This is a genomic window from Vagococcus sp. WN80Y, from assembly GCF_059621045.1.
In genome coordinates, this window is the sequence record NZ_JCAQHY010000170.1 from 57,672 (window position 1) to 115,342 (window position 57,671).

Annotated in this window: 59 protein-coding genes and 2 pseudogenes (2 of these 61 cut by a window edge); 18 read left to right on the forward strand and 43 right to left on the reverse strand. The window is 38.3% G+C overall.

Annotated features, from left to right (window positions below):
• Both AC5KOD_RS18020 and AC5KOD_RS18025 read left to right on the forward strand, forming a co-directional pair.
• Window positions 1-359 carry the 3' portion of a response regulator transcription factor gene (locus tag AC5KOD_RS18020; protein WP_496915978.1) on the forward strand. The gene continues 319 nt to the left of window position 1, outside the view, so 359 of the gene's 678 nt are visible here — the last part of the coding sequence; its start codon lies off the left edge, out of view; its stop codon occupies window positions 357-359.
• Window positions 356-1,756 carry a HAMP domain-containing sensor histidine kinase gene (locus AC5KOD_RS18025; RefSeq protein ID WP_496915979.1) on the forward strand — a complete coding sequence of 467 codons (1,401 nt, stop codon included), beginning with the start codon at window positions 356-358 and terminating at the stop codon, window positions 1,754-1,756. The genes AC5KOD_RS18020 and AC5KOD_RS18025 overlap by 4 nt, the downstream gene beginning before the upstream one ends.
• A gap of 44 nt (window positions 1,757-1,800) precedes the next feature.
• On the opposite strand, the gene AC5KOD_RS18030 is transcribed toward AC5KOD_RS18025, so the two are convergent.
• The 4 genes from AC5KOD_RS18030 to AC5KOD_RS18045 all read right to left on the reverse strand — a co-directional run bounded on the left by AC5KOD_RS18030 (window position 1,801) and on the right by AC5KOD_RS18045 (window position 3,877).
• Window positions 1,801-2,076, reverse strand: a complete 276-nt coding sequence (locus tag AC5KOD_RS18030; RefSeq protein ID WP_496915980.1) for a GNAT family N-acetyltransferase — start codon at window positions 2,074-2,076, stop codon at window positions 1,801-1,803.
• 35 nt (window positions 2,077-2,111) lie between these two features.
• Window positions 2,112-2,348, reverse strand: a complete 237-nt coding sequence (locus AC5KOD_RS18035; protein WP_496915981.1) for a (4Fe-4S)-binding protein — start codon at window positions 2,346-2,348, stop codon at window positions 2,112-2,114.
• A gap of 134 nt (window positions 2,349-2,482) precedes the next feature.
• On the reverse strand, window positions 2,483-2,911 hold the full coding sequence (locus AC5KOD_RS18040) for a MarR family winged helix-turn-helix transcriptional regulator (RefSeq protein ID WP_496915982.1): 429 nt from the start codon (window positions 2,909-2,911) through the stop codon (window positions 2,483-2,485).
• Between the two features lie 117 nt (window positions 2,912-3,028).
• Window positions 3,029-3,877 carry a YitT family protein gene (locus tag AC5KOD_RS18045; RefSeq protein WP_496915983.1) on the reverse strand — a complete coding sequence of 283 codons (849 nt, stop codon included), beginning with the start codon at window positions 3,875-3,877 and terminating at the stop codon, window positions 3,029-3,031.
• A 590-nt stretch (window positions 3,878-4,467) separates the two neighbouring features.
• On the opposite strand from AC5KOD_RS18045, the gene AC5KOD_RS18050 reads away from it, so the two are divergent.
• A complete protein-coding gene (locus AC5KOD_RS18050; protein WP_496915984.1) occupies window positions 4,468-5,091 on the forward strand; it encodes a histidine phosphatase family protein in 624 nt (207 codons plus the stop codon).
• Window positions 5,092-5,159: 68 nt separating this feature from the next.
• Here the strand turns inward: AC5KOD_RS18050 and AC5KOD_RS18055 are convergent, their stop codons facing one another.
• Window positions 5,160-5,663 (reverse strand): MepB family protein, encoded by a 504-nt coding sequence (locus AC5KOD_RS18055; protein ID WP_496915985.1) that lies wholly within the window; start codon window positions 5,661-5,663, stop codon window positions 5,160-5,162.
• 26 nt (window positions 5,664-5,689) lie between these two features.
• Complete coding sequence (locus AC5KOD_RS18060) at window positions 5,690-8,041, reverse strand: helicase C-terminal domain-containing protein (RefSeq protein WP_496915986.1); 2,352 nt, start codon at window positions 8,039-8,041, stop codon at window positions 5,690-5,692.
• Window positions 8,042-8,191: 150 nt separating this feature from the next.
• Here AC5KOD_RS18060 and AC5KOD_RS18065 point away from each other — a divergent pair, with 150 nt between their 5' ends.
• Complete coding sequence (locus tag AC5KOD_RS18065) at window positions 8,192-8,872, forward strand: DsbA family oxidoreductase (RefSeq protein ID WP_496915987.1); 681 nt, start codon at window positions 8,192-8,194, stop codon at window positions 8,870-8,872.
• A 63-nt stretch (window positions 8,873-8,935) separates the two neighbouring features.
• Here the strand turns inward: AC5KOD_RS18065 and AC5KOD_RS18070 are convergent, their stop codons facing one another.
• The 3 genes from AC5KOD_RS18070 to trhO all read right to left on the reverse strand — a co-directional run bounded on the left by AC5KOD_RS18070 (window position 8,936) and on the right by trhO (window position 12,147).
• Window positions 8,936-9,874: a N(5)-(carboxyethyl)ornithine synthase gene (locus AC5KOD_RS18070; protein WP_496915988.1), complete on the reverse strand. Its 939-nt coding sequence runs from the start codon at window positions 9,872-9,874 to the stop codon at window positions 8,936-8,938.
• 172 nt (window positions 9,875-10,046) lie between these two features.
• The gene (locus tag AC5KOD_RS18075; RefSeq protein WP_496915989.1) at window positions 10,047-10,844 is read right to left on the reverse strand and encodes a DUF817 domain-containing protein; all 798 of its coding nucleotides are present in this window, start codon (window positions 10,842-10,844) and stop codon (window positions 10,047-10,049) included.
• 337 nt (window positions 10,845-11,181) lie between these two features.
• Window positions 11,182-12,147, reverse strand: a complete 966-nt coding sequence (trhO, locus tag AC5KOD_RS18080; protein WP_496915990.1) for an oxygen-dependent tRNA uridine(34) hydroxylase TrhO — start codon at window positions 12,145-12,147, stop codon at window positions 11,182-11,184.
• A 300-nt stretch (window positions 12,148-12,447) separates the two neighbouring features.
• Here trhO and AC5KOD_RS18085 point away from each other — a divergent pair, with 300 nt between their 5' ends.
• Window positions 12,448-12,882: a NusG domain II-containing protein gene (locus AC5KOD_RS18085; RefSeq protein ID WP_496915991.1), complete on the forward strand. Its 435-nt coding sequence runs from the start codon at window positions 12,448-12,450 to the stop codon at window positions 12,880-12,882.
• Window positions 12,883-12,945: 63 nt separating this feature from the next.
• Here AC5KOD_RS18085 and AC5KOD_RS18090 read toward each other — a convergent pair whose 3' ends face one another.
• The 3 genes from AC5KOD_RS18090 to AC5KOD_RS18100 are packed head-to-tail and all read right to left on the reverse strand — an operon-like array spanning window position 12,946 to window position 15,158.
• Window positions 12,946-13,509 (reverse strand): hypothetical protein, encoded by a 564-nt coding sequence (locus tag AC5KOD_RS18090; protein ID WP_496915992.1) that lies wholly within the window; start codon window positions 13,507-13,509, stop codon window positions 12,946-12,948.
• Between the two features lie 31 nt (window positions 13,510-13,540).
• Entirely contained in the window at window positions 13,541-14,263 is a 723-nt protein-coding gene (locus AC5KOD_RS18095; protein ID WP_496915993.1) for a hypothetical protein, read from the reverse strand.
• Window positions 14,256-15,158: an ATP-binding cassette domain-containing protein gene (locus tag AC5KOD_RS18100; RefSeq protein ID WP_496915994.1), complete on the reverse strand. Its 903-nt coding sequence runs from the start codon at window positions 15,156-15,158 to the stop codon at window positions 14,256-14,258. Before AC5KOD_RS18100 ends, AC5KOD_RS18095 begins: the two co-directional genes overlap by 8 nt.
• A gap of 411 nt (window positions 15,159-15,569) precedes the next feature.
• Between AC5KOD_RS18100 and AC5KOD_RS18105 the strand changes: the two genes are divergently transcribed.
• Genes AC5KOD_RS18105 through AC5KOD_RS18145 form a run of 9 tightly spaced genes read left to right on the forward strand, consistent with a single transcriptional unit; the run spans window position 15,570 to window position 23,720 of the window.
• Entirely contained in the window at window positions 15,570-17,636 is a 2,067-nt protein-coding gene (locus AC5KOD_RS18105) for a BglG family transcription antiterminator (protein WP_496915995.1), read from the forward strand.
• 4 nt (window positions 17,637-17,640) lie between these two features.
• Entirely contained in the window at window positions 17,641-18,099 is a 459-nt protein-coding gene (locus AC5KOD_RS18110; RefSeq protein WP_496915996.1) for a PTS sugar transporter subunit IIA, read from the forward strand.
• A 15-nt stretch (window positions 18,100-18,114) separates the two neighbouring features.
• Window positions 18,115-18,399, forward strand: coding sequence for a PTS sugar transporter subunit IIB (locus tag AC5KOD_RS18115; protein ID WP_496915997.1), 285 nt, complete (start codon window positions 18,115-18,117; stop codon window positions 18,397-18,399).
• Window positions 18,400-18,442: 43 nt separating this feature from the next.
• Window positions 18,443-19,714 carry a PTS galactitol transporter subunit IIC gene (locus AC5KOD_RS18120; protein WP_496915998.1) on the forward strand — a complete coding sequence of 424 codons (1,272 nt, stop codon included), beginning with the start codon at window positions 18,443-18,445 and terminating at the stop codon, window positions 19,712-19,714.
• Between the two features lie 47 nt (window positions 19,715-19,761).
• Window positions 19,762-20,823, forward strand: coding sequence for a zinc-binding dehydrogenase (locus AC5KOD_RS18125; RefSeq protein ID WP_496915999.1), 1,062 nt, complete (start codon window positions 19,762-19,764; stop codon window positions 20,821-20,823).
• A 19-nt stretch (window positions 20,824-20,842) separates the two neighbouring features.
• Complete coding sequence (rpe, locus tag AC5KOD_RS18130) at window positions 20,843-21,505, forward strand: ribulose-phosphate 3-epimerase (RefSeq protein ID WP_496916000.1); 663 nt, start codon at window positions 20,843-20,845, stop codon at window positions 21,503-21,505.
• Window position 21,506: 1 nt separating this feature from the next.
• Entirely contained in the window at window positions 21,507-21,935 is a 429-nt protein-coding gene (locus AC5KOD_RS18135; RefSeq protein ID WP_496916001.1) for an RpiB/LacA/LacB family sugar-phosphate isomerase, read from the forward strand.
• 18 nt (window positions 21,936-21,953) lie between these two features.
• Window positions 21,954-22,628 (forward strand): ribulose-phosphate 3-epimerase, encoded by a 675-nt coding sequence (locus AC5KOD_RS18140; protein WP_496916002.1) that lies wholly within the window; start codon window positions 21,954-21,956, stop codon window positions 22,626-22,628.
• 21 nt (window positions 22,629-22,649) lie between these two features.
• The gene (locus AC5KOD_RS18145; protein ID WP_496916003.1) at window positions 22,650-23,720 is read left to right on the forward strand and encodes a galactitol-1-phosphate 5-dehydrogenase; all 1,071 of its coding nucleotides are present in this window, start codon (window positions 22,650-22,652) and stop codon (window positions 23,718-23,720) included.
• A gap of 72 nt (window positions 23,721-23,792) precedes the next feature.
• Here AC5KOD_RS18145 and AC5KOD_RS18150 read toward each other — a convergent pair whose 3' ends face one another.
• The 12 genes from AC5KOD_RS18150 to AC5KOD_RS18205 form a co-directional block, all read right to left on the reverse strand.
• Window positions 23,793-24,998 carry an ABC transporter permease gene (locus AC5KOD_RS18150; RefSeq protein ID WP_496916004.1) on the reverse strand — a complete coding sequence of 402 codons (1,206 nt, stop codon included), beginning with the start codon at window positions 24,996-24,998 and terminating at the stop codon, window positions 23,793-23,795.
• Window positions 24,995-25,675, reverse strand: coding sequence for an ABC transporter ATP-binding protein (locus AC5KOD_RS18155; RefSeq protein WP_496916005.1), 681 nt, complete (start codon window positions 25,673-25,675; stop codon window positions 24,995-24,997). The genes AC5KOD_RS18150 and AC5KOD_RS18155 overlap by 4 nt, the downstream gene beginning before the upstream one ends.
• Complete coding sequence (locus AC5KOD_RS18160) at window positions 25,668-26,822, reverse strand: efflux RND transporter periplasmic adaptor subunit (RefSeq protein WP_496916006.1); 1,155 nt, start codon at window positions 26,820-26,822, stop codon at window positions 25,668-25,670. The genes AC5KOD_RS18155 and AC5KOD_RS18160 overlap by 8 nt, the downstream gene beginning before the upstream one ends.
• A 728-nt stretch (window positions 26,823-27,550) precedes the next feature.
• Window positions 27,551-27,742 carry an LPXTG cell wall anchor domain-containing protein gene (locus AC5KOD_RS18165; RefSeq protein WP_496916007.1) on the reverse strand — a complete coding sequence of 64 codons (192 nt, stop codon included), beginning with the start codon at window positions 27,740-27,742 and terminating at the stop codon, window positions 27,551-27,553.
• Window positions 27,743-27,768: 26 nt separating this feature from the next.
• Window positions 27,769-28,458 carry a hypothetical protein gene (locus AC5KOD_RS18170; protein WP_496916008.1) on the reverse strand — a complete coding sequence of 230 codons (690 nt, stop codon included), beginning with the start codon at window positions 28,456-28,458 and terminating at the stop codon, window positions 27,769-27,771.
• Between the two features lie 13 nt (window positions 28,459-28,471).
• Window positions 28,472-29,203 carry an ABC transporter ATP-binding protein gene (locus AC5KOD_RS18175; RefSeq protein WP_496916009.1) on the reverse strand — a complete coding sequence of 244 codons (732 nt, stop codon included), beginning with the start codon at window positions 29,201-29,203 and terminating at the stop codon, window positions 28,472-28,474.
• A gap of 14 nt (window positions 29,204-29,217) precedes the next feature.
• Complete coding sequence (locus AC5KOD_RS18180) at window positions 29,218-29,790, reverse strand: TetR/AcrR family transcriptional regulator (RefSeq protein ID WP_496916010.1); 573 nt, start codon at window positions 29,788-29,790, stop codon at window positions 29,218-29,220.
• Between the two features lie 328 nt (window positions 29,791-30,118).
• Window positions 30,119-30,523 (reverse strand): pyridoxamine 5'-phosphate oxidase family protein, encoded by a 405-nt coding sequence (locus tag AC5KOD_RS18185; protein ID WP_496916011.1) that lies wholly within the window; start codon window positions 30,521-30,523, stop codon window positions 30,119-30,121.
• Between the two features lie 51 nt (window positions 30,524-30,574).
• A complete protein-coding gene (locus tag AC5KOD_RS18190) occupies window positions 30,575-30,919 on the reverse strand; it encodes a winged helix-turn-helix transcriptional regulator (protein WP_496916012.1) in 345 nt (114 codons plus the stop codon).
• A 148-nt stretch (window positions 30,920-31,067) separates the two neighbouring features.
• Window positions 31,068-31,436: a hypothetical protein gene (locus AC5KOD_RS18195; protein WP_496916013.1), complete on the reverse strand. Its 369-nt coding sequence runs from the start codon at window positions 31,434-31,436 to the stop codon at window positions 31,068-31,070.
• Between the two features lie 749 nt (window positions 31,437-32,185).
• Window positions 32,186-32,638: a hypothetical protein gene (locus AC5KOD_RS18200; protein WP_496916014.1), complete on the reverse strand. Its 453-nt coding sequence runs from the start codon at window positions 32,636-32,638 to the stop codon at window positions 32,186-32,188.
• 17 nt (window positions 32,639-32,655) lie between these two features.
• Window positions 32,656-33,525, reverse strand: coding sequence for a LysR family transcriptional regulator (locus AC5KOD_RS18205; RefSeq protein WP_496916015.1), 870 nt, complete (start codon window positions 33,523-33,525; stop codon window positions 32,656-32,658).
• A 181-nt stretch (window positions 33,526-33,706) separates the two neighbouring features.
• Here AC5KOD_RS18205 and AC5KOD_RS18210 point away from each other — a divergent pair, with 181 nt between their 5' ends.
• Genes AC5KOD_RS18210 through AC5KOD_RS18220 form a run of 3 tightly spaced genes read left to right on the forward strand, consistent with a single transcriptional unit; the run spans window position 33,707 to window position 37,860 of the window.
• Entirely contained in the window at window positions 33,707-35,371 is a 1,665-nt protein-coding gene (locus AC5KOD_RS18210) for a peptide ABC transporter substrate-binding protein (protein ID WP_496916016.1), read from the forward strand.
• 18 nt (window positions 35,372-35,389) lie between these two features.
• Window positions 35,390-36,628 carry an amidohydrolase gene (locus AC5KOD_RS18215; protein WP_496916017.1) on the forward strand — a complete coding sequence of 413 codons (1,239 nt, stop codon included), beginning with the start codon at window positions 35,390-35,392 and terminating at the stop codon, window positions 36,626-36,628.
• Window positions 36,628-37,860 (forward strand): amidohydrolase family protein, encoded by a 1,233-nt coding sequence (locus AC5KOD_RS18220; RefSeq protein ID WP_496916018.1) that lies wholly within the window; start codon window positions 36,628-36,630, stop codon window positions 37,858-37,860. Before AC5KOD_RS18215 ends, AC5KOD_RS18220 begins: the two co-directional genes overlap by 1 nt.
• A 208-nt stretch (window positions 37,861-38,068) precedes the next feature.
• Here the strand turns inward: AC5KOD_RS18220 and AC5KOD_RS18225 are convergent, their stop codons facing one another.
• The 15 genes from AC5KOD_RS18225 to AC5KOD_RS18295 form a co-directional block, all read right to left on the reverse strand.
• Entirely contained in the window at window positions 38,069-38,704 is a 636-nt protein-coding gene (locus AC5KOD_RS18225) for a DNA alkylation repair protein (protein WP_496916019.1), read from the reverse strand.
• A 132-nt stretch (window positions 38,705-38,836) separates the two neighbouring features.
• On the reverse strand, window positions 38,837-39,529 hold the full coding sequence (locus AC5KOD_RS18230) for a hypothetical protein (protein WP_496916020.1): 693 nt from the start codon (window positions 39,527-39,529) through the stop codon (window positions 38,837-38,839).
• Window positions 39,530-39,579: 50 nt separating this feature from the next.
• A complete protein-coding gene (locus AC5KOD_RS18235; protein ID WP_496916021.1) occupies window positions 39,580-39,753 on the reverse strand; it encodes a hypothetical protein in 174 nt (57 codons plus the stop codon).
• On the reverse strand, window positions 39,726-40,424 hold the full coding sequence (locus AC5KOD_RS18240) for a DUF1963 domain-containing protein (protein ID WP_496916022.1): 699 nt from the start codon (window positions 40,422-40,424) through the stop codon (window positions 39,726-39,728). The genes AC5KOD_RS18235 and AC5KOD_RS18240 overlap by 28 nt, the downstream gene beginning before the upstream one ends.
• Entirely contained in the window at window positions 40,421-40,762 is a 342-nt protein-coding gene (locus AC5KOD_RS18245; RefSeq protein ID WP_496916023.1) for a hypothetical protein, read from the reverse strand. The genes AC5KOD_RS18240 and AC5KOD_RS18245 overlap by 4 nt, the downstream gene beginning before the upstream one ends.
• A gap of 31 nt (window positions 40,763-40,793) precedes the next feature.
• On the reverse strand, window positions 40,794-41,228 hold the full coding sequence (locus AC5KOD_RS18250; protein WP_496916024.1) for a GNAT family N-acetyltransferase: 435 nt from the start codon (window positions 41,226-41,228) through the stop codon (window positions 40,794-40,796).
• A 274-nt stretch (window positions 41,229-41,502) separates the two neighbouring features.
• Window positions 41,503-41,817 carry a hypothetical protein gene (locus AC5KOD_RS18255; RefSeq protein ID WP_496916025.1) on the reverse strand — a complete coding sequence of 105 codons (315 nt, stop codon included), beginning with the start codon at window positions 41,815-41,817 and terminating at the stop codon, window positions 41,503-41,505.
• Between the two features lie 172 nt (window positions 41,818-41,989).
• Window positions 41,990-42,337, reverse strand: a complete 348-nt coding sequence (locus AC5KOD_RS18260; RefSeq protein WP_496916026.1) for a hypothetical protein — start codon at window positions 42,335-42,337, stop codon at window positions 41,990-41,992.
• The gene (locus AC5KOD_RS18265; protein WP_496916027.1) at window positions 42,334-42,894 is read right to left on the reverse strand and encodes a recombinase family protein; all 561 of its coding nucleotides are present in this window, start codon (window positions 42,892-42,894) and stop codon (window positions 42,334-42,336) included. The genes AC5KOD_RS18260 and AC5KOD_RS18265 overlap by 4 nt, the downstream gene beginning before the upstream one ends.
• A 91-nt stretch (window positions 42,895-42,985) precedes the next feature.
• Window positions 42,986-43,339, reverse strand: coding sequence for a hypothetical protein (locus AC5KOD_RS18270; RefSeq protein WP_496916028.1), 354 nt, complete (start codon window positions 43,337-43,339; stop codon window positions 42,986-42,988).
• Between the two features lie 15 nt (window positions 43,340-43,354).
• The gene (locus tag AC5KOD_RS18275) at window positions 43,355-45,160 is read right to left on the reverse strand and encodes a sortase family protein (protein WP_496916029.1); all 1,806 of its coding nucleotides are present in this window, start codon (window positions 45,158-45,160) and stop codon (window positions 43,355-43,357) included.
• 90 nt (window positions 45,161-45,250) lie between these two features.
• A complete protein-coding gene (locus AC5KOD_RS18280; RefSeq protein WP_496916030.1) occupies window positions 45,251-45,922 on the reverse strand; it encodes a pilin N-terminal domain-containing protein in 672 nt (223 codons plus the stop codon).
• Complete coding sequence (locus AC5KOD_RS18285) at window positions 45,919-50,745, reverse strand: SpaA isopeptide-forming pilin-related protein (protein ID WP_496916031.1); 4,827 nt, start codon at window positions 50,743-50,745, stop codon at window positions 45,919-45,921. The genes AC5KOD_RS18280 and AC5KOD_RS18285 overlap by 4 nt, the downstream gene beginning before the upstream one ends.
• Window positions 50,746-50,772: 27 nt before the next feature.
• Window positions 50,773-52,578 carry a SpaH/EbpB family LPXTG-anchored major pilin gene (locus AC5KOD_RS18290; RefSeq protein WP_496916032.1) on the reverse strand — a complete coding sequence of 602 codons (1,806 nt, stop codon included), beginning with the start codon at window positions 52,576-52,578 and terminating at the stop codon, window positions 50,773-50,775.
• Between the two features lie 163 nt (window positions 52,579-52,741).
• Window positions 52,742-53,284: a serine integrase family protein gene (locus AC5KOD_RS18295; protein ID WP_496916033.1), complete on the reverse strand. Its 543-nt coding sequence runs from the start codon at window positions 53,282-53,284 to the stop codon at window positions 52,742-52,744.
• A 534-nt stretch (window positions 53,285-53,818) separates the two neighbouring features.
• Here AC5KOD_RS18295 and AC5KOD_RS18300 point away from each other — a divergent pair.
• Window positions 53,819-54,388 (forward strand): recombinase family protein, encoded by a 570-nt coding sequence (locus AC5KOD_RS18300; RefSeq protein ID WP_496916034.1) that lies wholly within the window; start codon window positions 53,819-53,821, stop codon window positions 54,386-54,388.
• Between the two features lie 310 nt (window positions 54,389-54,698).
• On the opposite strand, the pseudogene AC5KOD_RS18305 reads toward AC5KOD_RS18300, so the two are convergent.
• The 4 genes and pseudogenes from AC5KOD_RS18305 to AC5KOD_RS18320 all read right to left on the reverse strand — a co-directional run.
• Window positions 54,699-54,977, reverse strand: a pseudogene (locus AC5KOD_RS18305) (transposase); the annotation flags it as partial.
• Window positions 54,978-55,023: 46 nt separating this feature from the next.
• Window positions 55,024-55,122 (reverse strand): annotated as a pseudogene (locus AC5KOD_RS18310) (transposase); the annotation flags it as partial.
• Window positions 55,123-55,350: 228 nt separating this feature from the next.
• Complete coding sequence (locus AC5KOD_RS18315) at window positions 55,351-56,214, reverse strand: ROK family protein (protein ID WP_496916035.1); 864 nt, start codon at window positions 56,212-56,214, stop codon at window positions 55,351-55,353.
• A 9-nt stretch (window positions 56,215-56,223) separates the two neighbouring features.
• Window positions 56,224-57,671: the 3' portion of a glycoside hydrolase family 32 protein gene (locus AC5KOD_RS18320; RefSeq protein WP_496916036.1), read on the reverse strand. The gene runs 25 nt beyond the window's last position; only the last 1,448 of its 1,473 coding nucleotides appear in the window; its start codon lies off the right edge, out of view — the gene reads right to left on this strand; its stop codon occupies window positions 56,224-56,226.

Here is a 57,671-nt window from a genome sequence, read left to right on the forward strand (position 1 = left end):
TTGTGGCAAGAATAGCGACTGTTCTACGAAGAATTACGCCAACAAACAGTGAAGCAACGCTTATCTATCACGAGTTAGCTATCCACTCCGAAACTCGGCAAGCTTTCTTAAAATCTACCGAGCTTAATTTAACCGCAACAGAATTTGATTTACTAGAAACTCTTGCGAAAAGGCCACAGCAAGTTTTCACACGTGAGCAGCTGATTGAACAGATTAAAGGGGACGATTTTGACGGATTTGACCGTGCAATTGATTCACACATAAAAAATTTACGGCAAAAGTTAGGCGATAATCCACGAAGTCCTACCTATATTATAACCGTTCATGGTAGTGGCTACCGCTTTGGGAGCCGCCTATGAAGCGGACAATTCGTACACAATTACTCGTTTCTTTCTTACTGATTTCTGTTCTCTTAATTGGTTTTTTAAGTATTATCACTATCAACCTAATGAACAATCACTTTGCTAAGTATGTAGATGATAAATACGCAGAAACATTAACAGGTTACCAACTATCTATAGAGAATGCTTTCGATAGTCGTTCTAATTATTGGGACCAGGACGCGGTCTCAGCAGTTGGTGAGCAAGCAAGTCTTAATAATGTCCTATTAACAGTTACCAACTTAGACAACCAGTTGATTTGGAGTACAGAAACAAATCAAGAAACTAAAGGTAATGGGCGTCACCATATGATGCGTGATCATTGCGCTGAGGCAGTGAAACGAATTGATAAAACCAATCCTGATTATGTCGAAACCAACCTGCCTTTAAAAGTTGGCAACCAACAGGTTGGTTCTATTACTTTTGGCTACTATGGCGCCCTAAAGTACACTAAAGGCGACCTGCAATTTATGAGTACAATGAAGCGAAATCTTGTTTTCATTTTTATTCTAGCATTGCCACTTTCATTACTGCTCGCTTCACTTATTGCACGTCAAATCAGTACGCCTCTCATCACTGTAAACAAGCGCACAAAAAAAGTGGCTGAAGGAGATTACTCACAGCAGATTGAATTAAAAACGCCAATCACTGAAATCAGTGAACTCATTAATTCTGTTAATGAGTTGACCCAACGCTTAACAACTCAAGATATACGACGCAAACAACTATCAACTGACATTGCCCACGAACTCAGAACCCCTTTGACTACCCTCCAAGGGAATGTTGAGGCAATGATAGATGGAATTTGGGATGTAACACCAGAACGCTTGCAAGCTTGTCATGAGGAAATTTTACGCTTAACCCGACTGGTCGCAACTATTGATAAAATTTCGCGATTAGAAGAACAACAGGAAACATTAGTCATGACTACTTTCGATTTATTTGAATTAAGTCAACAAATTGCGGCTAATTTTGCTGTTGCATTTAAAGAAAAGCAATTAGTGTTTAACTTAGAGGGAAACACTGCTTTAATTACAGCTGATAAAGATCAATTGAGTCAAGTCCTTACCAATTTACTATCTAATGGTGTAAAATTTACGCCCATAGGTGGTAAAATTACTGTTAAAATCACTACAGACAGCGACAACGTTAACCTACTTGTTAGTGATTCTGGCATTGGCCTAAGCCCTGAGGAGCAACACTTGATATTTGATCGCTTTTACATGGCTGATTACGCTCGTAATCGTCAAGTTGGGGGGCAAGGTGTTGGCTTGGCTATCGTAAAAAGCATTGTAGAATCTCATCGCGGTAATATTTATGTAAACAGTGAGCCACATAAAGGAACAACCTTTACTATCTCCTTACCAAAAAAATAAACTTGCCAGCCGCTCTTATCTAGAGCAGGTCTGGCAAGTTTTCATTATTTTCTTAACACATCATGATAAGCTGGTGTACGTGCAATTTCAGCCTTAGCAAAAGGACAAAGAGGAATAATTTTTTTGTCTTGAGCCCGTGCTTTTTCGACCACTAACTTAACTAACTGTTGGGCTAACCCTTGGCCACGGTAGGCATCATCTACAAATGTATGATCGATGATAAACGTATGATCACCAGCAACACTAAACGTAATTTCAGCCATTAATTTTCCCGCTTCATCTTCTTGATAAAAACGAGTTGCTTCTTCAATAAACTCCATTTAATTATCTCCTAACTAACCGTATTTAGACTACATTATGAATGCTGAATATACTTTAGAGCGCCACTCGGACACGTATCAATTACTCGAACAACTTCCTGAGAATCCGCATTATCTGGTAATATCCACGGGCGACGATCTAAATTAAAAATATCACTATTCCCTCTAACACAATTTCCTGAATGAACACACACATTAGTATTAAAAAATACATCAACTTCTTTGCCACTGTACTTACGATACCCCTGCTCTAACAAGTCTGCTTCTGTCATCTCTCATTAACCTTCCTTCTTTTAAGGGGAGCCCTCTTTTTCGCATTATTGTAAAAGCTGACTAATTTTATTATTTCTATAGCCAAGCCATAAATGCCGTAAATAAAAAAATAACCTCATCACTAAATGAACAACTAGCGCTTCAAGCTTGTTCGATGAACTTTACTCATTAATCGTGACAACTCTTGTAATTCCTCTGGTGTAAGGGCATCTGTAAAGAAACTTTCTTGAAACGCCTCTTGACTTGGTTGAGCCTGCCTCAATATTTCCGCTCCCTCTGATGTCAAAGAAATAGTCTTTGTTTTCCAGTCTGTCTGTCGCTGAATATAGCCTTCCTTCTCTAGTCGAACCACCATTCGCGAAATACCACCTTGAGAAATCGTTGTTTTTTCAGCTAACTCGCTTTGTGTTAAAGGCTGATACACTTTTATTTGAATTAACATCTCAAATTGAGCCGTCGTCAAGCCAAACTGTTTCAAGTGCTCATTAGATAGTTGGTTACTTAATGAAATAAAACGGATCATTCGCAACCAGGTTAAATTACCTAAACTTAGCTTCTCCATCCCCTCACCTCTCCTTCTCACTTTACTAGGAAAGTGAGAATAAAGCAACTATTTTACCTTATCAAGCTCATCCTAAAAAAAGGGCTGTCATGTATATCACAGCCCCTTTCAACTTTATTAACGTCCTAAACTAAACCCTTTTCCCATCACCTCACTGGCGGCCATAGCAACAACAAAACCATGCGGATCAATTGCTAATATACGTTCCCGCAACTCAAAAAATTCTTTTTCTGGGACCACACACATTAGCATCTCTTGTTGATTTTGAGAATAACCTCCTTTAACAGGAATAGTTGTCACACCACGATCCAACTCTGCTAAGATCATCTTCTGAATATCTGTCGCATAATTAGAAATAATCAACACATTCTTAGAGCGATCAAAGCTAACCTGGACTAAATCGATTACTCGGCCGATTACAAATAAACAAATCAATGAATATAAAACAATTTCAACATCAAATGCCAGTAAAGCGCCTAATATGACAAAACCATCAACAACAGAAACTGCAACCCCAATAGGAATCTTGACATACTTTGTAACAATTTGCGAAATAATAGCCGTACCACCTGTTGACGCATTTCCTTTAAATACTAACCCTAGACCTAGACCTGTCACGACACCGCCAAAAATACCAGCGAGCAATGGATTGTGTGTTAAAACAGGAAAATTAGCTGTAATTGCCACAAAAAAGGGGTAAACTAGACTGCCAACAATTGTTTTTAACCAAACTTCCTTACCAAGAAGAAGATAGCACAATACTAACAGTGGGATATTAATCATATATAAAACCATCGAAACTTCAAAACCAAATAAATGATTTAAAATAATACTAATACCATTCGCTCCCCCAGCTACAATTTGGTTGGGTAGTAAAATAGAATTAATCGAGATCGCTAAGACTAAGGCTCCCGCTAATACATAAAAAAGATCTAATAGACGTTGCTTTGTTATAAAAGTTGACATTCTAACACTCCATTCTATAAAAACTCGTGAAATAATCCGCCCTTATCTCACGCTCTTCTAACATCAAAAAGAACATAAAAAAATAGAAAAATGGGAAATCCCAAATTTCTATTTATAGTGCTTCATATGTATTATAACGAAGAGCTCAGACGAAAGTCAATCACATCTAACTCATTTTAATTTGATAGGCTTCCTACTTAATCTTTAACTAATGGCGTTTCTTCTCATTTTAAAAAGGAAGCGATGACATTTCCGCTTAACTTCAATAATTGTCAGAAAATTTGAACTTTTCAGTTAAATCCCTTGTTTTTTTCAGTTAATTATGGGAATATTATAAATAGATTAGGTGACGATTAGAACACAACAAGTAAATAAAGAATAATCTTTTGCAGCGAGTTGTTTACGAGCCTTTTCTTAAAAAAGTTGTTGCCTACTTCAGCTGAAGTAAGCAACAACTTTCCCCCCTTTAAAAGTCTAAGATTGCTTAGTGCACTCTTAGACTTTTTACCTTGTTCCGCTCTTTATTATAAGAGATAATGAAACAGAGCCTAGAGTCTTATTTGGCAACTATAACAAAAAGGGAGATTTTTATGACCGTATTTTATTGTGTACGCCATGGTAAAACCGAATTCAATCAAAGCAAAACATTTCAAGGAGGCGATATTGACTCGCCACTACTAGCAGAAGGAAGAGCTGGTGCAACCATGGTTGGCAACCATCTTAAAACAATTCCTTTTAAAAAAGCACTTGTTAGTCCACAAAAAAGAGCACAAGATACTGCAAAATTGATTCTAGCACAGCATACTTCAGCAATTGACTTAGAAACAATCGATGATTTACGAGAAATGCGTTTCGGGTCTTGGGATGGACAGCCAGAAATAAATTACCATCACGAACCCGAATTTCAACATTTAGTTCACCACCCTCATCTCTATGATCCTAGTAATTTTGGAGGAGAATCCTTTAAAGCAATGATCGAACGAGGTAAAAAAGTTTTCCAAGAAACAGCAAAAAAATACCCTAATGACACCATCTTAGTAGTCTCTCACGGTCTATTTCTCCAAACACTATTGAAGGAACTGCAAGGTGTCCCTTTAGCTGACACTCGAAAAGGGGATTTTCTAGCTAATACAAGTGTCACAACGGTTGTCAGCTCAGATAACGGTCAAAAATTGACCGTCAACAACTGGAATGATACAAACTTTATGAACTAACGCAGATAAGATAGGGAGAGCCAATCAAGTGGTCTCTTCCTTCTTATTATTTAAATACTTTTCCATGCTCATTCCGATAAATAGAGCCGCCGTAACACCTTGACGTCACCCTCTATCTCTTGGCCAAATTCAATAAAATAAGGGAGCTGCCATCGCTGAGTCGCCTGTGCTTGTTTACTAGTCGGATGATCCCATATCGGATATACACGAATCCCCATTTTGCCTTTGCGCTTTCCTTGAGTTAAAATCCCCTGTTGAATCAAGACCTCTCGTGGGAAAACAAATTGTCCATAACGGCCATGCGCAAACGTATTGATGACAACTAAATCGACACCATCATTAGCAGAATAAGGACAATTCTTGCCAGCGATTTTCTGCCAAAAAGCAACAAACTGCCCTATTTTTTTGGGAGTTGTCTTAGCTACTCGGTAACGAATACTCAATTCCCCTATCTTAAACCGACCGCCACCATAGTCTTTATTTTGTGGTTCAGGAATCAACTCTAAGGGCATCAAATGCTCTCTGTATAATTCCTGTTGAATAAACTCTAAACTTGTTTCAAACTCATGCATCTCGCGCTCCTAACTTTTATGCTCGTTTATAAAGACTTTTCTTGCCAGAATCGCAGAATTTGTTGATCTAACTGATCGACAGTATGAGCGATTTGACTATGTTTCCAATGAGGTGGAAAATAACGCTTATACCGCTGTGTATTAAAACGCTGATCCAACAACAGTACGACTCCTATATCATGGCTATCACGAATCACCCGACCTGCAGCCTGTAGAACCTTGTTCATTCCTGGAATTTGATACGCATACTGAAAGCCATCACCATTCTGTTGGTCGTAATACCCCTTTAACAGCTCTTGCTCTAAGTTCATCTGAGGTAAACCTACTCCCACAATCGCCACACCACTTAAACGATCCCCTTTTAAATCAATTCCTTCAGAAAAAATTCCACCCAGCACACAAAATGCCACTAAACTAGAAGAAGGATTAGGGACAAACTGAGCCAAAAAAGCTTCCCGCTCTTCTTCACTCATCTGCCCTGTTTGAATCAGCGTTAAGACTTCTGGATGAGCTTCACTAAATCCGTAAAGAACCTGATCTAAATACGCATAGGAAGGGAAAAAGACCATATAATTTCCTACCTTCCCCTTCACCAGAGCAGATAGACTCGCGATCAAATCTGGGACACTTTTTTCTCGCTCACGATAAGTCGTTTGCAAATAATCAGCAACCACTAACAATTGATTCTGTGGATCAAAAGGGGACGCCAACTGGTAAGTCAAGCCATCCTCACTACCGCCCAACACATCAGCATAATAAAAGAGGGGAGAAAGACTCGCAGAAAACAACACACTCGCTTTGCCCTTCGCCAAGGTTTTCTCTAATAAATAGGACGGATCTAGACAAAGCTGCTTAATCACCACATCTTTCTCTTGGCGAGCAACATATGTCATATAACGTTCATCGTAAAGCTCACTGATTTTCAAATAGGTTAGCACTTCGAAATAGAGGCTAAGCACTTCTTTTTCAGCCAAACTATTTAAATGCTGAGGCAACCACTCCTTAACCGCCTCATTCAACTGATATAAATGATTGAACAACGAATCCACTGGGGCACTTTGCTTTATAAAATCTCGATCTTCACACGTCTCTTCAAATTGCTTAAATTCTTTTATTACCCGAGTCAAGCGGCGGCGCAATACTTTGTCCTCAGTTGGAAGAGTCTTTTTTACCGCAGCAAATTGATTCCGAGACAAACTAGCGGAAAACATCTCTTTGCCACGATTAACCAAATTATGTGTCTCATCAACTAAAAAAACATAGTCCTCTTTGTCCGCTTGAAAAAAACGACGCAAATAAACAATTGGATCAAATAAATAGTTATAATCACAAATAATCGTGTCACACCACAAACTAACATCCAATGATAACTCAAACGGGCATAGCGTGTGCTTCCGCGCGTATACTTCAATCACCTCACGAGTAAACTGATTCTCATGCTCTAACAAATCAAAAAGCCCTTCATTTAAACGGTCATAATAGCCATTAGCAAACGGGCAATGATCTGGTGTACAGATACGCTCATCGAGAAAACAGATTTTATCCTTCGCCGTCAAAGTAACACTTTTCAGCTGCAAGCCTTTACGGCGCATTCCCTCAATTGCATCCTCTGCCACTTGTCGAGTAATCGTCTTAGCTGTTAAGTAAAATACTTTTTCACTCTGTCCTTCACCAATACTTTTGATCGCTGGGAACAAGGTAGAAATCGTTTTACCTGTGCCAGTTGGTGCCTCAGTGTACAGCTTCTTTTCAGATAAGATAGTCTTATACGTCGCCACTGTCAATTCCCGCTGACCTTTACGATACTCGCCATAAGGAAAGGTTAATTCTTGAATCGAAGCATTGCGAATCCTCGTCCAATTGTCTTGAAAGACTAGCCAGACTTCATATTGACTTATCAGGTCTTGAAAAAATGCCTCTAATTCAGCAAAGCTATGAGTTCTCTTTTGACGCGTAATCTCCTCAGTCGTGTTTTGCATATACGTCAGCTGAAGCTGAATTACACTTAACTCTTCCTCACGTGCAACCATATAGCCATAACACATGGCTTGATACCAATATAAATCTAGCTGATTTTCTGAAACCTCTCCAAACTCTCGCTCAGAGGTTTTTATCTCATCTATAGTGATTCCTTCATCATTACGAATAATCCCATCTGCTCGTCCATCAATAACTAGTTCCCTTTCAGCCAACTGAACAGTTGTTGATAGTGTGACCTCTTTTTGATAGTCAGGCCCCATCGACTTTTGAATTTTATTGTGGAGGCGAGTTCCTTCTGCCATGGCATTATCCAGACTCGTTACTCGTGAATCAATACTGCCTTTGCGCATGATAAATTCCACCAAACGCCGAACTGATAATTGATTTTTTATCGCCATTCCCATCATCCTCACCGATACATTGTTCTTCTATTATAGAACATACATTCTCATATCACAAATCAAATCATTGACTTTTTCTAGGAAACCGCCTAAACTAATAACGATAAATACTTACTAAATGTAAGATAAAAAAAGAGGTGCTTATAAATGAAAATAGATATCTGGTCCGACTTTGCTTGTCCGTTCTGCTATATTGGCAAACGACACCTAGAAACAGCTTTAGCTGGCCATAAGAACGTGGAAATCATCTTTCATAGCTTCGAGCTTGATCCTCAAGCCGCCACACACTATAAAGAAGATATTCATCAATTAATTGCCACAAAATATGGCGTAAGTTATGAACAAGCCAAAGCCAATAACAACCAAATAGTTCAAATGGCCGCCGCAACAGGCTTAACTTATGACTTTGATGCCATGCAACCAACTAATACCTTTACTGCTCACCGATTAGCACAGTATGCCAAAGAGCAGGGCAAAGGGAATCAATTTGTTGAAGCAACTCTAGAAGCTTATTTCTCAAAAGGAGCCTTCTTAAATGACGAAGAGACACTAGTAGCCCTCGGGACAAGTGTTGGCCTAAATGAGGCTGATTTACGCCGCATTATTGCGTCTCAAGAATATTTAGCTCCTGTTCGTGTAGACCAGACAAAGGCCGTAGAACTTGGGGTTCAAAGTGTTCCCTTTTTCTTGATTAACGATCAGTATGCTATCAGCGGTGCACAACCCGTTGCAACCTTTGAATCTGTCTTAAATCAGATCGATCAAGATACAACCACGACACAACCAATCAATGGTCCTAGTTGCGACGATGGTTCATGTCAGGTTTAAGCTTAAATGAAAGAAGGATCGAGACAATCTTTTGTCCCGATCCTTCTTTACTAGTCTATTTATTTAATGACGCTGCTGTCCCTTCTTGATAATCTGAGCAGCCTGTAGAACTTGATTCACCTGAGTCGTCATTAAATCATCTAGATACTCCGCCACAACTGTTGAAATCGATTGACTCGACTCCTGAAAGAAGATACTTGGCGTGTGATCAACTGCGTAATGAAAGATGCCATCCACCTGATAGATAGGAACATCAATCGTCGTTGGCACTGAGCTTTCAATCGCGCCATGTTCATCGCAACTCACATCAATTAGCAATGTGCCCTTTTTTAAACGCTTCAAATCCTCACGATAAATTAAATGATCGCGACGTGATCTATCCCAAACAACTCCGTTGACAACCACATCAAAGGTTGGCAACTCCTGACGAAGTAAGGCTTCCTGACGGCGATTATAAATAGTAATGGTTGCACCAAGCTGCGCCAAAATTTCTATGGCTCCTTGTGCGACATTTCCTCTACCAATCACTGCTACTTTCTTATTTTTAGGCAACTTGCCAATCAAGCGAAACGCATCAATTACTGCCGCACTACCAGCAAGCTGATTATTCCGCCAAAAACAATGTCGACCCTCCTTATTCATGTCAGCCCATTCATAAGCAATGATGTGCTTTTCAACAAGTAACGCCATTCGCTTCGGGTTGGTATCTGCATGAATCCAACCAAAAATTGTTTGATTAGAATCTAGTTCAGCTAAATAATCTGCATCACCAATCTTTGGCTCAGAAATAATCTGTTGGGCTAACGCTTCCTCTCGTGACACCACATGGCACCCTAGACTCTGGTAGTCTTTATCGGGTATCTGCATCACCTCGCCATAACCCTTTTCAAAATAAAGAGCAGATGGATACTTTAATGCTTTTATATCAATTGGCAATAACCCTCGTCGACGTTCATTTTCCTTTGACCCAATTACGAATCCTACCGTTTTTATGCTATTCATTGTTTGTATACTCCTTCTTCTAATAGGCAGCAGAGAAACCATATGACTGATCGTGGTGGCCAACTTAACATAACTACCTCTAATTTAACACAAACAAACAGATAAAAGGTGTTCGACATCTGATGACACTTAAACATCTTTCCTTTTATCTGTCAAAAATAGCTTAATTTTATTATTTTTTTATTCGCTCACGCTTAATTTGTTTCAGTTCTGCCACCAACATGATGCTGATAATAATTAATAAATACCAGCTTGTAATCTTGCCTAAATGAACCGGTCGCCATCGCTCCAATTGATCTGGATAGGCCCATGCGCCAAGAAAGCTGGCGATATTTTCCGCCAACCAAATAAAGAAACCAATTAAAAAAAAGGACAGTGTCATCGGCATTGCCAATGTGGTATCACTTACTCTAAATGATACCTGCGTTCGAAAAAAGACAACAAATACAAGAGCAATTAACCACCATCTCAAATCCCAGATATAATGATGGGTATAAAAATTGAAATAAATCGTGCTACATAACAGCCAAACAGCCACTCCATTTGGCCAATTAGTTAATTGCAGTTCAAAGACCTTCCACGCTTTACAGATATAGCTACCGATACTCGCATACATAAACCCACTGTACAGAGGCACACCTCCAAGTTTTATCAAGCCAGGCTCAGGATAACTCCAAGAGCCGACATTAATTTTGTATATTTCTAGAGCTAGACCGATAACATGAAATAACATAATAACCTTAAATTCATCTAACGTTTCAAATTTTAGTAACAACAATATCACCTGTATAAGAACACAGATTATAAATAACAGATCATATCTCGCCACTCCAGGGATTCCCGTAATTTTCGTCAAACCAAGAGCTATAAATATTAACCCTGGGAAAACACAACAACGAATCTGATTCACCCCAAATACCCAGAACAAGCTCAGCCCTTTTTTCATCCCTAATCTTTCAGTAGCTTCCATTTTCTTCCTCCTCATAAGTTCATCCATACTAACCTACCATCAGTTTAACGGTTTTTAGACACCTGATAAGAGACATTAAGAGCCCTTTACTAATTAACGACCTGTTTACTAAAAATATAAACCTATTTAGAAAAATTTAAAAAAGAGCCATGTCAAAATGACGTACCCTGAATAGATTTTTGGAATACATATATATAGCATAAAACAAGGGTGAGACATAAGTCTCACCCTCACTGCGTTATCATTACATTAACTTCTATTTTCTATGGGCTTAAAAATAAGAACTGTTGCATAAACTAACTTCATGCCCCAGTTTCGCTATCACTAACGCATCAAGTTACACTGTCTCTTTTGCCAAACTCTCACCTAATACATTTAAGCATGCTTCCCATTCGTCATGAGTCAAGCCGTGCTCAACCACATAGCGATTCGCTTCATGGGCACGACATTCAGATGAACAGCCACGTAAATACTTATGCTCATTTTCCTCTGAGGCAATCATTTGACGGTTACAATAAGGGTTCGCACAATTACAGTAGCGCTCGCACGGCTCACCATCAAACCAATCCTTGGCAATCACGACATGCTCCACATGATTAATTGGCACACTTAAACGCTCATCAAAAACATACATCATGCCATCCCAAAGATCGCCACGAACCTCTGGATCACGGCTATACATAGCAATTCCACCATCTAATTGCCCCACATCCTTAAACCCTTCACGAACTAACCAACCAGAGAATTTCTCACAGCGAATACCACCTGTACAATAGGTAACAACACGTTTTTCCATGAATTGTTCCTTATTATCACGAATCCACTGAGGCAACTCGCGGAAGTTTCGAATATCTGGGCGAATAGCCCCACGAAAATGGCCTAAATCAAATTCATAATCATTACGAGCATCAATAACCACAGTATTCTCATCTTGCAATGCATCACGAAACGCCTGAGGAGACAAATACTCTCCGGTCACTTCATGAGGGTCAATATCCGCTTCAAGACTTAACGACACAATCTCTTCACGAGGGCGCACATGCATCTTCTTAAAGACATGCTCATCTGCTTGATCGATTTTAAAAAGAATTTCTTTAAATCGAGGATCATTATGCATCGCGTCTATGTATTGCTCTGTATCCTCAGTCAAGCCAGACAAAGTCCCATTAATTCCTTCTCCAGCAACTAAGATACGACCTTTAAGATTAAGTGATTGACAAAACGCTAGATGCTCTTTCGCAAATTGCTCCGGATTCTCAATCGGAACATATTGGTAGTATAATAACACTTGGTACTTCTTCAACTTAATTCCTCCCAATTTTAACCAGTGCTGCCAGATTCTTTCTACAACACTACATCATTTAACTCATAATTATCTTAGCTTTCCCTATTTCATAAAACGTACACACTGGAAACAAGCTAAAAAATTCGTTCATTAAAATTATAGTGTAACTACTACTAAAACATCAAATTTATTGCCTATTTCACAAAAAAATGGTGAACTTAAGCAAATTATAAAGAAATAGTTGACTCATTGGTCTTTTCTAGTTAATCTAGACTATAGACATTTATGTTTAACCCCTCATGTATTGGAGCGAAAACCATGTTTTGGAAAGTTTGGAACGAAATAAGAACACAATTTAAACTGTTCGACGGTATCATCATTGTGGCACTGCTGATTCTATCCTTTGCCCCTTATGCTGTCTTTGCTATTACTCAAAAAGAAACAACTATCAGTACCAATCAAACGACCGCTATTGTCTCGATTGATGGGGAGGAAGTGGATCGGTTTACCTTGTCTGAGGACACTGAATACAAACTCGTTACCTATCACCCCTCAAAAAAACAATACAATATCGTTGAAATTGACGGCACACGAATTCGCGTCAAGGAAGACAACAGTCCCGATCAAATCGCTGTTAAAACCGGTTGGATCAGCAAGCCTGGAGAAACCAGCATCTGCTTACCTCACCGTCTCGTCATTGAAATCGTGGGTGTGTCAGACGATCCTGATGATGACATGATTATCACGTATTAGAAAATCAATTCTACACAAACAAACACGAGCCTAGTATAAAAATACTGAGCTCGTGTTTCATTTTTATTTATGAATCAAGATATCATCAGCCGTTGACACTCTAATTAAACTAGCCATATCATTAGTCGTATCAGGTACTCCCAAGACTTTGCTATCACCTTGATAAATCTTCGCTTCATAACTCCCTTGATAGGCCTCTGGAACTAAAACAGTCACTTTCCCCATAATCATGTCAACATCTAATTTTTTGAATGGTTGCTTTAAGTTAGTTGTAATTCTGACAGTTAGTGGTGTTTTCCCTTCTGATGTTACCATTATTTGAAAGCCATGAGAACCCAACGGCAACGTTAAATTACCATCTTTAACTGTCGCCTCTCCTAGCAGTTCAGAAACAGACGACGAGACCTTGCCAATTAATTCCACTGTTGTCGTGTCAGACTCCGAATCAATCAGCTCCACATTCACATCTTGTGTCCCCGCGTCTAGCTTGATCGTATCAACCTGCCCTCCTTTAAAATCCCACATTTGTGTAACAGGTTCGGTAGTTTTCGCACTCACAATTGAGCTATAACCTATCCCACCTAGTACCAATAATCCAGCGACAAAAATAAGTAATTTCTTTTTCATTTTAATTAATCTCCTCTATAAGTAATAAATTTTATTTGAATTCTCTTGTTTTAACTGAGCGATACCCGATAGCAATAAAACACACTGAATAAACAACACAGCTAATAATAATGGTCATTAATGAGTGAGTAGAAATATCGTTAACCCCTACTAACTTTCCTAAATTAGTGAAAATCAAGGTATCTAAAATACTTTCTAACTTTGGCACAAAATTTGATACGATAATGCTGATAAAATTATCTCCCACAAAAACCAAGGAAACAAAGGCTGCAACTGCAATATATGGTGTTTTAATTAAGTTAAAACAGACAATTCCGATTGCACTAACGCCTATATAAAGTGGCAATTGAGCTATAAAAATCTTAGCTGCTTCGACTACCAACAACTCACCTGTTGTCACTTTCAAGGTTACGACTAACACTAATGAAAAAACAAAGACATAAACAATAGCCAGTAAGAAGGTTAATACCACTTTACTAAAATAATAAGTCGAACGCTTAATCCCTGAAATTAATGAATTGTTAACCACTCGATAAGAATAATCATTGCCAAATGTAATCATAAAAATATTAGTAAAGAAAATCGGTAACACCATCGTTCCCACCGAAAGGCCGCCAGATAAGGCTTCGGCAGAATTGCTTTTTCCTGACATGACACCGATAAAAATAGCTAACGTAGTGATTCCTAACAATGAAATTACCCCTAAATTCCCTTTGATGATACGGTAAATATCTGATTTGATTAAACTAAACATGCTTGACTCCTCCATTAATTAGATTTAAGTAATAATCTTCTAAGTTTTCTTCACGATGAGCTGCTTCAACTAAGTAAACAGCTTTTTGATACAATATCTCTGCAATAAGTGGCATTTGACTTTTTTCAATATCAAGTAACTGAATACCCTGATCAGACAAGTCACAAGAATAACCTGATTCCTCTAAAAGACTTACCGCCTTTTGATTATCTGAGCTGTTAAGTAGCAGCGATTTTTGACACTCATCTTCCAGTTGCTCTTTCGATAATTCCTTGATTAATTTCCCTTCATTGATAATTCCATAACGCGTCGCAATCATAGATAGCTCTGATAGAATATGGCTAGAAATTAAGATAGTTGTACCATGCTCTTGATTAAGAGTTTGGATAATCTCTCTGATTTCAACAATTCCTTGAGGATCAAGGCCATTAACTGGTTCATCTAAGATTAAAAAATCTGGCTTATTTAAGATTGCTAAACCGATGCCTAAACGTTGCTTCATTCCTAATGAAAAATCTTTAAATAATTTTTTTCCCGTTTTGGCTAACCCAACAAAAGCTAAGACTTCTTTAACCCGCGCTTTTTTATTAGGAATATTCTGTTGTACTGCATAGTACATCAGGTTATCGTCCGCAGTTAGATAGGGGTAGCAGGCTGGTCCTTCGATTACAGCTCCAATGTTCATTTTGCCAGTTGAATTAAACGTCAACTCGCCTGCTGATTGATTGATTAGTCCCGTTAACAACCGAATGAAGGTGGTTTTACCTGCACCATTTTTTCCGATAAAGCCGTATATATCACCTTTATTAATCGTCATTGAGACCGAATCGACTGCCTTATGTGCCTTATAAGATTTAACTAAATTTGATGTGCTAACAATTGTCGCTTGATTCATTTCTTCCAACTCCCTTTATAGTAAAACGCGTGTTTGACTAGCGTTTTTAATTATGTTTGTGTGCCTCTCTCTTACAATTACTACTATAACGAGAGAAGTTAAAAAAACTATTAATTGAATTATTAAGCCTTTATTAAGTCAATTCTTAAGTCAGTTAGCCCCTTCATAAAAAAACTGTAGGTTCCTCACATCATTGATATAATAGTCATTTAAGGTTCTTTGTTTGTGAAACCATTAGAAGAAAGGAGGGTCTGTAACGAGGCTTTCTGACTTAATACCATGCTTATTCATGCACTAAATTTAGCAATCGGCTCAGTTTTGTTTTTTGAAATCACAAACAATTGGGATGTAAGCGTGAACAAAACTAGTGGATAATCGCTTATACTAAAAAGTGTTAGGGGGAATATAAAAATGAAAGTCGATGATCGATCAAAGCTTTTATTGCTAGATATTGTCAAAAATGACACTGTCACAATAGATGAATTAAGAGACCGGCATAATCTAACGACGCGACAAATTGACTATTCAATCAAAAAAATAAATGACCTATTAATCGACAGGGATATTCCAATTATCACTCGAACTACCTTAGGTAAGTTCAGCCTTGATAAAAGAATCTACAGCCTTTTCAACTCTCCAACAGGTCACAGTACAAAAGAATTATTTGTTTCTGATTCTGTTGATCGGGCGACACTGATGATCTTGATTATGTTGGTTCGCCAAGCTGATTTCTCAATTAATTTCTTTACGTATGAATTCAAGATCAGCAAAAATACCGTCTTAAGCGATCTAAAGCAGGCAAAAAAAATAATCAAACCCTTCAACGTAACAATTAACTACTCTCGGGTTTCTGGTTATGAAATTATTGGCAAAGAATGGGATATTCGCAATGTGATGATTCATTCCATTAATCATGTAATGGATCAATTAGATGGTGAACGATACTTAAACTACTTTATGGAAATTTCAGAAGACTCTTATAACCAAATCAATCAAAATTTGGAAGAAGTGGAAAAGAAACTCGAGTTATTTTTTGTCGACACCAAAACAACTGTTTTACCTTATATTGTGCTTGGTATTCTATTTAGAATTGAATTGGGTCATGATGTAAACGGTATATTTTTTATTGATTATCATGAACTTGCAGATACTCGAGAATTTGATGCAGTTAATGTCCTAATTAAAGACACCATCATATCTGAAGAGGAGAAACTATATTTTACTCTCCATTTACTATCTAGCAATGTCTATCAAACAGAACAGCCACTAGTAGAGGAGCTGCCACAATTAAGAGAGGCGATCATTACTTTCGTAGATGAATTTGAGCGTGTTGCTTTCACTACTTTAAGCAATAAAGAAAAGCTAGTAAATAAAATTTTCATACACTTTAAACCAGCGTACTACCGTATCAAGTATCAACTCACTACTGATTACAAACTTGTGCCATCTTTAGATGATGAGTATGAACCGATTCACAATCTGATTAAGGAAGCCATGGCACCACTTATTAACTATCTGGGAGTTCAACTTCCTGAAATTGAAACACGATTTCTCTCTATGCTTATTGGTAGTCACCTGATAGAACAGTCAAATCAACTAGATGCCAAGTTTCGCGGAATTATTGTTTGCCAAAATGGCATTTCATTTTCTAATTTATTAGAGCATTCTTTAAAAAAAATCTTCCCTGAATTATTTTTTTACCCGCCGATGTCTCTAAAAGAAATGAGGAAAACCTCGGAGCCCTATGATCTGATTTTCGCCTCCATTCCGCTAGAATCTGATAAACCAGTCTTCTTTGTATCTGATCTCTCAAAAGACTTAGATATTATCAGCCTCAGAAACAAAGTAATGTCCGTTTTATATCAATTCGGTGGCATCAACATTACGATTGAAGAAATTATCAGTACAGCAGAAAAACACGCAAAGGACTTAGATCGAGAGAAGTTAAGAAAAGACCTCCTCGAAGTTTTCTCTGTTGCCGACACCTCTAAGAATGAAGACAAGATAGAAGAACGAAAAAACCTAGCAACTCTTCTGCAAGAAGAAATGATTATTAAAGTAACGAAAGTAAACAGCTGGTTTGAAGGGCTCGATCTAGTAAGTCAACCGCTACTTAAAAAAGGCTTAATTGACCACAACTATCTAGAAGCCATTAAGCAAGAACAACCCGTACTAAAAAGCCAGATTGTCTTACGAGAAAATATTGCAATTCCCCACAGTAGCCCACAAAAAACAACCAAGCTGGGTATGAGTCTACTGATTTTAGAGGAACCGCTTATTTACGAAAAGGAAAAAAGCATTTCATTTATCGTGATGATTGCTTCACCCAATAAAAAGGCCCATTTTAAAGCCTTAATTGAGCTACTAGAAATAGCAGACGATGCCATATTTTTACACACACTTAAAACCGCATCGACTAAAGAAATTGCTGAGCGGATTAGCACTTATAGCTACCAAAAATCAGAGGAGGAGAACTAAATAGATGATCGAATTTTTAAATCAAACCCTTGTATTTTTAAATAAAAGCTATCCAAATAGCGATGCTTTTTTTGAAGATATTGGTGGGGAAATATCAGCAAAAGGTTATGGAACTGGTCAATTTGTTGAGAAATTAAAAGAACGAGAAGGGACTTTCCCAACGGGTTTAAATTTAGGGAATTATGGAGTGGCTATTCCTCATACAGATCCAGAATACATTACCGAGCAATTTATCTCAGTCGCCACCTTGACTCACCCCGTTCTATTCAAATCAATGGATAATATCGAAGTGGAAGTGCCTGTTAGCCTTGTGTTTATTCTAGGGCTAAAAAAAGCCGACAACCAATTAATGGTTTTACAACAACTGATGAAGGTAATTCAAGATGAGGCTCTCGTCAAAGGCTTGTTAGAAGAAAAAAGTAGACAGTCATTATTAAAAATCTTAGAAAAAAATACTATTTAAAAGGAGAATATAAAAATGAATAAGAAACGTTTATTAGTCGCATGTGGAGCAGGAATCGCAACATCAACGGTGGTTATGAATCGCATTGAGCAATTATTAAAAGATAACCACATTGAAGCAGATATTCAGCAAATAAAGATAGTCGAAGCAAAATCCTTACAAAAAGAAGCAGACTTAATTATTTCTACAACTATTTTACCAACAACTTATGAGATCCCTGCTATTGTAGCAACCTCCTACATTACAGGAATCGGAATGGAGGAAATGGATGCCCAAATTATCAGTGCCTTAAAATCATAGTCACCACCAGTAAAAAAAGGTAGTTTAATAAGGAGGAAAAAAGATGCAATCATTGTTAAATGGAATTCAGTATGTCTTAGGGTTGGGACCAACAGTTATTTTACCAATTGCCATTTTTATCATTGGCTTATTTTTCAGACTCACTCCGGGAAAAGCACTAAAATCAGCCATTACAGTTGGAATTGGCTTCGTGGGAATCAACTTAGTCGTTGGCCTATTATCAGATAATCTAGGCGTTGCCGCGCAACAAATGGTCGAGCGCTTTGGGCTAGAGTTGACAGTTATCGATGCTGGTTGGCCGTCAGCTGCGGCTGCCGCGTGGGCATCACCAGTAGCAGCCATTTTAATTCCGATTATTATCGCCGTCAATCTATTTCTGATTTTTATCAAATTTACCAAAACGCTAGACATTGATATTTGGAATTTCCATCATTTTATGGCTGTTGGAGCCGTCGGTTATATTGTAACAGGTAGCTTTATTTGGGCGATTTTTGTAGCAATCCTAATGGAGATTATTACACTAAAAATTGCCGATAAAGCCGCTCCTATGGTTCAAGAATTCTACGGATTACCAGGTATTTCATTGCCAACAGGTTCAACTGTCTCTTACGGATTGATTGGAATGCCAATTGGTTGGGTTATTAGCAAGATTCCTGGATTAAAGGACATTGAAATCTCTCCTGAAACCATTCAAAAACGCTTTGGTGTCTTTGGAGAACCTATGATGATGGGCTTAGTCATCGGGATTGTCATCGGATTATTAGCCGGATACGATCCAGGAGCAGCCCTACAATTAGGTATTTCACTTGGAGCAGTTATGCTCTTAATGCCAAGAATGGTGAAAATTTTAATGGAAGGCTTAATTCCTATCTCTGAATCTGCCCGTACCTTTTTACAATCACGCTACAAAGATCGGGAATTATATTTAGGTCTAGACTCTGCTTTAGCAATTGGTCACCCTGCTAATATCTCGACTGGCTTAATCCTTGTGCCAATAACGCTCCTACTGGCCGTCATCATCCCCGGCAACAAGGTGCTACCTTTTGGTGACTTATCATCCATCCCTTTCTATACCGCTTATATCGTGGCATCCAGAAAAGGAAATATCTTCCACTCGGTTATTACTGGAACAATTGTGATCGCTCTAGCGCTGTTAATGGCAACAAACTTCGCTCCTGTCCATACTGAAATGATGCAAGGCTTAGATCAATTTTCAAAACTAGGCAGTCAAATTAGCTCATTAGATACAGGTGGTGCGTCACTGAAATGGTTATTCTTGAAACTTTCTCAACTAGTTGCCCCTTTCTTTAACTAACTAGCTAGCTGGAAAGATAAACGAGTAAGAACGATCGGAGGAAAAAAATGAAAGCAGTCGTAAAAAAAGCACTCGGATATGATCACATGTCATTATCTAAGGTACCTGAACCAGAAGTTTATGGCGACCGTGTCAAAATAAAAGTCGCCTACACAGGCATTTGTGGGTCTGATATTCACACCTTCAAAGGAGAATATAATAATGCCACAACGCCTGTCATCTTAGGTCATGAGTTTTCTGGCCAAGTCGTCGCCATCGGTCCAGATGTCACCCAAATAAAAATTGGTGATCGTGTAACAAGTGAAACCACCTTTGAAACCTGTGGCAAATGCCGATTCTGTCAATCAAAAAATTATAATTTGTGTCCAAATCGTAAAGGCTTAGGCACACAAGCTAATGGAAGTATGACTGATTTTGTTCTATCAAGAGAAGAAAGCTGTCACATACTACCAGAAAGTGTCTCCTATCAAGGGGCCGCCTTAACTGAACCCCTTGCCTGCTGTGTTCATGCCGCTCTCGAAAAAACAACCATTAACGAGGGAGATGTCACTCTTGTTATTGGACCGGGACCGATTGGGCTATTATTAGCACAAGTCATCAAAGCACAAGGAGCCACTGTAATTATGTCTGGCGTCACTCAGGATCATCATCGACTTGCCTTGGCAAAGGAGATTGGCATCGACATCGTCGTAGATACTGTGACAGAAGACCTAGCAGCCATTGTGATGAATGTCACTCAAGGATACGGAGTAGACCGTGTCTTTGACTGCTCCGGCGCTATTGGCGCTGTCAATCAAGCCCTTCCTTTAACAAGTAAAGCAGGTGTTTTTGTACAAGTCGGACTCTTTGGTGAAAAGATGAATTCGATGAATCAAGAAGCGATTATTCAACGTGAAATAGAGTATGTCGGCAGCCGTTCTCAAAAGCCCTCATCTTGGGTAATTGCTCTACAATTACTCGCTCGTGGAGAAATAAAAATTGAAAAAATGATAACCAAAATTTATCCGCTAACTCAATGGCGAGACGCCTTTGAAGCTGTAATGGCTGGAAATGAAATTAAGGTTTTATTGGAATCAAACTTAGACTGGCAGAAAGAGTCAACCAAATAACTAGATAAGGAGTCACCAAATGACACTCATAGCCCCTTCCATTTTAGCTGCAGATTTTACCCAATTAGGCCAAGAAATTAAAGATGTTTGTGAAAGTGGCGCAGATTATATTCATGTCGATAGCATGGATGGACACTTTGTACCAAATGTCACCTTTGGTCCTGATGTTGTCAAAGCGATTCATCAAAAAACAAATGCCCGATTGGACTGTCATTTAATGTTTGCTAACCCAGATGCTTATATCGAAGCCTTCGCTAAAGCAGGAGCAGAGATTATCACCGTTCATTACGAAGCTTGTCCTCATATTCATCGCACCATTCAATTAATTAAAGAACAAGGCGTTAAAGCCGGGGTTGCGATCAATCCCGGAACATCGCCAGAAGTCCTAGCAGCCATTTTACCTGAAGTTGACTTAGTGTTGCAGATGACTGTTAATCCAGGCTACGGCGGCCAAGCTTTTATAGACGGAACACTCCGCAACCTGTCTCTAATTGATAAGATGAGACAAAACATGGGATTAAGCTTTCTATTAGAAGTAGATGGTGGAATTAACGAGCAGACTGCTAAGGCATGTGTCGCTGCTGGTGTCGATGTATTAGTTGCAGGTAGCTATATTTTTAACGAAACAGACCGAGGCATTCCAATCAATCAATTAAAAAAAATACAAAGAGAGAAGCGATGAAATGAAAGTAGGAATAGGATCAGACCACGCAGGCTATCAGTTGAAGCAACGAACGATTAAAGATGTTTCGGTATCTGGGATCGATTGGCTTGATATCGGCTGTGATACCGATCAAGTCAAAGCAAGTCATGTCTCAATCGCGGAAAAAATGAGTCAGCTCCTCCTAACAGGAGAGATTGATTTAGGCATTTTAGTGTGTGGCACGGGTATTGGCATGTCACTAGTAGCCAATCGCCATCCTACTATCAGAGCAGCCGTGGCCAACGATGTCTATAGCGCCATCAAATCAAAAGAACACAATCATGCTAATATTTTGTGCCTAGGTGCTCGCGTATTAGGTATTGAACACGCCGAACTCATCATAGAATCATGGCTAAAAACTGAGCCCGACGCTGCTTACAAAAAAATAGCGCTGACACAAGACTCATAAGAAAAGAGGAAAAGCGACATGGAGAAAGTAGTTGCCTCAATTATGTGTGGTGATCCACTACATTTAGCAGAAGAACTAGATAAATTACAGCACGCTGGAATTGATTGGCTCCATTGCGATGTCATGGATGGGACATTCGTCACTAACTTGGCGATGGGGCCCTATATACTAGAGCCAATCATCCAACGAGGAGACTTTACAACAGATATTCATCTCGCCTGTGAAGATCCCGAAACATACATTGACATGTTCGCTCCCCTACAACCAGACTATCTCACCTTCCATTACGAAGCGATAGATAGCTTACGTGAGCGACTTGAGCAAATTCACGCTTATGGCATCAAAGCAGGAGTTGCCATTAGCCCCAAGACACCTGTTGAGGTTCTATATCCTTACTTAGATCGCATTGATTTAGTGCTGATGATGACCGTTGAACCTGGCTTTGCTGGTCAGCCCTTTAATTGGACCGTCTTAGAAAAAATCGAACAACTCAATCAACACTTGCAAACACAAACAAACAAACCACTCATCGAAGTAGATGGCAATATTAACGCAGAAACCGTCAAAAAGATTAGCCCTCTCGGGGCCAATCTTTACGTTGTCGGAACATCTGCATTATTTAACCAAGATAAGGACTCTTACCGTGATAAAGTCAGAAAAGTTGAGCAGTCCTTTACAAGTACCCAAAGCTGATCTCAACAAGGAGGAAATAGGATGCAAGCATTAAAATTATATGGAAAAGAAGATTTACGCTTTGAACAAGCAGAGCGGCCTATTATTGAGAAGTCACAAGATGTCATCATCCATGTGCAAGCCGTAGGCATTTGTGGATCAGACCTCTCTCGCTATAAAAAGCTCGGGCCTTACGTAGAAGGTATGATCTGGGGACATGAATTTTCTGGTAAAGTAGTCGAAATCGGCAGTGGCGTCACATCAGTCAAGGTGGGAGACCGAGTAACAGGCTGTCCCACTCTCGTCTGCCAAGACCTCGACCAAGAAGACTGCTACTATTGTAAAAAAGCCGAATATGCACGATGTGAATACTTAACAGTCATCGGCGCAAGACACCCAGGAAGCTATGCAGAGTTTATTCGACTGCCTGAAAAAAATGTGGTCCCTATTCCCGATACAGTCGACTATGAATCAGCTGCGATGATTGAGCCTTCCTCAGTGGTACTTCATGGCTACTACCGTATGAATGTCACCGCAGGAGATGACGTTGTGGTTGTCGGTTGCGGAAATATCGGCCTGCTTGCCATAAAATGGGCAAAATTATTAGGCGCCAATCAAATCATTGCCGTTGATATCAATGAAGAAGCACTCGCCGCAGCTATCGAATCTGGCGCTACAGCGATCGTTAACTCTGCTATGATGGAACCCATTCGAGAAATCCATAGCCTCACTAAAGGGCTTGGCGCTGATTGTGTCGTTGAATCAGCAGGCTCTCCAATCACCTCTGCCCAAGTCTATAGCTATGCCAGAAAAGGAGGTGCCATCGTCTTTTTAGGCATCCCTTATGCAGACATAAACATCGAACGTTTTTATTTTGAAAAAATAGTCAGAAATGAATTAACCGTTTTAGGATCTTGGAATGCTATCTCTGCTCCTTTTCCCGGAAAGGAATGGGAAGCCACAGTAGAAGCACTAGCCTCTGGCGCTTTAGAAGTCAAATCAATGATTAGTCATCGACTAACCCTAAAAGAAGGCCCCGCTATGTTTGATCGAATCACACATAATCGAGAAGAACATTTTGGTAAGGTGATGTTTTTTCCGGCAAGAGGATAGTCTTACTTTTTATCACGATTCAAAAGAAAAGACCGAAACAATTAGTATCTGTTTCGGTCTTTTCTGATCATTTTATTTCATAATATCAATTAAATCTTTTTTAGACGCTGCTGATGCAGGCATATAGCTAAAGACAACTCCTATCAAGATGGAAATCCCTACTGCCAAGCCGATTGTAAATAAATCCGGACGAACAGAGAAAGGTAAAAACATCGATGAAAGTAATCCTAGTATCATACCTAATAAATAGCCAATCAATCCACCTAGTAAGGTCAGCGTCAATCCTTCTGTTAGAAATTGTTTTCTAATATCTTTTTCCGTTGCTCCTAAAGCACGACGGATTCCAATTTCTTTAGTTCGTTCAGATACCGAGATATACATCATGTTCATCACCCCAACTCCAGCTATAAACAATGAGATTCCTGCTACTGCTGAAATAAAGAGAGTTAAATTATCTAAAATACTCCCCATCTCATCTATACTTGAGGCTGGATTATACGGCTCGTATTCACCAATATTCCTTAAACTCCCATTAAAATTAAGCTGCTTTAAAACCTCAGCTGTTACCTTTTCTTGGTCTTGACCAGCTTGAACTTCCAGATTTAAAATGGATTGTGTCTCTGGTTTACTAAAATAATGGTCATAGCTTTTTATTGGAAAATAAGCTAAGGGCTCTTGATTATCCATAGACAACGTGCCACTTTGGCTCGCAGTAACACCTACAATTGTAAAGACTTCATTTGTCACCTCAAAGCCTTTTCCTAAAGCAGCATCTGCCTTACCATACAATTTCTGCGCTAAAACCTCGTCAATAACAACCACTTTATTCAAAGTATCACTGTCTTTAGGTTCAATTTGACGACCCACCAATAAATCAGCAGATGTTTGTTCGACTCTTTCAACCTTTTTTGTCATTTTCTTTCCGCGAATAAACAGCTCAACCTGACGCTCCGTTAGTTTTTGTTTTGGTTTAAAGAAGTCAACCTTCTGTACCCCTTCAACGTGTTTAATTAAATCTAGATCTCCTTTATTAAACACTTCATTTTCATCAAACGCATTTGAGATATCGTAATAATTGAAGGTAATATTTCTAACATTTTTATTCGTATTGGTCATCGACATTTTATCAATCATGTCCCGTTTGAAGCCATTCCCAATCGAGACAATCGTTATCACTGAGGCAATCCCAATAATAATCCCAAACATTGTTAAGAAACTGCGTTTTTTATTTTTAAGAATGGATTTTAAGGCTGTTTTCCAAATAACGGTATTTTTCATTGAATCAGCTCCTCTTCAACGATTTCACCATCTTTTACGCGAATCAGCCGGTCACAATACGAGACCATCTCTGGATTATGAGTCACTAAAATAATCGTTACCCCTTCATCCCTATTTAAATCTTGAAACAACTGCATAATATCCTCTGATGTTTTAGAATCTAGGGCACCTGTTGGCTCATCTGCTATAATAAATCTCGGTGAATTCACAATTGCCCGCGCAATGGCGACACGTTGCTGCTGCCCACCAGATAACTGTTTAGGGTATTTACTTCCTTTATCAGCTAAGCCAACCTTTGCTAAAACTTCCTGAACTCGCTCTTTCGTATTCGTATAAGCTGATCCATTATACAATAAGGGCAGTTCAATATTTTCAAACACCGTGTTATTCTCGATCAAGCTAAAATTTTGAAAAACAAAGCCCACTGATTTATTTCTGATAGCAGACAACTCTTTATCCGAGAAATCTGTGATTTCCTTTTCTTCAAATAAATACGTCCCTTCAAATTTCTTATCAATAAATCCGATTAGATTAATCAATGTTGATTTCCCTGAACCAGAGGGGCCCATAACCGCAACAAACTCTTTCTCCTTGATTTCAAAATTAATATTTTTCAATACATGTAGCTGCTCCTCTTCCAAGCTATAGTATTTATTGATTTGCTCTAATTTAATCATTTTCAACCACCTGCACTTCTACTTTATCCGTCAAAGCTTCATCGGGGTTACTAATAATTTTAGCGCCTTCTGATACACCAGATTCCACTTTCTTACCGCCTTGAGCCTCGCTCACCTTGACTTCTGTTTGTTCAGCACGTCCATTTTTATAGACGTAAATCACACTCTTATCCTTTTTCGTTACGATTGAATTTTCAGGTAAGATTAAATCTGGTTGTTGTAGTGAGACCTGCACAGAAGAACCATATGCCCACTTGAATTCACCCTCTACAATAAATTCATAAGTAGGAATTTCTGACTCACTTCCATTTTTAGTCGTTGGCAATTGATTAATCGCGCTAATCTTCCCTTTAGCCGTTTCGCTTGAGCTAATGGATGTTACGCTGACCTCTTGTCCAACCTTCAACTTGCTTAAGTCATATTCAGTCACAGCCCCTTTGACTTGTTTCGTCTTACTTAACACCTGAACCAACGGAACTTCTAACGATTTTTTGCCCGCTTCGTTCACCATCGCCACACCATCAAGAGTGGCTTTAACGTTCGAAGTCGTTTTTCCTTGCTCCGTTTCTAACGAAGCTACTTCATCATTGACGTCTGTATTCGCCAAGTCAAGAGCTTGCTGAGCCTGAATCACCTCATTATCAACCGCTGTTACCTCTGTTTTTTGTTGCTCGATCTTCCCACGCAATTCTTCCTTTTTCTCTGGGTCTGTTTCACGATTGAACTCCGCTCTCGTTTGATCTAAACTAGCCTGAGCCTCATTAGAACGTACTTGTGCCCTACCTAAATTTTGTTCGGCTTGTTGAGCTGAAAGACTACTTTTATTAACCGCCCGTTGCTGCTGATCAGCCCTTGTTTGAGCTTCCCCATTTTGATAATTAAGCAACACGTCATCCTTCTTGACCTCTTGTTCATGCTTCACAGGAATATCTGCAAGAGTCCCTAGAGTTTGATCATAAAATATATCTTGGCTCTGAGTCGCTTTAACTTCTCCCTTTAAAACCAGTGCATCCAATTGATTCAATGTAAAAGCATTATAGCTTGGTTCATCTTGTTTAGACGAGGAAAAAAAGAAAAAATAGCTTCCGACACATACACCTATTAAAATACCGCCAACGATTAATTTGAATTTTTTACTTTTCACCATTTTTATTTCCTCCTACTTTATCTATAAAATAAATTATAAACAGAAAGATACTTTCAGGAAATTCAATCAGCTAACATTAAACTTACACAATTGAAAGGTTGGGATTAAGGGATGGATTATCACTCACAAAGTGATGGTTATTTTTTGCTCTTCTTTAGTTCCTACTTATAACTTTTTAACCATTTGTAATTACATGCTAAAATGTAAGAAAAGGGGAGCAGTGCACTATGGAAACAGTGAGGACAAGAATTTTACTACTATAAAGATGAAGAAGATAACCTATCAATAAACATTACGCCTAAGGGGAGTGACATTCAAAAAAGACGACCAGCATGAGTCGTGACGAATACAACCAATCATCAAATTTAATCATAGTTTGTCCCATTACTTCTACAGATAAACAACGACCATACTTTCTTCCAATCAACAACTAAGCTTTACAAAAAACAGGAAAGTTAATACAAAACAAGTCTACTTATTAGACTATACAGACAAAGGCACTCGTGATGTAAAGACCATTGGGAAAATTGAAATTCAGGAATAAGTAACTTTATAAAACTTAATAAATAGCTCTGTTAATTGGCTAATAAGAGGTAATCTATTCCATTTAATCTTAACGTCTGACCCTCCACTCCATACTTCGTATAATAAGCCTCAAACTAAAAAACAAGCCCAATTCCAGTTACCTTCACTAGAATCGAGCCTGTTTACACTTAGAACAACACTATCTACATCAATTGCAGCGCGTTAATACAAACCGATGCCGCACCTAATAACACCACTATAATCCACCAATCTTTTTTCTTTTTCTTAAGATAGAAACCGACACCTAACAAAACAACGCCCAATACGATACTCGCGATCGAGCCATAAAAAGCCACCCCTGTGTTTACTTGTAAATCATTAAAAAATTCAGTCATTATTAATTCCTCCTCGTATAATAAGTTTAAAGTATAATATCTTCCGATAACATTTTTTTGATAGCCATATACGCCAAGCCAACACCAACCGCAGCCATTGTCACTGATACAGGCAAGACAGTAATCAAACCAGAGCCATCTTGACCACCAGAGCTAACTGTTAAGCTAACAATTAAAATCGAGCTAACAACCGTTGTCACGGTTGATTTATTAACCATTCCCACATAAAGTGGCAACATTCCTAATAAAATCGACGTCATTGTGGTTAAAAGCATTACGGCAATTTCTGAGGCTGTCACACTGTAATTTATCATTGGTAAAAATTGATTTAAGGTGAAGAATAACACATTTTGAATAAGCTGCGAAGCAAACATCGAAATAAAAATCACACTAAAAATGATAAGAAGCTTACTAATAATCGCTTTTTTTCGATCTAAAGGATAAGAAAATAAGAGAAGAATTGTCTTGCTTCTAAACTCTTCAATAATAAAATTCGCAATTAAAACAGACTCCCACACGATAAACGTTGATTTCACCAAAGTATCTATCACTGTCGTAACAGCCATCTGAGGAACACCCTCACCACCCATAGAAGTTAACACAGTGGTCATGAATACCAAACAAGCAATCGCAATATTGGCAATGATTGCATGCTTTACATATTTATTTAACGCCATTTTCTTTAATTCTATCGCTACTAACTTTTTCATTGTCATCGTCTATTCTCTCCTAGTTATACCCTTTTTTTGATGTATGTAAAATACTAATAAAATGCTCTTCTAAATTAAAGCCTTCTTCTTGAAATCTCGCCTTAGGAATTTCTTCCAGCAGATTGCCACCTTCGATAATCCCCACGGTATCAGCAATTTTTTCAATCTCATTGATAATATGACTACTAATAATAATGGTTACTTTTCGTTTCTGATTAATATCGACTAAAATACGACGAATATCAACAATCCCTTCAGGGTCAATCCCATTAATTGGCTCATCCAAAATCAGTAGCTCTGGTTGACACAATAAGGCGCGTCCGATTGCCAAGCGTTGCTTCATACCCAAAGAAAGCTCCTTGATGTATTTCTTTTCAATACCAGCTAAGCCAACTAGCTCCAACACTTCAGGAATTTCTTTTACATAACGAGTATCCAAGTACTCACAATGAATGGTAAGATTTTCTTCGACTGTCAAATTTTGGTAAAAGACAGGTGTTTCAATTAAGCTGCCAATCTTAGCTAAATAGTCTTTCTTTTCATCATTAACACTGCTGTTTAAGATAGCCATTTCACCAGATGTTGGCTTCAATAAGCCTAGCATGATTTTCATCAACGTCGTCTTACCTGCGCCATTTGCCCCTAGCAATCCATATATTTTCCCTGTTTCAACTGCCAAATTAATGTTGTTAAGAATCGGCTTACCAGCAAATTCTTTCGTTAAGTTTGTTGTTTGTATCGTATAAGTCATATTAAATCCATCCTCTATTCAAATATAGTGTCATTTACTGTTTCTAAAATAAAATCAAAAACGTCTAAATATTCCCACGGTAAAGAGCGAGTATCACGTAGCGATGTCAAAAGAAGTGCTAATGAAGCTAACCCCTTTTCTTCTTCAATTCGATAAATTAAGCCCGATTGTTTAATAATTTCTTGTATGTCATAGTTTCCGTGATTTTCCAATTCTTGGAGATTATCAGGAGATAGCCTGTTAATAAATGCGATAAAATCAGGACTCTCTGTCTCCGTTAAAAATGGAATCTTGACATATTCTCGGTAGACCAATTGTAAGGCCTTTGTTAAGTCTTTTTTTGTTGGGTTACTTCCCAAAGTCTCTTCCGTCAATCTCACTAGGCGTTTCTGTGCTTGAATCATGACATCACAAAACAATTCCTCTTTTGATTGATAAAATAAATAAAAAGATCCTTTTGAAATTCCTGCTTTCTTACATAACTCATCTACATTTGTTTTCTTATAGCCAACTAGCGCCCAACTCTCTTCACAATTCAATAGCAACCGTTCCTTAATATTCTTTCTCTCTGTTTCAGAAAATGCCATATTTGCCACGCTCCTACTTCGTTTTATTTTTGACTCAATTTGTCCGTTTGGTCATTTTAATAATAAATAAATAAATAACTATTGTCAACACTTTTTTTATTGATCGTAAAATAAACAAATTAAGATATACTTTCTTACTATTCTTTCTCTCTCAACAAATGCCATATTCATCTCATTTCCATTTTCATTTATTTTTGACTCATTTAGTTCGTTTGGTCATTTATAATAATACACGTATAAATAAATAGTGTCAACACTTTTTTTAATAATCGTAAAATAAACAAAAAAGCAAGTTAGAATATGCTTCCTTACTTGCTTTCACCCCTACTCAACTATCCTCAACTATAAAATCGTGATAATAGTTACCGCTGATCCTATTAAATTTTAAAACCGTAAAATCAGACAGGCCCTCACCATTAGCATAGTACATTCTGTACTCTTCTTTCCAAAATACCAGTTTCTCTTCCTCCTCGAGCAAGACCTCCATCTCTCCAATAAGTGTTACACCTTGAAAATTCTCCTCATCACAAAAATATAGGCAGGCTTTAGGGTTAGCTAAAAACTGTTGCACCTTTGTTGATGAAGTATTAGTGTGCATGTACAGGACGTCATTATCAATTTTAATCGGTCTTAACATCGCTCTTATGACAGGATAATTGTCTTTATTAATTGATCCTAAAAAACAGTTCGCTCTCGAGAGTATTAGCTGTTTCACTATTTTTTCGTTCTTCATACTATCTCCTCCAATTACCTATAGAGTAGCATAGTTAAATCATTAGAGACATTACTTACTTTTTTGTGGGTGTGCCGGTGATGATAGAATATCGCTGCCGACTTCTTGCATAATCGTTAGCGCTTCAAATAGCTTTTTGCCATGTTCCTTTAAATAGTACGAGACCTTTAAAGGGTAGCCAGAAAAACTTTTCTTCCCTATAATGTCATACTCGAGTAACTCATTTAATTGCTCCAAAAGCATTTTCTCACTAATACCATTTATATGACGCTTTAAATCAGATAATGAGCACCCTTCATCTTTACTTAATTGCCATAAAATGATCGGCTTCCATTTCCCTTTAATGATGTCATGCGTAATCTCTAAAGGACACGTGTACCTCTCTCTTATTTTCATTTTCTACTTCCTCCATTTAGTCTATTATAGCAACTATCAACGAGTTAACAAACAGCACTTTTATCTGAATTACTTCCATTAATAAAAAAAATAGCAGAAAAAACATTCTAAAGAATGTCTTCCCCACTAACTGAGTCTGTTTATTGACTTAATTGTTCACATAATAGTTCGCTGCAAATGAATGCAACCCAATGTTTATCATCAACATTACGGGTACCCAAGGCAAGATAGCGGTAAGTAATGTCGGAAAGAGTAACCAAATAGCCGCAACACCAGCTGTTAAGTTCATCATCGCAGACAAGCCAATTTTAGTCACATAAGATAAAGAATGAGTGTCCCAAAGCTTCTTATATAAAACACCGAAGACCGTTGCTGAAATCAATGCTACCACTAAAATACTAGCTAACAGCGTTAAAGTTACATGTGATGGTCGAGAAAACAATACGACTAGCCCTAAGATCCAAAAAAATGTGCCTACAAGTGTTTTGCCAAAAGCCGATGTGATGTGATTGTTCATAATAAATTCCTCCAATAAGTTCTGTTATTTTTTCAAGTGAAGCAAATAAGTTATCTTGCTTGCCTGTGAATTAACTATATCATCCTAAAATAGCCATTCATATCAATCCTCGTTTTGTTGCAAAAACTAATCAGTTTGTTACAAAATCATAGAAATTGCTTCTTTCATGATAAATGAAAGAAGAGTAAGACATAGGTCTCACCCTCCTGAATCATAGTACTAAAATAGATTATGAGCTGAATACAAGCATTTTTTTATGCTTCTTTTTTTACGTTTCGGGATACACACAAAACATCTTGGCGATTATCAGTCGTTCTGATTGTCACCAAAATATTTTTCTGATTTAAGAGACTTTTGTCTCTCCCTCTGAAAATAAAGACTTTGGTTGAAAAAGGAGCGCTATGAGAAGAGTTCTTAAAGAGATAAAATACATTTTTAATCAATCAAAACAAGGGAAGTGGCTGATCATTTGTAGAGCTCATGAATAAATTGGTAGTTATAATGCTATATATCTTTACATTCGATGGAAATTAAAAATAATAACTCATAGATATTTGAGTCTGACTAGATGTTCACACAAATAAAAAGAGACCGACTCCCTATTTTGGGCGTTCGGTCTCTTTTTAGCGTTATATTAAAGAACTTCTTTCTGATATAATCAGTGCCAAACTATTAGTGCTAATTTTCTCCATTATACGTTGTCACAATTGTTTCAAACTCGACCATTTTTGACTGTGATACATTTTTATTCACCTGTACAAAAGCTTTATCCCGCGAAATGGGAAAGACATGAGGCCTACCATTAAATCAAAAAATTCAATTGGTTGGACTGCACCCATCGCTTCCTGCATGTCTTCGACAGTCTTATAAAAAAGGAGAAAGCCCGATCTCATTTCATTTGGCGGTTCGCCATATATGTCGTCCAGGGTTGTTTCCTTCTCAATCTCAAAATGTTGTATTAATAATGGCTTTCCATATATTTCTCCGTAAGCTTCTGGTAACGCCACAGAATCAGCTTGCTTAATTAATCCACGTTCCTTAAATAAGGAAAGAAGATCTTTCTCTGACTTTTTAACCTTCATTTGAGTGCTAGATGACTCTGCTTGCTCGGTTTTATCTTCCTTACTATTTATGCTGCAACCATAAAAAAAGAGGCAACCTCCCACTACTATCAAGCTAAAAAACAACCGGTTAGCTTTCAACTTATCTGCTCCCCTTCCTAACTCTCGACTAACACCTCGATAAACTGAGAAAAAGTAGCCGTTAATCTTAATTCTTTAGAATAAATCAAACCAGATGTTGACGTTAAATTTGGCTCATTGATTGATAAAACATCAATATCATAATTTGTTTTTGAGAGAACTGATTCAGGAACAATACTACAGCCCATATCTTCCTCCACCATTGTTAAGAGTAAATCAATGTCTGAGCAACCAGAAACGGTTTGAATCGTTTGCGAATGTGTTTTGACATGCTCCATCACCGTTTGATAAGTACCGATTTCTTGGGTGTTTGGCAAAATTAAAGGCTTAATAATCGTTCTTGGTAAGCTGCCAATAGAGGTTCTTTTTTTGTCTGACTTGGAGCAAATAAAGTAAAGCGGCTTTTTTTCCAAAACAATGGATTCCAAGTGTGTGGTATTAATCGGCAAGCCGACAAGAGCAAAATCAAGCTCATTTTTCAGTACCATTTGCGTCAAAACTGTCGATTCATTTTGATGGATATTTATACTCGTATTAGGCGACGCCGTTTTCATTTTGCGAATAGCTGGTAAGAGCAAATGAGATGATACTGTATCGACGCCAACGTTGATTACTTCCAGAGTCTCTTTACCCGATAAACTTATTTTCTTTTTTGTCTCTTCAATTGTCGCAATTATTTTTTTGGCTTCTTTATAAAGAATTTCCCCAGAAGGTGTTAAGGAGTGCTGACGTCGATTTCTATTAACTAATGGTGCACCAACCATTTCTTCTAATGATTTTAACGATTGGCTCAATGCTGGTTGAGCTAAGTATAGTTTTTTGGCCGCTTCTGTGATTGTATTTGATTCGGCTATTTCGATAAAATAAGTTAATTGTTTAATATCCATCACGTTTCCTCCTTATCATAAAAAGAATCAATACTTATCATCAACTATTAGTATTAGAGCTCATCGCTAATGTATGATAAGTTAGTTTAAATTAAAAAAAAATGAGAAGTCTAATGCTTTGTTAATTATTATAGCAAATAATGAGACGAAAGGCATGTGTTGACTTTTAGGGGGAAAAATAATGAAAGCAACTATAGGGAAATGGACAATAATGTCTTTACTATCGCTAATGGTTTTAAGTGCTTGTGGTCAAGGGGAGAAAAAAGAAACAGATAGTACCAAAGATGTGGCTCAAGTTATTAACATCACATCTGAAGCGCAAATTTCAACAATGGACCCTGCCTTAGCAGCCGATACCACCTCAACATTAGCCATGAATCAGGTATACGAAGGCCTCTACATCTTAGGGAAAGACGATGAGTTTGTCTTAGGTGTGGCAAAGGAAGAGCCTGAAATTTCAGACGATCAAACAACCTACACCTTTAAATTAAGAGAAGACAGTAAATGGTCCGATGGTTCTCCAGTAACGGCACAAGATTTTGTCTATGGTTGGCAACAAATTGTCACACCGGCTATTGGCTCGCCTAACGCGGATGTGATGATTGGTGTGATTAAAAACGCCAAGGAAATCTATGAAGATGGCGCAGATCCAAAAACACTGGGAGTGACTGCGATTGATGATACCACATTAGAAATTCAATTAGAACGACCAGTTCCTTATTTGAAAAGCTTGCTAACTTTTGCGATTTTCTATCCTAAAAAGGAAGCTTTTATCACCGAACAAGGAAAAGACTACGCCACGACATCAGAAAACAGCTTATACAATGGGCCTTTTGTATTAACCGATTGGGATGTCTCTTCTGATAAATGGACGTACACTCCTAATGAAAACTACTGGGATAAAAAGGCCGTGAAGCTGGAATCAGCTAACGTTCAAGTGATCAAAACACCTTCTACAGCTGTTAATTTGTTTGAGGGGGGCGAAGTTGATGTCGTCAATAAGCTATCATCAGAATTTGCAAAAAATTATAAAGATAATAAGTCATTTTTACCAATTGAACAATATGTAACATTTTTCTTAAAGCTAAATAGTGAGCGTAATGGTAAAAAAACACCTCTTGATAATCAAAATTTAAGAAAAGCCATTGCCCAAAGTTTCGATAAGGAAGCATTTGTGACAAATATTCTAGGAGATGGTTCTACTGCAACAGATCATCTGATTCCTAAAGGGCAAACAAAAGATCCAATTAGTGGCGATGACTTTACTAAGGTTGCGAGCAAAGAAAATGACTATCTAACATACGATCCTGAGGCAGCTAAAGCCTCTCTCGAATTAGCCAAAAAAGAACTCGGTGATAACATTAATTTAGAATTCTTAACAGATGATACTGAGGTCGCAAAGATGTCAGCAGAATTTTTCTCCAATCAGATTGAAAGCAATCTACCTGGTGTGAAAATTACAATTGTTCAGGTCCCATTTACCGTGAGAGTTGAGCGGGACCAGAAAAAGGATTATGACATTGAACTCTCTGGTTGGGGGACTGATTATCGTGATCCTTTAACGGTTATGAGAATTTTTGTCACAAACAATTCCAATGGTGGGATTACTTATAGTAATAAGAAGTACGATCAATTAGTAACCGACTCTCGAACAAAAGATGCTGGAAATGTGGAAAAACGATTTGAAAACTTTATCCAAGCTGAGAATGAATTGATTAATGTCGACAGTGTTATTGCGCCTATTTATAATCGATCATTGGCCATTTTGGCTAATCAATCAATTAAAGAGATGTATTGGCATCCATTTGGCTCAACTTACTCATTAAAATGGGCTTATGTAGAATAGGAAGGAGCGTCCGTAACGTTGTTATTATTAAAGAATATACGATTGGAAACAGGTTTTAATAAGGTAAACCAACAGGTCGTTAGTACCTCAACGGAACAATTCGATGTATTAATTACCGGAGGAAAACTGACACAAATTTCAAAAAAAATTGTCGAAACACCAGAAATGACCGTCGTTGATGGGAAAAATCAGTTAGTGATGCCCGCAATGAGAGAGATGCATATTCATATTGATAAAACTTATTTTGGCGGCAAATGGCAAGCGCCTCGTCCAATAACCAATGGGATTTTTACTCGTTTTGAAGAAGAAAGCCGCTTACTTCCGAGACAGTTAGAAACGGCAGAAGACCGAGCTCATGCAGTGGTTAAGCACTATATCAAAAATGGCCATCGACATATTAGAAGTCATTGTAACGTTGATCCTTATATAGGAACTAAACACATCGAATTGACAAAAAAGGTGTTAGCCTCTTATGCCGATCAGATTTCTTATGAGATTGTTGCTTTTCCGCAGCACGGATTATTACGATCAGCTGTTTTACCCTTAATGGATCAGGCAATGTCATTGGGAGCGACCCATGTCGGTGGAGTCGACCCCTCTACCGTTGATAAGCATGTGGATAAGTCCCTAACTCAACTTTTTGATTTAGCGGTTAAACATGATAAAGGGATCGATATTCATTTACATAATAGAGATACCTTGGGAGAATATGAATTTAATAAAGTCATTGACTATACGCGACAAGCCCAGAAAGAAGGGCACATCACACTAAGTCATGCGATGGCTTTAGGTGATCTAGAAGGCGAATCACTGCAAGCAATCATCGCAGGTTTTAAGTCAGCCCAAATTGATTTAGCTACAACCATTCCCATCTCTCTCACTCGTAACACCATGCCTGTTTTAGAGTTGACCCACGGCGGAATTGCTGTTTCTCTTGGTCATGATAGCTTGATTGATCACTGGTCTCCTTTTGGTTCAGGCAACACAATTGAAAAAATGAATACACTTGCTGAGCGCTTCCGATTGAGCGACGAATATCAGTTGAGTCGAATATGGCGTTATGCAACCAACAATGTCACGCCTTTAAACGATGAGGGAGAACAGGTTTGGCCCCAAGTAGGGGATGCTGCTGATCTAATTTTAGTGGATGCTGAGACTTCTGCTCATGGGATTGCAAGAAAACGAGAGGTTACACTAACTATTTTAAAAGGGAAATTAGTACATGAAGCGACTGAAAGAATTGAGGTGGGTGAGTAATGGCAAAAATGAGATTAGATAATGTCTATTTTGAGCTAATCCACAAAGAAGATAGCTATGGCTTAATGCAACCTGTCAAAGAACTCTTTTCAATTGTGATTGCTGATAATAAAATCGAAGCACTGACACCAATGACTCAACTGAGTTCAAAAGACTTTGATGGCGATATCTATGAGATGAATGGCTTACTTGCCACTCCCACATTGAAAGATATGCATAATCACTTGGATAAAACATATATGACCCTTGGATGGCGAGCTAGCCTACCTGTTGGGAATTTAAAAGAGCGATTAGCCGCTGAAGCAAATGAACTCCCCCTACTTGCCGCATCCACGCAAGAACGAGCAAGTAAGATGATCGACTCGATGATGCGTCGAGGAGTCAATCATATCCGAACCCATGTTAATATTGACCCTTACATTGGCTTGAAAAACCTAGAAGGAGTGCTCGAGGCTATTGACGCCTATAAACATCTACTGACGTTTGAAGTCGTTGCCTTTCCCCAACACGGGCTATTAGTCGACGGCATGACTGATCTAATGAAAGCGGCGATGAGACATGGCGCAACGATGGTCGGAGGCCTAGATCCTGGTGGTATTGACAACGCGGTAGAACATTCACTGTATGAAATAATGAATCTTGCCACAGATTTTGATGCGGATGTGGATATTCACCTACATGATCGGGGACATCTAGGAGCCTATACTTATTCAACATGGTTAGATATGGTGGAAGACAATCATTACCAAAATCGAACAGCCATCAGTCACGGATTCTCTTTAGGCGATATTAGTGACGGGGAACAAGATGAATTAATCACCCGAATTGTAGCGAATAAAATGGCGATCATGTCAACTATTCCTTATGGGCAACAAAAAGCACTGCCACCTATTGATAAAATTAGGCAAGCAGGTGGTGAGGTTTACCTAGGCTGTGATGGCTTTTTTGACTCTTGGAGTTCTTATGTGTCAAGTGACCTTCTAGAAAAAGCAACTAATTTTTGTCAACTCACAGGAAAAATCACTGAAACACAAATTAGTGACACCATTGATTTAGTAACAGGCGGGCAAAAGATATACCAAGACAATCAAACCCCATGGTTAAAAATTGGGAGTGCCGCTAATATCCTGTTTACCGAAACAAGTTCATCAGCGGAATTGATTGCTAGATTGCCACAAAAAAGAAAAATACTACTGAATGGCCATTGGATTGAGCCGATAATTATCACGTAATAATCACAGTCAGTCGTTCATTAAAAAAATTGATAGGTGTCGAAATCACTAAAGCCCCCTTACTGTCATGTCTTGACAGCAAGGGGGCTTTAGCTTTTAGTTCTTTCAATCAAATATTCCTAATAACTCTCCTTTTTTTACTCGCTCCCTACGTTTTTTAGCAGCTGTTAAAAATTGACCCGCTAACTCAAACAATGTTCGGTGCCAGCTACGTATTTAATTTTTCAACCTGCATGGCGATATATAAGGGTAAATAATTAGGCGTACAATTTTTTGCCACTTTTTCATCTTTGTACAGTCCTACCTCTTCACCTAATTGAATACATCTCAAACGATACTCTTTTTGAAAAATGCCAATTTGGGCAGCTGTAAAGTTCATCGCCCACTGCACTTCTGGAACTTCCGTTTCAAGTTGCGCTTCGATCAACGACAGCAATTCTTCCGTATTGGCAGGTGGCGTTTTCCCCATCCACCGCAATCGACCTTGATAATACCAGAAAACACGTTTTTGAAGCGGTGATGAACTCGTGGACCAAGACTCCATAAGTGAAATTGTTTTTTTACTTTTGGCTAACTGATTTGCCATTAACCAATCAATTAACTGGTTTCTTTCCGTTAAATTATGTCGTTGAATATCTGCATCCAATTCATCAATCAGTTCCTGAGTAAGCTTATTTTTATCCATAATAAGGATTGCTAATTGGCGCGCTAAATACTGCTCTGTCGCCCAAAGTTCCATTGCTAATGCATGATCCTTTTTAATTTCTTTAGCTATCCTTCGCAAATCGCCTAATTTTGTCGAAGGATTAGTTATTTGGCTTAGTATCTCTGCTTTTTGAATCACGGTGATCATCCTTTCATCTGTCCTTATGTCAATTTTTATTTGAGAAGACTTAGCTTGCTCTTCTAGTTAATAATTTATTTTATCATTTTTGATGAGCCAGACTTATTTTAATGCTCTTGCAACTATTGAGAGCTACTTCACCATGTTTTCCTTATCAAATTTTTCTGCTATACTCTGATCGCTGTATCTATGTAACGCAATGGAATAGATTTGCACAGCAATTCTTTTCCCTTCTAACTCTGTATACCCTAAATCATCTGGCAAATAGCACAGTTCAGTCGTTAAAATAGTCATTACCATGTCATATGAATTGTAAATATCTTCCAAATTTTCGACAAAATTCGTTAATTGTTCTTGATCATGTATACCTGCCAGCTGATTAACTATTTCTTTACTCTGCTCTTCTACAGTATCCGTTTGTTCAAATAAAACCCTACTTAATTTTTGATCCCCCACATATTTTTGAAGAAAAACGATCGCTTGCTTTTTTTCATCAATTAGACTCTCCCATTCCGAATAAAAGCTATTGTTCAAGTCACCCTTAATCGCATTTAACTCATCAATTGTTGACGTTTTAGACAAAGTAAAAACAGTGGTGTTAAGAAAATGTTGAGCATATACTGAAGGTGACACTAATAGAACCATCTTCTCCTTCACCTCATCTATGTCTTTCTTTTTATCAAATTGCTGTGTGCTAGAACTATCGGATTCAACTTCTTTCCGTTGATCAATAATTTTGTCGACATCTGCCGTGCATGCACTAAGAGCAACTATAGATAGAATCAGTAGTAATTTAAGAATCGTCTTATTCATAGCAGATTGCATTAACGTTCCCCCTTCTAATGATTACTTTTTTAGTAAATCTAAACTGTTTATTAGTCATAAAAAGCTGTATTGTAATCTGCCCAATAACCTCGCTCAAAAAATTCAATTAACACTTCATCACCATCATTAAGTGAACATCCATTTCTATCATTGTAACCACTACGCTTAATTTCCATCAGTTTATCCTTTTCAACAGTTAATAACAATCCCAATACAGTAACCATTCGCCTGTTTCCTTATTTTTTGCCAAAAATAGAATGCCAGAATCCCCTATCGAATAACCTACTTTTGAATCAGACATAATTTGCATAACGAATTCGAAACCTTCGCCAAATGAAATACCTGATTGACAATAAGTCGGATACCCGCCTAATTTATGTTCATATTGAATATCAAAAGTATCATAATAGTTCTCTATAACTCCCTCATTTTCTAAACGTAAAATAGCCTCCTCAACATTATTTTCAAAGCTATATGAATCATCCCAAACAGGAAAGTCTTCAGAAATAAGGGTTTCTTTTAAAGGAAATGGCTTGAGTTTTAGAGAATCATTCGAAAATTCCCGCTTTTGAAGCTCACTAGTAGCTTGATATTCTCGTACTAGCCAATGAGAACCATTTGGCAATAGGTCACATGGCAAGTTTTGTGAAATAAAAACAGTAAGTAGCTTAGTTTTCTTCAAAGAAGAGGGAACAAACGGAAGTTTTTCTAAATTCAACTGAAGCAATGGGATCATCGGCAAGCCTTCTTCGTCATTAGGTATCCCCTCATCATTATTAAATAAATCCACTTTACCAAGCCAACTCTCAGATCTATCAAATGATGGCCTAAAACCACCAACTATAAACATTGTCGCCTCTCGGCCTAACTGCTTTTTTATTTCCTCTATTGTCATTTTATGTTCAACTCCTGACTATTAATCTTTACTTCTTGCGAATAAAAAGTAACAGGTTTATTCGTTTGAACCGCATAGTCGATCTCTTTTTTAGTCCTATCGCCAATATACCCGTTTATGTCAATCACCATTATCTCATCAGATAAATCAATTTTTTTCAAATGAATATCTCCAAGCAATGCTACTTGCCCCTCAGTTAATTCAATTTCTTCGTTGGTTTCAAAAAAACAGGGACTTAAAACACTCATTCCTTCGAGTGTTAATTTTGCTTCAATTGCTTTAAAGTGTTCTTTAAATCGGATCGAACCACACAAGGTCACAACGTTGATATTACTCATATCTCCCTCCATATTTTCGGATTATTTATCACTAAGAATTAGCCTTATTTAATCGTTTATAGAACATCCCTGAGCTTTTAGGCTTCGTTTCTACAAATCCAAACTGTTCATATAGTTGGCTGGCTTTGCCATCAGCAATCAATGACACATATGCTAAGTCATCTATTTCCTCTTTGATGTAGACTAATAATTGACTCATGATCAGCTTTCCTAGCCCTTGTTTTTGATAATCAGGAGCAACAACAACATCCACAATCTGACAGCTAGTTCCTCCATCGCCAATAATTCTTCCCATACCGATTAGTCTATTTTCTGCTTTGTCTCTCAGACAAACACTATAAAGGCTATTGGCTAATCCAACAGCGGCTCCTTTATGAGTTCTTGCCGACAAGCCGCCGCTTTTTCTTAATGCTAAGTAGTCATCAACCTTCGGAATTGCTAAGTTTATTTGTATTTGCTCATTCATCAAAATAGTCTCCTTTTCGTCTTGTCGTTTGATTCAACCAACTGAGTCTAATCATTGATCTTTTTATTTTAAACTAATCCGTTTCTCTCCATATTATAACACTTCAAATAAGCTCATTTTTATTTGATTACAGTAAAAACATCCCTCCTAATAAGTTTTTTTGAAGAAACGACAAAAAAGCCCTCATTGTTTAGACGGGCTCAATCATTATCACTATATCCTTTATTCATTTTTCCAAAAACGAAGTAGAACAAATTCGTTACTTAAAAAATTCTTATAACACTCCCCTACTCCTCTTATAGTAGTTCAAATGAAGTTGAGTACTCCAACTGATTAACTGGACTTTTTTATTTCTTAAAATTGCCAAACAGTTCGCTACTTTTGTAGCCTCACTGCCAAATACTTGTAAACTTGCAACAACAATAATATCACTAGGAACTAGTTCCTTAACCATTCGTCGAAATTCTTCTTGATCCCCCTGTTTCCTATCTTCAATAAAAATTGCTTCGCAATGATAATCTGACACAATTTTTAATTGATCATTCGTCGGTAACGGATAAGACCTTTTTACATAACCATATACAGCCATGCCCTTTCCTCCGCTTCTTCACAAAAAATGGGGACAGGATTACTGACTAGGGCCGTCCCCAAAGCCTGTTTATTCCAATTCATTATTTTCTCTAAATGCTTGTTTATTTAAATAATAATAAAGACCAATTACTAGGCTACTTATAAAGCTAAACTAACCACTAGTTTCTGTTTCATTTACCTTCTTCTTTCTTTTTTTTACGAGATACATAACCATTTTTTCCATAAGGGGGATGAGCCAACACATTATTCAGCTCCCCATAAATCTCAGCCAACTCCTTTAACTCTTGATAAGCTCCTCTAGGCACACGGACACATTTAGGAAATCGTTTATACTTTGCCTGTGATAATAACTGATTTTCCTTATCCAGTTCAATAAAAGAACGTATCACAGGTTGATACTTAAAGTCATACCACCCGTCTGGAAAATGCTGTCGATATACCTGCCAAGTCCAGTTCAATTGCTTAATAGCTCCCTTCAATTGATGGAACTCTTCACGAGAAATATAACAATAACTCATGCTTTCTGACCCTTTGTTGAGACAGTACTAGCTAACGTCAGCCGATGAACATATTTGTGAACCGTCCCTAATGACACTCCGCACTGCTCTGAAATATCCCGAAGCGTCCTTCTTTCTTGATGATAGAGCTTATGAATCTGTTCAATTGTCTCCTGATTAATAGGCGGACGACCGCTAACGCATCCTTTTGTTTGAGCTTTCTTCAAGCCTATCCGTGTTCGTGTGCTAATAATCTGCTTTTCATTTTTTGACAGCTCACTCAACACTTCTAAATAACGATCATCTGAATCAAATGGATTCTCTAAAAAGTGAAACATTATTTCCTCTTCCTGAATCAGTTGAATAGCAGGCAACAATTGACTGAGTTGAATCCCTATACTTCTAAACGTATGAACTACCAGCCGAGAGACCTGATGATGCTTTAAGAAGTCCATAAACTGCTCGACATAATCTTCTTCTTCATTTACTATTATCACTTCTTGGCAATTTCCCTTATCAATTAAGTGTTGATAATCTAAATCTGGGCGCGCTGTATACCCAATGACCGCTTGTTTCACGATGAATGACCTCCTAATTTTTCCCTCTTATTAGTGCCTCATCTGCTTCATCCAGCTCACAACTCCCATTCACGCCGTGAGCCTTCTTGCGTTATTCCTTTTCCTCACTTGAACTTGTCTGCAAGTCCAGAAGGCTTGCTTGAGCTTCTTCAAGTTGTTGCTGACGCCCTTTAAACTCATATACTTCCTGTGTCAACTTGTTAGACTGACTCTCCAATTTAAAGAGAATCCCTACCGTCACCAACAGGCTCAATGACACTAACCCCAAAGTCAGTCGCAACTGAAAGGCTTGCTGCTGCTGAGCCTTCGCTCGCGCTCGGCGTCGTTTCTTCCTTTTTAATGATGCCATAACGACCTGTTTCTTCTTCTCCGCTATCACTTGATACAGGATTAAACAAACAGTCCCCACACTTAACAGTAACACCAATAAATTAACGATAAGCATCTATCATCCCCCTCTTTATACATGAATCACACTCAAAAAAATAACTGGCAACACTAACAACAATACCAATGGCACCACCGTCTGCATGGGATCAGACAATATCGTCGCCGCTAGGTTCATCCCAAACTGTTGGGGATACGACACCGGATTCTTCTTAACAAGTGTCCCATCTTTCGCTGCCTTTTTTTTAGAGAAAGACAGCTGGGTCAATTGATCCTGATTCGCATCGGCCAATGGCTGTGTTTCCTTTAGCTTGCCTTGTACCAGACGACGATACTCTGTCCCAATATCCCCTTCACAGCGTAATAAGGTAATGATCGGGTCATCTGTCAGCGCAATGACCTCTACCTCGGTATCACGAATCACCTCGTTGCGTGTGACTTCATAGATGTAGAGCTGGTTAAAATCACTGGCATAGATCAGATCGCCTTTCTTTAAAAATTTTGTCCGATACAACAAAACATCCTCATCGTTAATACTATGAGCCATTAACACATAATTACTTACCCCAAGTTTTTGATCCTGACGATAGGTTGCTACCCCATTCAATAAATTATCGTTATACAACCCAGCTAAAATCGGTAATTCTAGTCCAACTTCTGAGATACTCAGCTTGCCTATGCCCCAATCATTGATTGTTTTTTGAGCATTGGTTTTAGCCTTGGCATAATTGGCGATATTAACACTGGCAATTTGTCGTTCTTCATAGTTGGCTTGCAAAATTTTATCGGTATTGAAGGCTGCCAATTCTTCGGTTTGACCGATGTCTATCTGACCTAATTCAGTTTGTTGCTTCATTTGAAAATACCCATAAATCGCGACTATAATCACAGCGATCATGGTGATTAATAACACCACAAAGAGTCCTCTTGTCACATAAATCAAACGTTTAATATTACGCTTCGCTCGCAACGATATCTCTGGTACCTTGACCTTTGATCGCTTTACGAGCCAACGATACACAATGGTCAAGATAAGCACAATCACGGCACATAGAGCTAAGGTGGTTAGAACAATTGTTTGATAGCTCCAAACATTTCGTTTCTCAACAGGCTTTGCGACGGCTTGTTCATAAGGAATACGATGACCATTCACCAATAACCGATACGTATTAATCCCTGGCGGGGTACAAGTCAAGAGTGTGACAATATCTTTATCTGGTTCAATCTTGACCTTTTCCACTTCATCCGGTAAGACTTCTTCGAAGGAATAAATCTCATATGCGAGACGTTTCCCCAAGATATTAATGAAAAAAACATCCCCCTCTTTCAGATTACGAATATCCGTAAAGAGCACTTGGTTTTTAACACCACTATGTCCTGTGATCACCGAGCGTGTATTCATCCCTCCGATAGGGATAGAGGAGCGTTCAAAATGACCTAAGCCTTTGTCTAAGGTTTTGTAGGAGGTGCCGTGATAAAAGGGCAAGGTCTCAATTCCAATCCCCGGAATATCGACGGTCCCCATCACTTCTCCATCATTTAACAAACGTTTATACAAAACCTCTTGACTCGGGCGGCCTTGTTGCTGGTTAAATACATAGGTATTGTATGCCTCTGCCATCTCCCACTGTCGGCTAATCTCCTCCTGAGAAAGCTCCTTCATCGTCTCGTCGTAATGACTGACCGCCTCACTTCGTTCTCGATTTGCCAAATAATTGCCAATAATTGGGTACAATAAGACCGCAATGCCTCCAAAAATCATTAAAAAGGCAAACACGCGTAACAACGACCCTTTTTTACGAGGGACTTCCTTTTTTCGTCTCCGTCGTTTCCGTGAATTTGATTGAGAATGAGTGGTTCGCTTTGTTTTTTTTGTCATCTTTTCGTCCTCTTATTTCTTATAAACCTGTCTTGTTTACGCCATACAAAACGGGGAAATTCACGTACTGTCGAATTCCCCCACTTTTGCTTATCCGCGCTTGCGTTTAGACAGTATAAAGCCCATTAGGCCTGTCACGCCAATCATCCCTAGCATCCAAATCAACTGTGCCATACTCCCAATCGTGCCACTTGTTTGTGGCAATTTTTTAGGGGCTTCAGGCGACGGAGTAGGTGTCTTGCCTGGTGTAACCACACTAGATTTCGGATAGAGGTACACTTCTGTCAACTGACCATTAGCCGTTTCCATTGGTAAATGGACAAGGACGGGAGCCATTGGTTCTTTGATCAACTCACTCGCTTCCTCTTCAACAATGTAGGTCCCTTTGGTTAAGCCGTTAATAGCGGCACTTCCTTGTTGATTCGTCACAAGAGACATAGTGAATGCCTCTGCTCCTACGGCTGGTTCATAAGAGGCAATCGCGGCCTGATCGGTTTTTCCTGCACTCAACACAACGCGCGTCAAGTGATAGGTCGCTCCTTCTAAGGGCTGGATCGAATTCCCCTTATTATCTTTTAAGCCTTCAACTTTGGTCCCATCTTGAGGCAACTCTTGATGAAGAGTGATTCCTTCTTCAAGTCGGTATTTAACGATATGTAAGCCATAGGTTTCCACCTCCGTTGCCTCTGCTGTTAGAGAGAACATTCCCCCTAACAGGATGAACAGAAGGGCACACCCAAAGTAACGTCCTAGCTTCTTCATGATGATTTCCCCCTTCTGCCTGACACGAGTGCTTTTGGTCGGTAATGATAAAGGACTACGATCGCTCCAATACTCATGAGGCCTGCGGCACCAATAAGTAAGATCAAGAACATCTTATCGCTTCCCGTAAACGGTAAGACTGTTGTCGTATTATCATCCTGATACAGATAGATAACTTGACTCCCTTCCTTAACTGTCACTGGAATCGGCACTTTGACTAGCTCATAACCTTCGGGTGATTTCGTCTCAATCAAGACATACTCCCCAGGGAAAAGAGCTGTGTCAAAAATAATTAACCCTTTGTCATTAGTGACCCCACTGTTGACTTTTTCTTTCATGTCCTTGGTATAGACGTCGAATTCCGCGCCAACAAGTGGTTTTCCTGAGGCTTTTTCTTCTTCACTAATTTTCCCATCGCCATCTTTATCTACTGCACTACCGGCCTCGTATTTAAATAGTTCAACCGTTCCAGATTTAACTAATCCCAAATTCACATCTGTTACATGGTGTTGACTATCAGGTAGACTCGCCACGCTGTTGAGATCTGTTAGTAAGGGGTGCTTATAAGCTGGTGTTCGGTAAGTCGTTTGATCTGCTTTAGAATTTTTAGTGGGATCATCGCCCACTAATTGTTTCGTGACTAAGACCTGTTTTTTGGCAATCAAGTCATCAATCACGAACTCGGCAACATACTCTCCCTCTGGTAAATTAGGGAAGACGTACTTCCCATTCGCATCCGTTTTAATCAACGATTTGCCTGACGCATCAACAAATTTTTCACCTGTTAAGCTCTCTTCTACCAGCTTATTCGTATAGCTTTTATCCGCCAAGCTCGTGCGATACAGCTTCACTGGAATATCCTTAGTAAACACTTCTGCCGTGCCATTTGCCTTAGCCCCAATTAGGCCATCTAGATTATCGTCATACCATGCAACGCCTGTTAAATCTCGACTATAGACACGGGTAATAGCGGTTTGCGAATGAACAGGAAGATTTAAATCAGAGTTCATTGAAGCATTGTTCACCAAGATATTTCCTGCTTTTTGACCCGTTGGTTTGATGGTCACCATTAGTTCGATACTTTTCCCTACTGGTAGTGACTCATGTGACACAAGAAAAGCTTTCGCATTTGCGATCGCTGAAACTGGAGTCGTCCCAGGTGTATATGCTGTCCAGCCAGAAAGACTGTTTGGATCAGCCTTTTCATCTACAGCTCCTGTTGTATAGGTTAGCTTCGCTGTCGAATCATTCACCGCAACATCCGTTACCGTATAGCTACCATTCAATTTTGTACCACGGGAATCACCATTATATGGTAATACTTCCAATAGCTTGGAATTTGGAATAGGTGAGGCACTTTCATTCACCATCTTGATAGTATACGTAATCGAGTTATCCACTCCTAATGGGTCTTTTTCTCCAACTTCGATAGCTGGTTTATCAGCCGTCTTACTCAGAATAATTTGTTGGATAAGCATTTCAATAAAAGTGTCTGTTGAAGAACGGATTTCTTCTTTGGTCTCATCCTTCAATGTTGGATCAGATGATGTCCACAGCTCTCCAACAGTTTTTACGGTTAAACTTCCCGTATAGCCATTAGCTCCAAAAGTCAATTGAGTAAAATCTGATGTGGCTACAAAATTGACCTCCACCCCTGTACTTACATTAAGTTTTTCAAATTCCCATCGAAGTGTTGTAGTACCATCTGCATTAGATATAATACTTGGATTGGGTAAGGGACTATTATAGCCATCCATCGATGTGTCTGGCTTATAGTTAATTCCCTTCGGCAATGTCGTAGTTAGTGCCCCATCGTAAGTTATATCTTTACTACCAGTAGTGACACCTGTCACCGTAATATCAATATCTTCATTTGATTGATACAAGGATTGTTTCACATCTGTTTTTGTGGTGATAGCCATCTGCTTGACATAGCCACTATCACCAATGTAATTCCAATATTCCATCGGAATAGACGTTGGAATACCTGAATTATTAAAAACTGTTGGCTTATATGTGCCTGTTCCAGTCGCAGTTGTATAACCTCCGCTTTTACCTGTTTCAGTTGTATTTGGACTCTGATAAAGAATTTTTTGATCTTTGTCTAAAAATTGATGAGCCCCTAATACAACAATTGGATTACCCGCAGGAGTTTTACTACCCGGATTGGAAGTAACAATAACAGGAACCTTCAAATAAGTCGTAAGATTTCCATAAACAGACGCATCATGATCATATTGCCCTTCACAATATGCCGCACTGATTTCTCCATTTTTCACGGCTTCTTCAGGCGTATCATACCAGTTATATAGCTTCTTATTATAATCAACTTGTCCAACTTTCATTGTGTAAGGAGGAGTATCTGATAACTTTTTAGCTACTCCATACTTAATTAGGTAATTTCTATTTTTTGTTGACCATAAATCATAATAAGTTTTTCGATTCAGATCATATTTGAATCCAGATGGATCCCACATTAAAATATGATTACCACCTTTACCAAGAGTAACATTTGAAGTTCCTGCGTAATTTGTCATATAACCACGTTGCCCCATAGATAATTGTAGATTGCCATAATTATTTAGCCCCCCAGTAACCCCTGGGGTTGCAGAAGCATATCTAACGCCATCAATGTTATACGAACCAGAAGTAGCTGTTGTTTCAACTATCATAGTTGTAGGAGACCAATAAGTCCCTCCAGGAGTCACAACGGTCGGAAATGAAATAGTTGAGCTATTTGACGTAGTAATTCCGTCATAACTAACCGAATCAACATATAAACTCATTTCATATCGTGTCCACTTATTGGCTAAAGCTAAGTTACGAGTGGTAGTTTGATCCCATTGGAAAATAGTTTCCAAACTCGAAAAACTTTTTGAAGTAGCAGACTGTGTTCGATTTCCTGTCATATTATATGTATAGGGATTAACCACTCCTGTATAATTAGTATTTGACACATTGGTTACATAAGAACTTGATGAAGTCGTAAAACTACCTGAATCATACACTCCTATTTGAGCTAAGCTTCCCATTGGTTGGGAGGTATATATAGCCCCTGTTTTGGCATTGGGTGAATCAAGTGGCTTAGTAAACAATTCTGTTTTCACTGTTCCTGTTTTAACCCAACTTGCCTGACTACGATCAGTAATGGCTGGAGCATAGGCCTTAACAGAAAACGCAGAGTACTGAGACTGAGTCATTGCTTTAGCAGCATTACTTCCAATCTGATACTCCCCTTTTTGCTTAATTTGATACGTCACCGCTCCCTTAGGAAACGTTGACCCTCGGTAGTCACCTGTAGATCGTTCAGGTAATGGCTGTAAGATTGTAACAGCACCAACATCATAACCTTGAATATTGGTATTCGTTGACCCAAAAACGGCATTTGTTTTAACTTCTCCTTGAACCAAACGAACACCGACTGACGGCTTCGCTGACACAGTTGTTTCTTTTACAGATAACTTAGCTAAAGCTGTTTCATCGTATTTTTTGTTGATGGCGACCTTCTCACCTGTTTTAACATTTACTGCATCAACAATTTCCAATTCAAAAGTCGGTTTCAACTTTTTACCATGATTAGCACCATACACATTCATGATGACTGGAACAAAGACTTGTCCCGTATCACTAATAACCGATTCCATAATCCCTTCTGAGTACTGTGAACCATCCCCACTTTCATAATCTTGGTAACCACCATTGGCGATTTCTCCATTGTTAACAGGCTTACCTGCATCCATTTCTACTGCATCAGATAAGTTTGTAATAACTCGATAACGAATGTTAGTATATTTATCCGTTAATGAGGTATTTTGAATAGAAAATGATACTAGATAGCTGACTTGATCAAAGGATCTGACAATATCATTAGTTTCAGAAGAATCATGTCCAGGGACATCATCTGAATCGAAGGAAGATGTCCCTGTTTTTACAGGAATATAAACATCCCTGACAATAATCGGAGACTCTTCTTTTGTTGCACGTTTTTTCTCACTATCATCCGTAAGTAACATCGGCGTCTTCAAGGAATCTTCATCAGTATAATCAGCTTTTTGTAAATCCTCTAATGATTTCTTCGTTTCTTTTGTTTCAACTGCCATCACTCGGCTATAATCAATTGGCGTATCAGGTGAGGAGGGCGTAGTTGTCTCTTCTGTTTTCTCCACTGGCTTATCGGATTCTGGTGAGACAACTGATGCCTCATCTTTATCCTGTGACTCAGTTGAGGTCTCTTTAGGAACCTGATTGAAGGCTGAAGCAATGTCTAGCTTTGCAAATGTCAGCAACTCTTGACTATCTGTCTTGTCAACAACATCTACGACCTTCAACACACTTTTATTTGAGGTGCCTCGTTTGACCAATAACTCTAGCGGTTGATCTTTGATCAAACGAAGATATCGTATCGTTTCTTTTCCCGCCTCATCTACTAGCTGAATAGCCTCACTCGACAAAGTTGTCTCCGCTTTGCTAGTATCAGCTTTTAATTGCGCAACCTCTTCTTTTATGTCAAAATCTGTCTTCACCAAATTTTTTACTTTCACTGGCTTCTCATCATCATAGACGAACACTTCATAATTTTGTGACACGGGTAGTGTGACCCAGCGGCTCTCACTTGCTGTTAATTCGATTTTGACATCTTTATCTTCCACCAGTGATGGCATATCTGTTACTTTTTCTCCATTCACCTTAATGGACACTAACTCCCGAGGAACTTCCTTGGCTTTCAAAAAAGTTCCTCTTACTCCTAACCCCATCCAACTAACTAGAAGACAAATTCCTAAAAGAACGGCGACCATCTGCTTCTGTTTTTTTCGTTTGTGCATGTGTCTGCCTATCCTTTCTGTCTTGACTTATGCGTGACGGCGTTTTTTATCAATTGAAATAGCCACTGTACCAACTGTAATCGCCCCTAAAGCTAACACGATCATAATCGTTGTGCCTGTGCCCCCTGTAAACGGCAAGTCCGTTTTGGTTTTATTCTCCACATCCACCACTAAATTCTCATGCGTATCTAGTTTAACTGTGACTTTCACCGGTGTTTTTAGTAACTCATAGCCCTCTGGTGATTTCGTTTCAACTACCCAGTAATCTTTTGAAATAGCCGTCTTTTCCCAAGTCGCTTCACTTGGAATGCTTGGATCTTGTTGCCCATTGCCATTAGAATCGGTAAACCAATCTAATTTCAACCCGTTGAACTCTGCTTTACCACTTGCATCACTTGTTGATTTCAAGAACTCTACACCTGTTGGTAAGGCGGGATCTGCTGAACCATCCTCTTTTAAGGTATAGCTTTTACCATCGGAGGCTAAAAATTTCTTCGCTTTGGCATCCGCTTCTGATTCCGCAATATAAAATTCTGCTCCCGCAAGTGTTTTGTCGCCTTTTTCGTTCACCTTGTTTAACTTAAAACCACCATCATAAAATTCAGGTTTATCACTGGTAGTGTCCATTGGTTTTTGACCCGGAATTAAATACTTAACATTGTATTCATTATCAATCGTCCCATTAAAATCTTTCTCAACAGTGACTTTATACACCACTCTAATATGAGTATCCTTATCAACGGTCACTTTCTTCATACCTGCTTGTGTTAAATCGACTGTGACTGTCTTTTTATCTCCTGCTGTCATATTAGTGACAGGATTTGGTGCTGCCACTTCTGAACCATTCAGTGACACTTTATAATCGGTTCCTTGAGCTATTGGTGTCCATGTCGTGCCATCAGTCGTCACTTCTACCACAACATCTTCTAATAGTAATTGTGTATTAAGATCATCTGTCACAGTAAAGTAATCTGCAAACAACTCATACGGTGCTTCTGGACTCGCTGTAATTGGTAAATCTGGCAGAGAATTCCCGTCTTTATCGTAACGATTGATGATGGTCATGTCTTTTGTGATCTCATTGTATAGGCCACTTGGCAACTTCGTAGTAGCTTCCCACTGGAATGAGTTCCCCGCTTGAATTGAGAAGCCTTTACCACCCTCAACAGTTTTATCTAATGTCACATCTGTAACAATGTTTTTAGGGTAGACATTCACATCGTAAACAAGCTTCCCTGTATCCTTACGACTTGTTTGTGGCACCCAAGCAAAGAATGGCGCCATAGGTGAGGCAACTTTCAAGCCTGTTTCACCTGTCTCAGGATCGGTATACGTGTAATCCCCACTAGCATCTGGTACTTCTCGAACTAAATAAATCCCATCGGCATCTTTCTTATTAGCTAGGCCTTCACTAAGATCAAAAACCAAACTACCATCTGCGGCTGTCACGCCTGTTTTAGCTGTAAAAGCTGGATCGATTGTATAATCAGTTCCCACTTCTTGTTTGGTCGGATCAGTTAAAGACGCACCGGCTACAGGGATGACCTTCACCACTTCAAACTTAACGTCTTGCATCACTTTTTTTCCAGTTAAATCTGGCGCTGTCTCGCCGTCGCCTCTTTCGCCTAGTTCAGATGTATTATTGATTTCATATTTCCATAAGGTCAATGTACGATCACTTGTTTCATCTGACACAGGGTTACTACTAATCACTTTAGATGATTCTACTGCATGTGCCATTGGCGTATCAATGACTAGAGCGCCTCCTACACTTGCTAAAAATGTGGTTGATACCACCAAACATCCGATTACTTTACTTTTATAAGACTTCATTCCATTATTCCCACTTTCCCACTTGTTTTTAACTAATTATATTGTTACTTAAAACTACTTTACCCGCTATTGTCGGCCTCACCTCCTTATCGTTAATCACTTAACAATCGGCTAGTTTTTATACAAACTGACTTCATTAACTACCTAGTCAGGTATGCCTTAATTATGACCGTTTCCCATTAACATACTTGTGAACCGTTCCAAGAGAAACTCCACAACTGTCCGCTATTTCACGTAAGGTCATATTCTTTTTTTCAAATAAAAATACCATCTTGTTTATCACCTCCTCATTGACACGAGGACGGCCCGTAATTCGACCTTCTGATTTTGCTTTTTCAATACTCACTCTAATTAGGTGGCTTCGATGTTTTTCTTCCATATCAAGTACTTTAATGACATCTGAATAAAAAGTGGTCGATATATTAGTATCTAACTTATCTCCGATGCTAATAAGTCGAATATTTTTAGAACGAAGCTCTGTTAATAATTGCTTGAATCCACTCGTCCCTTTCGCGAACACTCGTAAATCATAAATTAGAATCTGATCCTCTGTTTCAAGACTCTCAAATAACTTCAGCAATTCTATTTCTTGATTAAAGTCAGTTTCTTCAATGAAAACCCCCGCGCACTTCGTTTGTGTTAAAACCTCTAGTTGTTCAAGCGTCGTAACTGGATAATCCTTTCTAATATACACATAAGTAGCCATCTGCTCTTCTCCTTTCCATAGTAAAGTTCGATCAAACACACATCCGTTTCCTCTTTACACAAAAGAGTTTACGAACTAGTACACCGTTCTAAAAGTCGTTTTATCATGACCTTTTCTCTTTCTAGTGATTCCCAAAAACTATAGTTAGTGGGAAACACAACAAAAACGCCAAAAAAAAAATATTTCTAAAAGATAAAACCCGTCACTGAGGGCTTTTGCCTTTTAAAAATATTTTTATAACGTGCATTTATTGTTATTTTCAAAAACTATAGTTTATAGTAATGCTATAATGATGTCAATAAAAATTTAATACTTTTTTTTTGAACAGCTTAATTTTTTTAGCAACTCATTAAAAAACCTTGATTTAAAGGGGGATAGTCAAGCTATTTTTTTTTCATCCCTTATTTTCTCATTCATTATTCCTCATGCTAAACGACTAGAAAGAGAAAAAAAGTTCATTTCTCTTTCTAGTCGTTTAGCATTTATAGATCGTTTATCGAAAAATAACTAATTTTTTGTAAGGAGACAAAAAACATGACTACCATAGGCTATATGCGCGTTAGTACTCATCAACAAAAATTTGACTCTCAGTTGCGTGCTATTGAGAGCTACGGAGTTGATATTCTTTTTAAAGAACATGAAAGTGGAAGAAAACCAGATAGAACTGAACTAGACAAAGCCATTTCTGCATTAAAACCTGGTGATACCTTTGTTATTTTCAAATTAGATCGACTGGCACGGTCAACAAAACAGCTGTTAACACTCGTTGAATGGTTTGGCCAACAGCAAATAAACTTTGTCAGCATTCAAAATAATATTGATACTTCAACCCCAATGGGACGATTTTTCTTTACTATTATGAGCGCTTTTGCAGAAATGGAAGCTGAATTAATTCGCGAGCGAGTCTTAGCTGGCCTAGAAGCTGCCAAGGAAAATGGACAGCAGCTTGGACGCCCTATTCGGAAAAAGCAAGTTGATCGAGCACTTGCTATGTACCAATCAACCAGCTTACCTGTAAAAGATATCGCTACGATGTGTGATGTCTCTGTGACCAATATTTACTATCACTTACGCCAAAAAGATATCCCGCTTAGACAAAAATAACCTTTCCTCTCTATGTGAATGCATTTATAAGAATGATCACATTTAATAAGATAAGCCACTCACTTGAATTCGTAATAGCTACTATCAAATTGTTTTTTTTAAGTTATTTGCCACAGGTTAGCAGTTGACTCCCTCAAAAAAAAGTGTATTACACGGGCTATTTTAATCCATAGATGAGGAACAATATCACATTAACGAACCTAACTTATTATTAAGCATCAAAACATTCTAATCCAACTTACGTAATCAAAGCCTCCAGTGAGAACTGGAGGTTTGCTCTGCGGCTGAAAGTCTCTATTGCCGGCCTGGCCTAAAAGGTCCTCTGAGCGGTCTCTCTTTTGCACCACATTGACGCACTGATTCTAAAGAATCTCTTTCTTATTTTTTCTCCTGTAAACAGATCATACTCTTCAAATAATGTCAGTTGATCTGTTACATAATCCTCTTGTATTTGATTTCTTATGTAGTCTTCAATTTGCTTTCTGTTTCGTCCTACAGTGTCCGCATAATAACCACGACACCAAAATTTCCGATTACCATATCTATATTTTAGTTCAGCATGACGATTAAAAATCATTAGACTACTTTTCTATTTGACGTAACTCTCGTAATATTTTTCCTATACTCGACTTTTATTTTCCGTATATTATCTGTCTTCTGTATTTCGGCGCGAACACGATATGATACTTACATTTCCATGTTGTGTGTGATAAACTTTGATTGTCCATATTCATTATAGGACCTCCTTAAAATGATTAGTTTGCGGTCGGGAAACCAAGTCTAGTTTATCATTTTAAGGGGGTTTTTTATACATCGCTTGAAGCTCTCCTGAACCTCAGGCATAGCCAGAGATTTTCAAAACATATAAAAAAGACCTGCATTAATTGATAAATCAATACCAGGTCCACAATCAAAATAATAAAAAAGAGGCTTTTACTCATTTTATTGATTTACTATCAACGTTAACTTATTTTTTTTGCCAAAGCAAGACATCCCATAATGCCAGCATTGTTACCCAGCTTCGGAGTCACTAAGTAGTCATCTAATTCAGGGTAAGAAACATACGCCTTCATTTTTTCTTCGAACCTCGCTCTAACTCGTTGAATCATGTGCTCTTGTTGCATCACTCCGCCACCAAACACAATGATTTCTGGTGCTAATATCAACGTTATGTTATAAGCACATTGAGCAATGTAATCGGCTTCTATTTGCCAATATGCATGATCCTCTGCTAATTCTTGCCCCTTAATCCCTAGACGTTTCTCAATGGCTGGACCTGATGCCATACCTTCTAAACAGTTTTTATGAAATGAACAAGCCCCTTCAAAAGAATCATCTTTATAAGGCTCGATTAACATATGTCCCATCTCTGAATGAGAAAAACCTTGAATTAATTTCCCCTCCTGAATCGCACCGCCGCCAATGCCAGTTCCTATTGTAAAATAAACCAGACTCTCTTTACCAATCCCGTTCCCATGGCGGTATTCTCCATAAGCTGCAGCATTTACATCAGTTGTCCAAGCAATCGGGATTGCAAAATGTTGCTTCAACATACCAACAAAATCGAATTGTTGCCAAGCTAACTTAGGAGTTGATGTGATATAGCCGTATTCTTCAGATTTTCTATTAACATTAATAGGGCCAAATGCCCCCACACCTATTACCTCTAATTCAACTTCGTAAGTCTTAAAAAAAGAAATAACTTGTTTCATTGTCTCTTCTGGAGTCGTCGTCTTAAAGCTTTTCTTCTCTATAATTGTTAAAGCCTCATCAGATACTGCACAAACAAACTTTGTTCCGCCTGCTTCAATTCCACCAAACATCATTTCCACCTCCTAATCTATCGTGATATCATAAATCACTAATTGTTTAATTAACGCTTTTCCATTAGAAGTCACTTCTAATATCTCTGAAAAATCTTCTTCAAAAAAAGTAGTTGATAGTGCTTGACCATCATGAGTAAAGACTTCAATAGAAGACGTATCACCATAGATGTCTAAAACTAATTGATTATCAATCAAAGGGACCACGACTGCTCTTTTATTTAGGAGAGGTTTTTCAGCTCCTGTTATCAAATAACCTATTTTTTCTCTATTTATTTCTAATAAAGACGTTTCCTTATCATAACTAATTTCAAAATAAGTCTCTTCGTTTTTTCCGTAGTAAAGGTTTATTTTCGTTGCTTCCATTAAATCAATTGCTACCGTAAATCGATTTCTTTGAGAGATAGTTTCTTTTAAAAGAGAGCTTTTCGTAAGCAATTGATTTTCTAACCTATTTCTTTCTCTTAACTGATCTTTAGAAAATTCTACTGGTTCTTGTTTTAGAACATTATTTTCTAAAGATAACTTTCTCGGTAAAGTCATTGAGCCTGCCCACCCATGTTTTAGTTCATTGGTCGGCATATTACGATCCCACATCTGCATCCAAGCAACCAAGAAATGCTCTCCTTTATCATTAAAGCAGGTTTGTGGCGCATAAAAATCCAAGCCACTATCAATCTCATGGTAATTTTCTACTACTAATTTTCCAGTGGACCACTCAATATTACCGATAAATGCAACCGTAGAACTCCTATTAGCATATTTATTACCTTCCACCGGCATCTGAATAGGAGACATAATGAGAATGTCTTTTCCATCAATCTGAAATAAATCTGGACATTCCCACATAATCCCTTGACTCTTATCGCCTTCTAATAAAATCGAATAAAAATCCCAAGTGTTCATATCTTCTGATTTGAACATTAAAATTTGCCCGCGAGAATCTTCCGTTTGAGAAGCAACTAACATAAAATAATTAGTGTCTCTCTTAAAAACTTTAGGATCTCGAAAATCTTCATAAGAAGCAATACCAGTAATATGGGATTCATCTACAAGTGGATTACTAGCAGATTTTTCAAAATGAAGACCATCTTCTGAAACAGCCATACACTGGACTTCTCTTTTTAATTCATCATTTTCTACATGTCCTGTATAAAACAAATACAATTTATCATTTTCAACTAAAGCTGTTCCAGAAAAACAGCCATCAATATCATAGGCTTCACTTGGCGCAAGGGCAACTGGTAACTGTTCCCAGTTAATTAAATCTTTGGATTTTGCATGTCCCCAATGCATGGGTCCCCAAACACTGTCGTAAGGATAAAATTGATAAAATAAATGGTAGTCCTCCTGAAAATAAACAAACCCATTTGGATCGTTAATCCAGCCCACTGGCCCCATTAAATGGTAGTGATTTCGAAAGGTTGGATTAACTGTTGCTCGGTTTGTTAAAATAAATT

Excerpts from the sequence above, each read along its gene's own strand:
- AC5KOD_RS18100 (WP_496915994.1), bottom strand. The coding sequence starts at position 15,158 with ATGAATCAAGCGACAATTGTTAGCACATCAAATTTAGTTAAATCTTAT.
- AC5KOD_RS18025 (WP_496915979.1), top strand. The coding sequence starts at position 356 with ATGAAGCGGACAATTCGTACACAATTACTCGTTTCTTTCTTACTGATT.
- AC5KOD_RS18035 (WP_496915981.1), bottom strand. The coding sequence starts at position 2,348 with ATGACAGAAGCAGACTTGTTAGAGCAGGGGTATCGTAAGTACAGTGGC.
- AC5KOD_RS18125 (WP_496915999.1), top strand. The coding sequence starts at position 19,762 with ATGAAAGCAGTCGTAAAAAAAGCACTCGGATATGATCACATGTCATTA.
- AC5KOD_RS18170 (WP_496916008.1), bottom strand. The coding sequence starts at position 28,458 with ATGACAATGAAAAAGTTAGTAGCGATAGAATTAAAGAAAATGGCGTTA.
- AC5KOD_RS18150 (WP_496916004.1), bottom strand. The coding sequence starts at position 24,998 with ATGAAAAATACCGTTATTTGGAAAACAGCCTTAAAATCCATTCTTAAA.
- AC5KOD_RS18240 (WP_496916022.1), bottom strand. The coding sequence starts at position 40,424 with ATGACAATAGAGGAAATAAAAAAGCAGTTAGGCCGAGAGGCGACAATG.
- AC5KOD_RS18075 (WP_496915989.1), bottom strand. The coding sequence starts at position 10,844 with ATGGAAGCTACTGAAAGATTAGGGATGAAAAAAGGGCTGAGCTTGTTC.
- AC5KOD_RS18085 (WP_496915991.1), top strand. The coding sequence starts at position 12,448 with ATGTTTTGGAAAGTTTGGAACGAAATAAGAACACAATTTAAACTGTTC.
- AC5KOD_RS18160 (WP_496916006.1), bottom strand. The coding sequence starts at position 26,822 with ATGGTGAAAAGTAAAAAATTCAAATTAATCGTTGGCGGTATTTTAATA.
- AC5KOD_RS18120 (WP_496915998.1), top strand. The coding sequence starts at position 18,443 with ATGCAATCATTGTTAAATGGAATTCAGTATGTCTTAGGGTTGGGACCA.
- AC5KOD_RS18220 (WP_496916018.1), top strand. The coding sequence starts at position 36,628 with ATGGCAAAAATGAGATTAGATAATGTCTATTTTGAGCTAATCCACAAA.
- AC5KOD_RS18285 (WP_496916031.1), bottom strand. The coding sequence starts at position 50,745 with ATGCACAAACGAAAAAAACAGAAGCAGATGGTCGCCGTTCTTTTAGGA.
- AC5KOD_RS18315 (WP_496916035.1), bottom strand. The coding sequence starts at position 56,214 with ATGATGTTTGGTGGAATTGAAGCAGGCGGAACAAAGTTTGTTTGTGCA.
- AC5KOD_RS18045 (WP_496915983.1), bottom strand. The coding sequence starts at position 3,877 with ATGTCAACTTTTATAACAAAGCAACGTCTATTAGATCTTTTTTATGTA.
- AC5KOD_RS18250 (WP_496916024.1), bottom strand. The coding sequence starts at position 41,228 with ATGAATGAGCAAATACAAATAAACTTAGCAATTCCGAAGGTTGATGAC.
- AC5KOD_RS18295 (WP_496916033.1), bottom strand. The coding sequence starts at position 53,284 with ATGGCTACTTATGTGTATATTAGAAAGGATTATCCAGTTACGACGCTT.
- AC5KOD_RS18110 (WP_496915996.1), top strand. The coding sequence starts at position 17,641 with ATGATCGAATTTTTAAATCAAACCCTTGTATTTTTAAATAAAAGCTAT.
- AC5KOD_RS18260 (WP_496916026.1), bottom strand. The coding sequence starts at position 42,337 with ATGAGTTATTGTTATATTTCTCGTGAAGAGTTCCATCAATTGAAGGGA.
- AC5KOD_RS18070 (WP_496915988.1), bottom strand. The coding sequence starts at position 9,874 with ATGAATAGCATAAAAACGGTAGGATTCGTAATTGGGTCAAAGGAAAAT.
- AC5KOD_RS18290 (WP_496916032.1), bottom strand. The coding sequence starts at position 52,578 with ATGAAGTCTTATAAAAGTAAAGTAATCGGATGTTTGGTGGTATCAACC.
- AC5KOD_RS18205 (WP_496916015.1), bottom strand. The coding sequence starts at position 33,525 with ATGGATATTAAACAATTAACTTATTTTATCGAAATAGCCGAATCAAAT.
- AC5KOD_RS18145 (WP_496916003.1), top strand. The coding sequence starts at position 22,650 with ATGCAAGCATTAAAATTATATGGAAAAGAAGATTTACGCTTTGAACAA.
- AC5KOD_RS18095 (WP_496915993.1), bottom strand. The coding sequence starts at position 14,263 with ATGTTTAGTTTAATCAAATCAGATATTTACCGTATCATCAAAGGGAAT.
- AC5KOD_RS18040 (WP_496915982.1), bottom strand. The coding sequence starts at position 2,911 with ATGGAGAAGCTAAGTTTAGGTAATTTAACCTGGTTGCGAATGATCCGT.
- AC5KOD_RS18195 (WP_496916013.1), bottom strand. The coding sequence starts at position 31,436 with ATGAACAATCACATCACATCGGCTTTTGGCAAAACACTTGTAGGCACA.
- AC5KOD_RS18060 (WP_496915986.1), bottom strand. The coding sequence starts at position 8,041 with ATGGCGATAAAAAATCAATTATCAGTTCGGCGTTTGGTGGAATTTATC.
- AC5KOD_RS18255 (WP_496916025.1), bottom strand. The coding sequence starts at position 41,817 with ATGGCTGTATATGGTTATGTAAAAAGGTCTTATCCGTTACCGACGAAT.
- AC5KOD_RS18105 (WP_496915995.1), top strand. The coding sequence starts at position 15,570 with ATGAAAGTCGATGATCGATCAAAGCTTTTATTGCTAGATATTGTCAAA.
- AC5KOD_RS18230 (WP_496916020.1), bottom strand. The coding sequence starts at position 39,529 with ATGCAATCTGCTATGAATAAGACGATTCTTAAATTACTACTGATTCTA.
- AC5KOD_RS18185 (WP_496916011.1), bottom strand. The coding sequence starts at position 30,523 with ATGAAGAACGAAAAAATAGTGAAACAGCTAATACTCTCGAGAGCGAAC.
- AC5KOD_RS18050 (WP_496915984.1), top strand. The coding sequence starts at position 4,468 with ATGACCGTATTTTATTGTGTACGCCATGGTAAAACCGAATTCAATCAA.
- AC5KOD_RS18300 (WP_496916034.1), top strand. The coding sequence starts at position 53,819 with ATGACTACCATAGGCTATATGCGCGTTAGTACTCATCAACAAAAATTT.
- AC5KOD_RS18280 (WP_496916030.1), bottom strand. The coding sequence starts at position 45,922 with ATGAAGAAGCTAGGACGTTACTTTGGGTGTGCCCTTCTGTTCATCCTG.
- AC5KOD_RS18155 (WP_496916005.1), bottom strand. The coding sequence starts at position 25,675 with ATGATTAAATTAGAGCAAATCAATAAATACTATAGCTTGGAAGAGGAG.
- AC5KOD_RS18135 (WP_496916001.1), top strand. The coding sequence starts at position 21,507 with ATGAAAGTAGGAATAGGATCAGACCACGCAGGCTATCAGTTGAAGCAA.
- AC5KOD_RS18115 (WP_496915997.1), top strand. The coding sequence starts at position 18,115 with ATGAATAAGAAACGTTTATTAGTCGCATGTGGAGCAGGAATCGCAACA.
- AC5KOD_RS18065 (WP_496915987.1), top strand. The coding sequence starts at position 8,192 with ATGAAAATAGATATCTGGTCCGACTTTGCTTGTCCGTTCTGCTATATT.
- rpe (WP_496916000.1), top strand. The coding sequence starts at position 20,843 with ATGACACTCATAGCCCCTTCCATTTTAGCTGCAGATTTTACCCAATTA.
- AC5KOD_RS18030 (WP_496915980.1), bottom strand. The coding sequence starts at position 2,076 with ATGGAGTTTATTGAAGAAGCAACTCGTTTTTATCAAGAAGATGAAGCG.
- AC5KOD_RS18090 (WP_496915992.1), bottom strand. The coding sequence starts at position 13,509 with ATGAAAAAGAAATTACTTATTTTTGTCGCTGGATTATTGGTACTAGGT.
- AC5KOD_RS18235 (WP_496916021.1), bottom strand. The coding sequence starts at position 39,753 with ATGGTTACTGTATTGGGATTGTTATTAACTGTTGAAAAGGATAAACTG.
- AC5KOD_RS18175 (WP_496916009.1), bottom strand. The coding sequence starts at position 29,203 with ATGACTTATACGATACAAACAACAAACTTAACGAAAGAATTTGCTGGT.
- AC5KOD_RS18165 (WP_496916007.1), bottom strand. The coding sequence starts at position 27,742 with ATGACTGAATTTTTTAATGATTTACAAGTAAACACAGGGGTGGCTTTT.
- AC5KOD_RS18275 (WP_496916029.1), bottom strand. The coding sequence starts at position 45,160 with ATGACAAAAAAAACAAAGCGAACCACTCATTCTCAATCAAATTCACGG.
- AC5KOD_RS18055 (WP_496915985.1), bottom strand. The coding sequence starts at position 5,663 with ATGCATGAGTTTGAAACAAGTTTAGAGTTTATTCAACAGGAATTATAC.
- AC5KOD_RS18245 (WP_496916023.1), bottom strand. The coding sequence starts at position 40,762 with ATGAGTAATATCAACGTTGTGACCTTGTGTGGTTCGATCCGATTTAAA.
- AC5KOD_RS18210 (WP_496916016.1), top strand. The coding sequence starts at position 33,707 with ATGAAAGCAACTATAGGGAAATGGACAATAATGTCTTTACTATCGCTA.
- AC5KOD_RS18190 (WP_496916012.1), bottom strand. The coding sequence starts at position 30,919 with ATGAAAATAAGAGAGAGGTACACGTGTCCTTTAGAGATTACGCATGAC.
- AC5KOD_RS18270 (WP_496916028.1), bottom strand. The coding sequence starts at position 43,339 with ATGCTTATCGTTAATTTATTGGTGTTACTGTTAAGTGTGGGGACTGTT.
- AC5KOD_RS18140 (WP_496916002.1), top strand. The coding sequence starts at position 21,954 with ATGGAGAAAGTAGTTGCCTCAATTATGTGTGGTGATCCACTACATTTA.
- AC5KOD_RS18180 (WP_496916010.1), bottom strand. The coding sequence starts at position 29,790 with ATGGCATTTTCTGAAACAGAGAGAAAGAATATTAAGGAACGGTTGCTA.